General features: G+C 70.3%; 49 protein-coding genes, 2 rRNA genes and 2 pseudogenes (2 of these 53 only partly in view). 13 read left to right on the top strand and 40 right to left on the bottom strand.

All coding sequences use genetic code 11. From position 1 onward, the window contains the following. From H1W00_RS09280 to rimP, 9 genes and pseudogenes are all read right to left on the bottom strand, one after another. Window positions 1–1855: ribosomal RNA gene (locus H1W00_RS09280) — 23S ribosomal RNA — on the bottom strand; it reaches 1250 nt to the left of the window's first position. A gap of 343 nt (window positions 1856–2198) precedes the next feature. Further along, window positions 2199–3717, bottom strand: a 16S ribosomal RNA gene (locus H1W00_RS09275). Together the 16S and 23S rRNA genes form the textbook arrangement of a ribosomal RNA operon. Before the next feature lie 530 nt (window positions 3718–4247). Next, the gene (locus tag H1W00_RS09270; RefSeq protein ID WP_181755442.1) at window positions 4248–5489 is read right to left on the bottom strand and encodes a phospholipase D-like domain-containing protein; all 1242 of its coding nucleotides are present in this window, start codon (window positions 5487–5489) and stop codon (window positions 4248–4250) included. A gap of 20 nt (window positions 5490–5509) precedes the next feature. Next, window positions 5510–6364: a tRNA pseudouridine(55) synthase TruB gene (gene truB, locus H1W00_RS09265; RefSeq protein WP_241733119.1), complete on the bottom strand. Its 855-nt coding sequence runs from the start codon at window positions 6362–6364 to the stop codon at window positions 5510–5512. A 67-nt stretch (window positions 6365–6431) separates the two neighbouring features. Beyond that, window positions 6432–6878: a 30S ribosome-binding factor RbfA gene (rbfA, locus tag H1W00_RS09260; protein WP_194956478.1), complete on the bottom strand. Its 447-nt coding sequence runs from the start codon at window positions 6876–6878 to the stop codon at window positions 6432–6434. After that, window positions 6875–9681 (bottom strand): annotated as a pseudogene (gene infB / locus H1W00_RS09255) (translation initiation factor IF-2). The gene rbfA and the pseudogene infB overlap by 4 nt, the downstream one beginning before the upstream one ends. Before the next feature lie 158 nt (window positions 9682–9839). Continuing rightward, a complete protein-coding gene (locus H1W00_RS09250; protein ID WP_286929777.1) occupies window positions 9840–10109 on the bottom strand; it encodes a YlxR family protein in 270 nt (89 codons plus the stop codon). Between the two features lie 20 nt (window positions 10110–10129). Continuing rightward, window positions 10130–11158: a transcription termination factor NusA gene (nusA, locus tag H1W00_RS09245; protein ID WP_181755438.1), complete on the bottom strand. Its 1029-nt coding sequence runs from the start codon at window positions 11156–11158 to the stop codon at window positions 10130–10132. Beyond that, on the bottom strand, window positions 11158–11622 hold the full coding sequence (gene rimP / locus H1W00_RS09240) for a ribosome maturation factor RimP (RefSeq protein ID WP_181755437.1): 465 nt from the start codon (window positions 11620–11622) through the stop codon (window positions 11158–11160). The genes nusA and rimP overlap by 1 nt, the downstream gene beginning before the upstream one ends. Before the next feature lie 73 nt (window positions 11623–11695). Between rimP and H1W00_RS09235 the strand changes: the two genes are divergently transcribed. Both H1W00_RS09235 and H1W00_RS09230 read left to right on the top strand, forming a co-directional pair. Continuing rightward, window positions 11696–12109, top strand: coding sequence for a hypothetical protein (locus tag H1W00_RS09235; RefSeq protein WP_181755436.1), 414 nt, complete (start codon window positions 11696–11698; stop codon window positions 12107–12109). After that, window positions 12106–12516 (top strand): DUF4439 domain-containing protein, encoded by a 411-nt coding sequence (locus H1W00_RS09230; protein ID WP_181755435.1) that lies wholly within the window; start codon window positions 12106–12108, stop codon window positions 12514–12516. Before H1W00_RS09235 ends, H1W00_RS09230 begins: the two co-directional genes overlap by 4 nt. Before the next feature lie 12 nt (window positions 12517–12528). Here the strand turns inward: H1W00_RS09230 and H1W00_RS09225 are convergent. The 10 genes and pseudogenes from H1W00_RS09225 to H1W00_RS09180 all read right to left on the bottom strand — a co-directional run bounded on the left by H1W00_RS09225 (window position 12529) and on the right by H1W00_RS09180 (window position 22336). Further along, window positions 12529–14270 (bottom strand): annotated as a pseudogene (locus tag H1W00_RS09225) (proline--tRNA ligase). A gap of 56 nt (window positions 14271–14326) precedes the next feature. Continuing rightward, entirely contained in the window at window positions 14327–14704 is a 378-nt protein-coding gene (locus H1W00_RS09220) for a DoxX family protein (protein WP_181755434.1), read from the bottom strand. Window positions 14705–14712: 8 nt separating this feature from the next. Continuing rightward, entirely contained in the window at window positions 14713–15579 is an 867-nt protein-coding gene (locus H1W00_RS09215; RefSeq protein ID WP_181755433.1) for a GNAT family N-acetyltransferase, read from the bottom strand. A gap of 41 nt (window positions 15580–15620) precedes the next feature. Next, a complete protein-coding gene (gene ispG / locus H1W00_RS09210; protein ID WP_181756227.1) occupies window positions 15621–16751 on the bottom strand; it encodes a flavodoxin-dependent (E)-4-hydroxy-3-methylbut-2-enyl-diphosphate synthase in 1131 nt (376 codons plus the stop codon). Between the two features lie 17 nt (window positions 16752–16768). Further along, window positions 16769–18070, bottom strand: coding sequence for a M50 family metallopeptidase (locus H1W00_RS09205; RefSeq protein WP_181755432.1), 1302 nt, complete (start codon window positions 18068–18070; stop codon window positions 16769–16771). After that, window positions 18067–19287 carry a 1-deoxy-D-xylulose-5-phosphate reductoisomerase gene (dxr, locus tag H1W00_RS09200; RefSeq protein WP_206679992.1) on the bottom strand — a complete coding sequence of 407 codons (1221 nt, stop codon included), beginning with the start codon at window positions 19285–19287 and terminating at the stop codon, window positions 18067–18069. The genes H1W00_RS09205 and dxr overlap by 4 nt, the downstream gene beginning before the upstream one ends. 53 nt (window positions 19288–19340) lie before the next feature. Beyond that, a complete protein-coding gene (locus H1W00_RS09195) occupies window positions 19341–19799 on the bottom strand; it encodes an AMP-binding protein (RefSeq protein ID WP_181755430.1) in 459 nt (152 codons plus the stop codon). After that, the gene (locus H1W00_RS09190; RefSeq protein ID WP_181755429.1) at window positions 19799–20527 is read right to left on the bottom strand and encodes an enoyl-CoA hydratase; all 729 of its coding nucleotides are present in this window, start codon (window positions 20525–20527) and stop codon (window positions 19799–19801) included. The genes H1W00_RS09195 and H1W00_RS09190 overlap by 1 nt, the downstream gene beginning before the upstream one ends. A 43-nt stretch (window positions 20528–20570) precedes the next feature. Next, window positions 20571–21398, bottom strand: a complete 828-nt coding sequence (locus H1W00_RS09185; protein ID WP_181755428.1) for a hypothetical protein — start codon at window positions 21396–21398, stop codon at window positions 20571–20573. Next, complete coding sequence (locus H1W00_RS09180) at window positions 21395–22336, bottom strand: ABC transporter ATP-binding protein (RefSeq protein WP_338072865.1); 942 nt, start codon at window positions 22334–22336, stop codon at window positions 21395–21397. The genes H1W00_RS09185 and H1W00_RS09180 overlap by 4 nt, the downstream gene beginning before the upstream one ends. Before the next feature lie 100 nt (window positions 22337–22436). Here H1W00_RS09180 and H1W00_RS09175 point away from each other — a divergent pair, with 100 nt between their 5' ends. Genes H1W00_RS09175 through H1W00_RS09165 form a run of 3 tightly spaced genes read left to right on the top strand, consistent with a single transcriptional unit; the run spans window position 22437 to window position 24836 of the window. After that, window positions 22437–23588 carry a sensor histidine kinase gene (locus H1W00_RS09175; protein WP_338072864.1) on the top strand — a complete coding sequence of 384 codons (1152 nt, stop codon included), beginning with the start codon at window positions 22437–22439 and terminating at the stop codon, window positions 23586–23588. After that, window positions 23576–24235: a response regulator gene (locus tag H1W00_RS09170; protein ID WP_338072863.1), complete on the top strand. Its 660-nt coding sequence runs from the start codon at window positions 23576–23578 to the stop codon at window positions 24233–24235. Before H1W00_RS09175 ends, H1W00_RS09170 begins: the two co-directional genes overlap by 13 nt. A gap of 58 nt (window positions 24236–24293) precedes the next feature. Then, window positions 24294–24836, top strand: coding sequence for a hypothetical protein (locus tag H1W00_RS09165; protein ID WP_181755426.1), 543 nt, complete (start codon window positions 24294–24296; stop codon window positions 24834–24836). A gap of 248 nt (window positions 24837–25084) precedes the next feature. Here H1W00_RS09165 and rlmN read toward each other — a convergent pair whose 3' ends face one another. The 7 genes from rlmN to pyrH all read right to left on the bottom strand — a co-directional run bounded on the left by rlmN (window position 25085) and on the right by pyrH (window position 32823). Then, entirely contained in the window at window positions 25085–26230 is a 1146-nt protein-coding gene (gene rlmN, locus H1W00_RS09160; RefSeq protein WP_181755425.1) for a dual-specificity RNA methyltransferase RlmN, read from the bottom strand. A 53-nt stretch (window positions 26231–26283) separates the two neighbouring features. Next, complete coding sequence (locus H1W00_RS09155) at window positions 26284–27276, bottom strand: putative zinc-binding metallopeptidase (RefSeq protein WP_181755424.1); 993 nt, start codon at window positions 27274–27276, stop codon at window positions 26284–26286. 61 nt (window positions 27277–27337) lie between these two features. After that, window positions 27338–28213: a transglutaminase family protein gene (locus H1W00_RS09150; protein ID WP_181755423.1), complete on the bottom strand. Its 876-nt coding sequence runs from the start codon at window positions 28211–28213 to the stop codon at window positions 27338–27340. After that, complete coding sequence (locus H1W00_RS09145; RefSeq protein ID WP_181755422.1) at window positions 28210–30684, bottom strand: circularly permuted type 2 ATP-grasp protein; 2475 nt, start codon at window positions 30682–30684, stop codon at window positions 28210–28212. The genes H1W00_RS09150 and H1W00_RS09145 overlap by 4 nt, the downstream gene beginning before the upstream one ends. Before the next feature lie 3 nt (window positions 30685–30687). Beyond that, a complete protein-coding gene (locus tag H1W00_RS09140) occupies window positions 30688–31536 on the bottom strand; it encodes a phosphatidate cytidylyltransferase (RefSeq protein WP_181755421.1) in 849 nt (282 codons plus the stop codon). Continuing rightward, on the bottom strand, window positions 31526–32080 hold the full coding sequence (gene frr / locus H1W00_RS09135; RefSeq protein WP_181756224.1) for a ribosome recycling factor: 555 nt from the start codon (window positions 32078–32080) through the stop codon (window positions 31526–31528). Before frr ends, H1W00_RS09140 begins: the two co-directional genes overlap by 11 nt. Window positions 32081–32118: 38 nt before the next feature. Then, complete coding sequence (pyrH, locus tag H1W00_RS09130) at window positions 32119–32823, bottom strand: UMP kinase (protein ID WP_172806220.1); 705 nt, start codon at window positions 32821–32823, stop codon at window positions 32119–32121. Between the two features lie 128 nt (window positions 32824–32951). On the opposite strand from pyrH, the gene H1W00_RS09125 reads away from it, so the two are divergent. Further along, on the top strand, window positions 32952–33908 hold the full coding sequence (locus H1W00_RS09125; RefSeq protein WP_181755420.1) for a DUF2804 domain-containing protein: 957 nt from the start codon (window positions 32952–32954) through the stop codon (window positions 33906–33908). 9 nt (window positions 33909–33917) lie between these two features. On the opposite strand, the gene argH is transcribed toward H1W00_RS09125, so the two are convergent. The 8 genes from argH to argG form a co-directional block, all read right to left on the bottom strand. After that, window positions 33918–35369: an argininosuccinate lyase gene (argH, locus tag H1W00_RS09120; protein ID WP_181755419.1), complete on the bottom strand. Its 1452-nt coding sequence runs from the start codon at window positions 35367–35369 to the stop codon at window positions 33918–33920. Then, entirely contained in the window at window positions 35362–35871 is a 510-nt protein-coding gene (locus H1W00_RS09115) for an arginine repressor (protein ID WP_181755418.1), read from the bottom strand. The genes argH and H1W00_RS09115 overlap by 8 nt, the downstream gene beginning before the upstream one ends. Before the next feature lie 103 nt (window positions 35872–35974). Then, on the bottom strand, window positions 35975–36898 hold the full coding sequence (argF, locus tag H1W00_RS09110; RefSeq protein ID WP_181755417.1) for an ornithine carbamoyltransferase: 924 nt from the start codon (window positions 36896–36898) through the stop codon (window positions 35975–35977). Continuing rightward, window positions 36895–38103: an acetylornithine transaminase gene (locus H1W00_RS09105; protein ID WP_420826881.1), complete on the bottom strand. Its 1209-nt coding sequence runs from the start codon at window positions 38101–38103 to the stop codon at window positions 36895–36897. Before H1W00_RS09105 ends, argF begins: the two co-directional genes overlap by 4 nt. 2 nt (window positions 38104–38105) lie before the next feature. Next, window positions 38106–39068 (bottom strand): acetylglutamate kinase, encoded by a 963-nt coding sequence (argB, locus tag H1W00_RS09100; protein ID WP_181755416.1) that lies wholly within the window; start codon window positions 39066–39068, stop codon window positions 38106–38108. A gap of 7 nt (window positions 39069–39075) precedes the next feature. Further along, window positions 39076–40227: a bifunctional glutamate N-acetyltransferase/amino-acid acetyltransferase ArgJ gene (argJ, locus tag H1W00_RS09095; protein WP_181755415.1), complete on the bottom strand. Its 1152-nt coding sequence runs from the start codon at window positions 40225–40227 to the stop codon at window positions 39076–39078. Window positions 40228–40327: 100 nt separating this feature from the next. Further along, window positions 40328–41368 carry an N-acetyl-gamma-glutamyl-phosphate reductase gene (gene argC, locus H1W00_RS09090; protein ID WP_181755414.1) on the bottom strand — a complete coding sequence of 347 codons (1041 nt, stop codon included), beginning with the start codon at window positions 41366–41368 and terminating at the stop codon, window positions 40328–40330. A 5-nt stretch (window positions 41369–41373) separates the two neighbouring features. After that, window positions 41374–42819: an argininosuccinate synthase gene (gene argG, locus H1W00_RS09085; protein ID WP_181755413.1), complete on the bottom strand. Its 1446-nt coding sequence runs from the start codon at window positions 42817–42819 to the stop codon at window positions 41374–41376. 71 nt (window positions 42820–42890) lie between these two features. Here argG and H1W00_RS09080 point away from each other — a divergent pair, with 71 nt between their 5' ends. Beyond that, window positions 42891–44693: a DUF2207 domain-containing protein gene (locus H1W00_RS09080; RefSeq protein WP_181755412.1), complete on the top strand. Its 1803-nt coding sequence runs from the start codon at window positions 42891–42893 to the stop codon at window positions 44691–44693. Between the two features lie 73 nt (window positions 44694–44766). Then, window positions 44767–45324, top strand: coding sequence for a LemA family protein (locus H1W00_RS09075; RefSeq protein WP_181755411.1), 558 nt, complete (start codon window positions 44767–44769; stop codon window positions 45322–45324). Between the two features lie 270 nt (window positions 45325–45594). On the opposite strand, the gene H1W00_RS09070 is transcribed toward H1W00_RS09075, so the two are convergent. Both H1W00_RS09070 and H1W00_RS09065 read right to left on the bottom strand, forming a co-directional pair. After that, window positions 45595–46689: a branched-chain amino acid aminotransferase gene (locus H1W00_RS09070; RefSeq protein ID WP_181755410.1), complete on the bottom strand. Its 1095-nt coding sequence runs from the start codon at window positions 46687–46689 to the stop codon at window positions 45595–45597. A 41-nt stretch (window positions 46690–46730) separates the two neighbouring features. Continuing rightward, window positions 46731–47789 (bottom strand): 3-isopropylmalate dehydrogenase, encoded by a 1059-nt coding sequence (locus H1W00_RS09065; protein WP_181755409.1) that lies wholly within the window; start codon window positions 47787–47789, stop codon window positions 46731–46733. A 484-nt stretch (window positions 47790–48273) separates the two neighbouring features. Here H1W00_RS09065 and H1W00_RS09060 point away from each other — a divergent pair, with 484 nt between their 5' ends. Both H1W00_RS09060 and H1W00_RS09055 read left to right on the top strand, forming a co-directional pair. Next, entirely contained in the window at window positions 48274–48837 is a 564-nt protein-coding gene (locus H1W00_RS09060; RefSeq protein WP_153302825.1) for an O-methyltransferase, read from the top strand. A gap of 80 nt (window positions 48838–48917) precedes the next feature. Further along, window positions 48918–49352 (top strand): aromatic ring-opening dioxygenase LigA, encoded by a 435-nt coding sequence (locus tag H1W00_RS09055; RefSeq protein ID WP_181755408.1) that lies wholly within the window; start codon window positions 48918–48920, stop codon window positions 49350–49352. A 12-nt stretch (window positions 49353–49364) separates the two neighbouring features. Here the strand turns inward: H1W00_RS09055 and yczE are convergent, their stop codons facing one another. Further along, window positions 49365–49967 carry a membrane protein YczE gene (gene yczE / locus H1W00_RS09050; RefSeq protein ID WP_181755407.1) on the bottom strand — a complete coding sequence of 201 codons (603 nt, stop codon included), beginning with the start codon at window positions 49965–49967 and terminating at the stop codon, window positions 49365–49367. Between the two features lie 188 nt (window positions 49968–50155). Here yczE and yczR point away from each other — a divergent pair, with 188 nt between their 5' ends. The 3 genes from yczR (at window position 50156) to H1W00_RS17065 (ending at window position 54077) form a co-directional block, all read left to right on the top strand. Then, the gene (gene yczR / locus H1W00_RS09045) at window positions 50156–51601 is read left to right on the top strand and encodes a MocR-like transcription factor YczR (RefSeq protein WP_181755406.1); all 1446 of its coding nucleotides are present in this window, start codon (window positions 50156–50158) and stop codon (window positions 51599–51601) included. A 95-nt stretch (window positions 51602–51696) separates the two neighbouring features. Continuing rightward, the gene (locus tag H1W00_RS09040; RefSeq protein WP_181755405.1) at window positions 51697–53184 is read left to right on the top strand and encodes an APC family permease; all 1488 of its coding nucleotides are present in this window, start codon (window positions 51697–51699) and stop codon (window positions 53182–53184) included. Next, complete coding sequence (locus tag H1W00_RS17065) at window positions 53181–54077, top strand: universal stress protein (RefSeq protein ID WP_181755404.1); 897 nt, start codon at window positions 53181–53183, stop codon at window positions 54075–54077. The genes H1W00_RS09040 and H1W00_RS17065 overlap by 4 nt, the downstream gene beginning before the upstream one ends. Before the next feature lie 74 nt (window positions 54078–54151). Here the strand turns inward: H1W00_RS17065 and ilvC are convergent, their stop codons facing one another. From ilvC to H1W00_RS09020, 3 genes are all read right to left on the bottom strand, one after another. Further along, a complete protein-coding gene (gene ilvC, locus H1W00_RS09030) occupies window positions 54152–55177 on the bottom strand; it encodes a ketol-acid reductoisomerase (RefSeq protein ID WP_181755403.1) in 1026 nt (341 codons plus the stop codon). Between the two features lie 67 nt (window positions 55178–55244). Further along, a complete protein-coding gene (gene ilvN, locus H1W00_RS09025; RefSeq protein ID WP_078698484.1) occupies window positions 55245–55775 on the bottom strand; it encodes an acetolactate synthase small subunit in 531 nt (176 codons plus the stop codon). Next, on the bottom strand, window positions 55775–57362 hold the 3' portion of the coding sequence (locus H1W00_RS09020) for an acetolactate synthase large subunit (protein WP_181755402.1). It continues 188 nt past the right edge of the window; 1588 of the gene's 1776 nt are visible here — the last part of the coding sequence; its start codon lies off the right edge, out of view; the stop codon is at window positions 55775–55777. Before H1W00_RS09020 ends, ilvN begins: the two co-directional genes overlap by 1 nt.

Genomic DNA, 57362 nt, shown 5'->3' with positions numbered 1-57362 from the left:
CACCTTAGTATTCTCTACTTGACCACCTGAGTCGGTTTGGGGTACGGGCGGCTCTGAATCTCGCTAGATGCTTTTCTCGGCAGCATAGGATCACTCACACTCCACTAAGTGGGTGGCATCGGCTCTCAGACATATGAGTGACGGATTTGCCTATCACTCGTCCTACGACCTTACCCGTGGACTACCATCGCCACGGATGAGCTACCTTCCTGCGTCACACCATCGCTTGCCTACTACCAGATCGGGTCATGCGCTCCGCCTGACCATTGTCTCCGAAGAGACGTTAGGTCAGGTTTCGGGCACTTAGCATCACTGGACTCAGCATGGGCGATTCAGCGCCGGTACGGGAATATCAACCCGTTGTCCATCGACTACGCCTGTCGGCCTCGCCTTAGGTCCCGACTTACCCAGGGAAGATTAGCTTGACCCTGGAACCCTTGGTCATTCGGTGGAGGAGTTTCTCACTCCTCATTCGCTACTCATGCCTGCATTCTCACTCGTGTCGCATCCACGGCTGGGTTACCCCGCCGCTTCGCTCGCGACACGACGCTCCCCTACCGATCCACACGGCTGGACCACGAAGGCCTACCTCATGTGTGAATCCCATAGCTTCGGTGGATTGCTTGAGCCCCGCTAAATTGTCGGCGCGGAATTACTTGACCAGTGAGCTATTACGCACTCTTTCAAGGGTGGCTGCTTCTAAGCCAACCTCCTGGTTGTCTCTGCGACTCCACATCCTTTTCCACTTAGCAATCGCTTTGGGACCTTAGCTGATGGTCTGGGCTGTTTCCCTCTCGACTACGGAGCTTATCCCCCGCAGTCTCACTGCCACGCTCTCACTTACCGGCATTCGGAGTTTGGTTGAGTTCAGTAAGCTTGTAGGCCCCCTAGCCCATCCAGTGCTCTACCTCCGGTAAGAAACGCGTGACGCTGCACCTAAATGCATTTCGGGGAGAACCAGCTATCACGGAGTTTGATTGGCCTTTCACCCCTATCCACAGCTCATCCCCCCAGTTTTTAACCTAGGTGGGTTCGGTCCTCCACGCGGTCTTACCCGCGCTTCAACCTGGCCATGGATAGATCACTCCGCTTCGGGTCTAGATCGTGCAACTCAAGCGCCCTATTCGGACTCGCTTTCGCTACGGCTACGGCACTCGCCTTAACCTTGCTACACAACGCTAACTCGCAGGCTCATTCTTCAAAAGGCACGCTGTCACAGTTCCGAAGAACCGCTCCAACGGATTGTATGCACATGGTTTCAGGTACTATTTCACTCCCCTCCCGGGGTACTTTTCACCTTTCCCTCACGGTACTTGTCCGCTATCGGTCATCGAGGAGTATTTAGGCTTAGCGGGTGGTCCCGCCAGATTCACACCGAATTTCAGGGGTTCGGTGTTACTCGGGATGACGCACAAGAGCCATGAGCTTACGGTTACGGGGATCTCACCCTCTGTGTCGCGACTTTCCAGTCGGCTTCACCTTCACTCATGGTTTATGACTCTTTGACTGCTCGGCAGAACAATCGGTGCGGTCCCACAACCCCCTGGATGCAACGCCTGCCGGCTATCACACATCCAAGGTTTAGCCTCTTCCGGTTTCGCTCGCCACTACTACCGGAATCACTGTTGTTTTCTCTTCCTGTGGGTACTGAGATGTTTCACTTCCCCACGTTCCCTCCAAACGCCCTATGTGTTCAGGCGCAGGTACTCAGACTTTCCTCTGAGTGGGTTTCCCCATTCGGACATCCCCGGATCACAGCTCGGTTGTCAACTCCCCGGGGCTTTTCGCAGACTCCAACGTCCTTCATCGGCTCTCGATGCCAAGGCATCCACCATGTGCACTTAGTAGCTTGTTGTTACTACAAAGATGCTCGCGTCCACTGTGAAGTTCTCAAAATACGATCGGTCCCGTACTCAAATCCACGCCTGCTCCATCCCAAGGGATCGAGTGGTTCGAGGGGGTGTACGGTCCGAGGAATCCAACATCAAGATGCTGATCCCTCAGGACCCAACAGTGTGCCTGAGTTGTCACCGTGTCCGACCGAGTTTCCACGCTCCCGAAGGAGCAGTACTGACGGTCATCCGCCGGCGACAAGCCAAATAGTCGACGTCCACTAGTGAGCTGGACCGCGTCAGACGTGTGCTGACGAACGATCCGCCTGGACCCTAGGGCCCAGTCTCTTATCGAGTGCTCCTTAGAAAGGAGGTGATCCAGCCGCACCTTCCGGTACGGCTACCTTGTTACGACTTCGTCCCAATCGCCAGCCCCACCTTCGACGGCTCCCTCCACAAGGGTTGGGCCACCGGCTTCGGGTGTTGCCGACTTTCATGACGTGACGGGCGGTGTGTACAAGGCCCGGGAACGTATTCACCGCAGCGTTGCTGATCTGCGATTACTAGCGACTCCGACTTCATGGGGTCGAGTTGCAGACCCCAATCCGAACTGAGACCGGCTTTTTGGGATTCGCTCCACCTCGCGGTTTCGCAGCCCTTTGTACCGGCCATTGTAGCATGCTTGAAGCCCTGGACATAAGGGGCATGAAGACTTGACGTCATCCCCACCTTCCTCCGAGTTGACCCCGGCAGTCTCCTATGAGTCCCCACCATGACGTGCTGGCAACATAGGACGAGGGTTGCGCTCGTTGCGGGACTTAACCCAACATCTCACGACACGAGCTGACGACAGCCATGCACCACCTGTATACCGACCACAAGGGGGGCCGTATCTCTACGGCTTTCCGGCATATGTCAAACCCAGGTAAGGTTCTTCGCGTTGCATCGAATTAATCAGCATGCTCCGCCGCTTGTGCGGGCCCCCGTCAATTCCTTTGAGTTTTAGCCTTGCGGCCGTACTCCCCAGGCGGGGCGCTTAATGCGTTAGCTGCGGCACGGAGACCGTGGAAGGTCCCCACACCTAGCGCCCAACGTTTACGGCATGGACTACCAGGGTATCTAATCCTGTTCGCTCCCCATGCTTTCGCTCCTCAGCGTCAGGTAATGCCCAGAGAACCGCCTTCGCCACCGGTGTTCCTCCTGATATCTGCGCATTCCACCGCTACACCAGGAATTCCGTTCTCCCCTGCATACCTCTAGTTTGCCCGTATCGTAAGCACGCTCAGGGTTGAGCCCTGAGTTTTCACTTCCGACGTGACAAACCGCCTACGAGCCCTTTACGCCCAATAATTCCGGACAACGCTCGGACCCTACGTATTACCGCGGCTGCTGGCACGTAGTTGGCCGGTCCTTCTTCTGCAGGTACCGTCACTTTCGCTTCGTCCCTGCTGAAAGAGGTTTACAACCCGAAGGCCGTCATCCCTCACGCGGCGTTGCTGGATCAGGCTTTCGCCCATTGTCCAATATTCCCCACTGCTGCCTCCCGTAGGAGTCTGGGCCGTGTCTCAGTCCCAGTGTGGCCGGTCACCCTCTCAGGCCGGCTACCCGTCGTCGCCTTGGTGAGCCATTACCTCACCAACAAGCTGATAGGCCGCGAGTCCATCCCATTCCGCCGGAGCTTTCCACCACCAGAAGATGCCTTCGGTGGTCGTATTCGGCATTAGCCAGCGTTTCCACTGGTTATTCCGAAGAATGGGGCAGGTTACTCACGTGTTACTCACCCGTTCGCCGCTCGTGTACTCCCGAAGGAGCCTTACCGCTCGACTTGCATGTGTTAAGCACGCCGCCAGCGTTCGTCCTGAGCCAGGATCAAACTCTCCGTTGAAAATCTCCCACACCCAAAGGCATGGTCAACATCTAGAAAAGCTGATTCCTGACAAGTTTTGACTGCTGGACAGTCATTGTTGTCGGAATTGTCCCTGCGGCAACGCGCGACCATGAACCGAACTAAGGCCCATCATCCTTCGTCGCCGCCGGGGTACTACTAATTAATTCGTCGACTTTTGGCACACTGTTGAGTTCTCAAGGATCAGACGCACATCACACACATCACCGTTCCCGGATCCATGCGGAGGCTCCAATTTACATCGCCGTTTTCACCAGGTCAAACCCGGGTCGGTCACGATGCGCGCTACGTTTTCCCGCGGCCAGTTTCCGGACCTCCCAGAGGAAGTTCCTGGCGTTAACCGCTTCGGTCTGCGCTCCGCTGCGCTGTTCGGCGCAACAAGAAGAACACTACCCATACGATCCCAGCGAGGGCAAACCGGGGTGGGGGTGCCCTGCGTCACACCCGAGATTCCGGGCGAAAACGGCCACGCCCACTCCCCCGGCACGCCGACTGCGCCGGCGCCGGCGTCAGACCAGCGGCCGCCACGGGCTGAGGAGGCGCTCGTAGAGCCGGGCGATCGTGGGCCGGTCGCGCCAGGCCTGGACGTCGAGGACCTGGGCGCTCTGGGCGTCGCGCTCGAAGATGCGGCTCATGCCCTCCGCGAGCCCGTCGTCGAGGATCTCGAGGTTGATCTCGTAGTTCCCCGTCAGGCTCAGACGGTCGATGTTGGCAGTGCCGATGGTCGACCACTCGCCATCGACCGTCATCGTCTTCGCGTGCACCATGTGGTCGCTGTAGCGCAGGATCTCCACCCCCGCGTCGAGCAGCTGGCCGAAGTAGCCGCGCGCGACGAAGTCGGCGACGACGTGGTTCGAGACCTTCGGGACGAGGATGCGCACCTGCACGCCACGACGGCTGGCGTCGACGAGTCCTTGCAGGATGTTCTTGTCAGGGATGAAGTACGCCTGCGTGATCTCGATGGACTTCGTCGCCCGGTCGATCGCCTCGAGGTACATCCCGCGGATCGGGTAGATCAGCTGCCGGGGCACGTTGCGGTGAGCGCGCACGTGCGGGTCCCAGGTGGACTCGGAGAGGGGCGTCATCGACTCGTGCGGACGCACGTCGTTCCAGAAGTCGATGAACGCGTTCTCCAGGTCCCACACCGCCGGACCGGTGACCGCGACGTGGGTGTCGCGCCACTCGTCGGCGTAGAGGCTGCCGATGTTGTAGCCCCCGACGAACCCGATGGCGTCGTCGACCACGAGGATCTTGCGGTGGTTGCGGCCCCAGGCGCGCGGGCTGAAGAACGCCAGCCGGTGCGGCAGGATCGGGTAGCGCATCATGTGCACGCCGTGGCCGAACCGGAAGAACGCGGGCGGCACCACGAGGTTGGCGAAGCCGTCGTAGATCACGCAGACCTCGACGCCGCGGTCGGCCGCGTCGCGCAGGGCACGACGGAACCGGCGGCCCATCTCGTCGCCCTTGATGATGTAGGACTCCAGCAGGATCCGCCGGTGCGCGCCGGCGATCGCGGCGAGCATGTCGTCGTACAGCGCCTCCCCCGAGACGTACACCTGCACCTCGTTGCCGCCGCCGATCGTGAAGTGCTCGGCCTCGATCCGCGGAAGCGGCTCGGTGCCCTTGCCACGCATCCGCTTGCGGATGGAGGTGGCGGTCATCAGCGAGACGACGGCACCCAGCTGCACCAACAGGCTGCCGATCAGGAAGCGGCGGAACAGGCCGCGTGGGGGTGACGACCGGAAGCGCATGGCGCTCAGCCTAGGTGGTCTCAGACGAAGACGGCGACAGGGCGCGCGCCGGCGCCGGCCGCCTCGTACAGCGCGAGGAAGGATCCGTCGGGGGCGAACATCGCCACCGGGCCCTCGGCCGGGAGGGCGACCGCCGGGAGGGCGCGGCCGAACCGCACGTCGCGGGCCTGGTCCTCGTCGAGGTCCAGGCCGGGAAACGCGGCCCGCGCGGCGTCGTCGAGTCCGACCATGTCGAACGACTCGGCCAGCTGGTCGAGGGTGCGGGCCTGGTCGAGGCCGAAGCCGCCCACGCGCGTGCGGCGCAGGCTGGTGAGGTGTCCGCCGACGCCCAGCGCGCGACCGAGGTCACGCGCGAGGGCACGCACGTACGTGCCGCTCGAGCACACCACGCGCACGTGGGCGACGGCGCGCTCGCCGGGCTCGAACCCGGTCAGCTCGAAGGTCTCCACCGTCACGGCGCGTGCCTTGAGCTGGACCTCCTCGCCCGACCGCACGCGCGCGTAGGCACGCTTGCCGTCGACCTTGATGGCCGAGACGGCCGAGGGCACCTGCTCGATCGCTCCGGTCAGCGGCGCGATCTCGCGCAGGACGTCGTCGGCGGTGACGGCCGACGCATCGGCCACCGACGTCTCGTCGCCCTGGGCGTCGTCCGTGACGGTCGTGGCACCCAGCGCGATGGTGGCGAGGTACTCCTTGTCGGCGCCCGCCACGTGGCCGAGCAGCCGGGTGGCGCGATTGACCCCGAGCACGAGCACGCCCGTGGCCATGGGATCGAGGGTGCCGGCGTGGCCGACCTTGCGCGTGCCGGCGAGCCGGCGCGTGCGCGCGACCACGTCGTGCGAGGTCCAGTCGATCGGCTTGTCGACGACGACCAGGCCCGAGGCCGTGGTCGCGGCTCGCCGCTCGCGTTGCTGCGAGTCGGCGTGCCGCGACCCCGGAACCTCACTGCTCAGTGGACTCGTCCTCGTCCTCGCGCTGCTTGTACGGCTCGGGCTCGCCGGCGTACGCGGCGCCCTGGGCCGCCTCGGCGACGCGCGCATCGGACTCGCGAGCCTTGGCCAGCAGGTCCTCGATCTCGCGCGCCGTCTCGGGGACGGAGTCCAGGAAGAACTCCAGGGACGGCGTGTGTCGCGCCCCGAGCTGCTTGCCGACCTCGGAGCGGATCAGGCCCGTGGCGCTGACCAGCGCCGCGGCGGTGTCCTCCCGGGAGCGGTCGTCGCCCATCACGGTGTAGAAGATCGACGCGTGCTGACCGTCACCGGTCAGTCGCACGTCCGTGATGGTGACGAAGCCGAGCCGCGGGTCCTTGACCCGCCGCTCGAGCATCGTCGCCACGATCTCCTTGATGCGATCGGACTTCTTGGCCTGACGAGGGCTTGCCACGGTCAGTCCCGCTTCTTCTCGACCAGCTCGAAGGCCTCGATGGTGTCCCCGACCTTGATGTCGGAGTACGAGACCACGACACCGCACTCGAAGCCCTCGCGGACCTCGGACGCGTCGTCCTTCTCACGGCGCAGCGACAGGACGTCGAGGTTGTCGGCCACGACCGAGCCGTCCCGCACGATGCGAACCTTCGCATTGCGCCGGATGGAGCCGCTGGTGACCATGCAGCCCGCGATGTTGCCGCCCTTGACCTTGCTCGAGCGGAAGATGTCGCGGATCTCGGCGGTACCGAGCTGCTGCTCCTCGTAGATCGGCTTGAGCATGCCCTTGAGGGCCGCCTCGATCTCGTCGATCGCCTGGTAGATGACCGAGTAGTACTTGATCTCGACACCCTCGCGGTCGGCCAGCTCCGTCGCCTTGCCCTGCGGGCGGACGTTGTAGCCGATGATGACCGCGTTGGAGGCCGCCGCCAGGTTGACGTCGGTCTCGGTGATCGCACCGACACCACGGTCGATGACCCGCAGCGAGACCTCGTCGCCGATGTCGATGCCGGCCAGCGAGTCCTCGAGGGCCTCGACCGAACCAGCGCCGTCGCCCTTGAGGATGAGCAGCAGCTCGTCGGCCTCGCCCTTCTCCATCGAGGACATGAAGTCCTCGAGCGTGCGACGACCCGAGCGCTTCGCCAGCAGGGCGTTGCGCTCGCGCGCCTCGCGCTTCTCGGCGATCTGACGGGCGATGCGGTCGTCCTCGACCACCATGAAGTTGTCACCCGCACCGGGCACGGCCGTCAGGCCGAGCACCAGCGCCGGACGCGACGGGGTCGCCTCCTCGATGTTGTCGCCGAACTCGTCGAGCATCGCGCGGACACGGCCGAAGGCCGGACCGGCGACGAGCGAGTCGCCGACGCGCAGCGTGCCGCGCTGGACCAGCACGGTGGCCACGGGGCCACGACCGCGGTCGAGGTGAGCCTCGATCGCGAGGCCCTCGGCCCGCTGGTTCGGGTTGGCGCGCAGGTCGAGCTCCGCGTCCGCGGTGAGCACGATCGACTCGAGCAGGGCGTCGAGGCCCAGCTCGGCCTTGGCCGAGACGTCGACGAACATCGTGTCGCCGCCGTACTCCTCGGGCACCAGGCCGTACTCGGTCAGCTGACCGCGGACCTTGGTCGAGTCGGCGCCTTCCTTGTCGATCTTGTTGACCGCGACGACGATCGGCACACCGGCGGCCTTGGCGTGGTTGAGCGCCTCGACCGTCTGGGGCATGACGCCGTCGTCGGCCGCGACCACGAGGATCGCGATGTCGGTCGCCTGGGCACCACGGGCACGCATGGCGGTGAACGCCTCGTGGCCCGGGGTGTCGATGAAGGTGATGCGACGCTCGTTGCCGTCGACCTCGGTGGCGACCTGGTAGGCGCCGATCGACTGCGTGATGCCGCCGGCCTCCTTGGCCGCCACGTTGGCCTTGCGCAGGGCGTCGAGCAGCTTCGTCTTGCCGTGGTCGACGTGACCCATGACGGTGACGACCGGCGGGCGGGCCGCGAGATCCTCCTCGTCGCCCTCGTCCTCGCCGAACTCCAGCGAGAAGGACTCGAGCAGCTCGCGGTCCTCGTCCTCGGGCGAGACGACCTGGACGTCGTAGTTCAGCTCCTCACCGAGCAGCTGCAGCGTCTCGTCGTTGACCGACTGCGTCGCGGTCACCATCTCGCCCATGTGGAACAGCACCTGGACGAGCGATGCCGCGTCGACGCCGACCTTGTCGGCGAAGTCGGTCAGCGAGGCGCCGCGCGCCAGGCGCACGATCTGGCCGTCGCCCTTGCGGACGCGCACGCCGCCGATCGACGGCGCCTGCATCTGGTCGAATTCCTGACGCTTCGCGCGCTTGCTCTTGCGACCACGGCGCACCGGACCACCGGCGCGACCGAAGGCACCCTGGGTGCCGCCGCGCTGGTTGCGACCGGGACCGCCGCCACCGGGGCGACCGCCACCGGGAGGGCCGCTGAAGCCACCGGGACGCGCAGCGCCACCGGCGCCACCGCCGCCACCGGGACGGCCACCGCCGCCGGGACGACCGGGACCGCCGGCGCGACCGCCGGGACCGGGACGCGCACCGGGGCGCGCGGGACCGACCGACGACTGCTTGGGCATCATCGCGGGGTTGGGGCGAGGCATGCCCGGACGTGCCGGGGCACCGCCCTCACGTGCGGCAGGCGGCCGCGGTGCGCGGTCCTGCTGCATGCCCTGCTTGGACGAGAACGGGTTGTTGCCCGGACGCGCGGCAGGCGTGCGCGGACCGGGACGGGGACCGCCGCCGGTGGGCAGGCCGCCGGCCTGGCCCGGACGGGGAGCCGGCGCCGGAGCGGGACCCGGGCGCGGGCCCGGGGTACGCGTCGGCGCGGGAGCCGCCGCGGCGGGAGCCTCGGGCGCCGGTGCCTCAGGCGCTGCCGGGGCGGGAGCCTCGACGACCTGGGGAGCCGGGGCCGGAGCCTCGGGGGTGGGCGCCTGGGCCGGACCCGGCCTCGGCGCGGTGGGGCCGACGGGGCGGCCGGCGATGCGGCGACCTCGGCGGACGTGGACTCGGGGGTCTTCTGGGGTGCCTTCGGCGCCGCCGGCTTGGCGGGGGCCTTCTTGGCACCCTTCTTGGCGCCCTGCTCGCGCAGGCGGTCGCCGTGCTCCTCCTTCAGACGGCGCACGACAGGCGCCTCGACGGTGGAGGACGCCGACTTCACGTACTCGCCCATCTCCTTGAGGGTGGACAGGACGACCTTGCTCTCGACACCGAGCTCGCGTGCGAGCTCGTGGACTCTGACAGCCACTCTTCTCCTTCAGGGATCCGGCCCCGAAGGAGGCACGGATCAGTTGTTGACGTACAGGCTCATTGCGCGGTGCATCTTCATTGCGCAGTACTCATCGAGTGCTCATGAGCGTGTGCTCCGATTTCCGTTTCGAGCGGCACCGGTCGGTGCCACAGTGGTCAGGCTCTGCTGTGGGCCTCGGCTCGCACCCAAGCGGCGACGGCGTCGGTGTCTAGGGGACCTTCGAGACGAAGGGCCCTGACGAACGCTCGCCGGTCAAGAGCGAGTTGCAGGCACCGTTCCGCGGGGTGCAGATGCGCACCGCGGCCCGGCCGAGATCCGTCTGGGTCGGGCTCCACGGTGCTTCCCGCGGGGCTCCGGCCGGCGACGACTCTCACCAGGGTGGACTTCTCCGCACGCTGACGACAGCCGACGCACGTACGAATCACCACAGTCCAGTCTAGCGGCTCTACCGAGTGGACGCCGAATCGCCACCCGGCGTGGGTGCCGTGTCGGGCCGGATGTCGATCCGCCAACCGGTCAGCTTCGCTGCGAGGCGGGCGTTCTGGCCCTCCTTGCCGATCGCGAGCGACAGCTGGAAGTCGGGGACGACGACGCGCGCCGATCGCGTGGCTTCGTCGACGATCGTGACGCCCTTCACCTGCGCCGGGGACAGCGCGTAGGCGATGAACTCGGCCGGATTCTCGCTGAAGTCGACGATGTCGATCTTCTCCCCGTGCAGCTCGGTCATGACCGCGCGCACGCGCTGGCCCATCGGGCCGATGCAGGCGCCCTTGGGGTTCACGCCGGCGGCGGTGGCGTGCACGGCGATCTTCGTGCGGTGGCCGGCCTCGCGGGCGATCGCCGCGATCTCGACCGAGCCGTCGGCGATCTCGGGCGACTCGAGAGCGAACAGCAGCTTCACCAGGTTCGGGTGCGTGCGCGACACCTTCACGCGAGGGCCGCGCAGGCCGCGCTCGACCTCGTAGACGTAGGCCTTGATGCGCTCGCCATGGGCGTACCGCTCCTCGGGGACCCGCTCGTTCAGCGGCAGCACGGCCTCGATCGAGCCGAGGTCGATGAACACGTCGCCGGGCGAGCGGCCCTGCTGGATCACGCCGGAGACGATGTCGCCGACCTTGCCGGAGAACTCGCCGAACTTGCGCTCGTCCTCGACGTCGCGGATCCGCTGCATGATCAGCTGGCGCGCGACGGACGCGGCGAAGCGGCCGAAGTCCTCGGGGGTGTCGTCGAACTCCTCGGTGAACGTGGCGGCGGGCGTCTCGCCGTCCTCGGACGGGGGCGCCTCGAGGCGCTCGCGCGCCCACACCGTGACGTGACCGGTCTTGCGGTCGAGCTCGACCCTCGCGTGCTGCTGGGCACCCGCGGTCTTGTGGTACGCCGAGAGCAGCGCGGTCTCGATCGCGTCGACGACGAGGTCGAAGCCGATCCCCTTCTCGCGCTCCAGCATCCGCAGCGCCGACATGTCGATGTCCATCAGACGTCCTTCCGGTTCAGCTCGATCTGCACGACGGCCTTGACGATCTCGTCGTACGGGAAGCGGGTGGTGTCGCCCTTGACGGCCAGGTCGACCCCGGTGTCGTCGCTGGCGCGGATGCGGGCCTCGAAGCGCTCGCCGTCGACCAGCTCGACCGCGACGACGCGGCCGGCGTTGCGGCGCCAGTGGCGCGGCTCGAGGAGGGGGCGGTCGACGCCGCGCGAGGCGACCTCGAGCGTGTAGCGGCTCTCGCCCATGACGTCGGACTCGTCGAGGGCGGCGGAGACGGCGCGCGTGACCTGGGCGATCGTGTCGATGTCGACGCCACCGTCGCGGTCGACGGCGACCAGCAGGCGGCGGTTCTCGTTCTTGCCGAGAAGCTCGACCTCGTCGAGGTCGAGGCCGAGGGCGGTGACGACGGGTTCGAGGAGACTCGATATCCGGTCCGTGGGGGAAGTGGTCATCGGGTGCTCCTGTTCAGTTGTCTTCCGTACTGCCCCACCCTAGCGAAGAGGTCGCGGTCGGTAGTCTGCGGTCGTGAGCAGCCGACGCGTCGTGATCGCCGCCGCGGGCGGAGCGGCCGTGGGACTGGCGGGACTGTTCGTCACCGACACCTTCGACGACGCCCTGCGCGCGGTCGGCGCGACACCGAAGCCGCTCCCCCGGCCCGAGGACACCTCGCTCATGCGGGCCGTCATCGAGGACCAGCAGCGTGTGCTGGCCGTCGCCCGCGGTGCCGCGAACGCGCCCGCGGTCACGCTGCTCTCCGCGCAGCTGGAGCAGCTGGGCGCGACCCCCGGCACCGGGACGGGCGCCGGTGATCTCGGCGCCGCCCTGCGCACCGCCTCCCGCCACCGGGCCATCGACGCCCGCGCCGCCATCGCGCCGGAGTTCGCCCAGGTGCTCGCGGCGATGTCCGCCGGCCTGGCCCAGGCGGTGACGCTGACGTGAGCACGGCGACCGAGCTGCGCCTCACGCAGCGCTGGCTGGCCCTCGAGCACGAGGCGATCTGGACCCTGGGGCTCGTGGGCGCCCGCGTCCCCGCGCTGGCCGAGGCTGCGGAGGACGCGATCGCGGCCCACTCGACCGTCAGGGACCGCCTCGGTGACGCGGTCCGGAAGCTCGGCGACTCCCCCGTGGCGACCCAGCCGTCCTACGACGTCGCCGAGCCCACGAACGCGGCGGCCGCGCGCGCCCTGGTGCGCGACGTGGAGGCGCGCATCGCCGCGGCGTGCGTGCGACTCGTCGCCGCCACCGCCGACCAGGCCCGCGACCGAGCCGTCCGCGGCCTGCGCGCCGCCGCGGTGGCCGAGGTGCGCTGGGGCGGCGAGCCGCAGCCCTTCCCCGGCCTCGACTGACCCCCGGGGTCGTCAGGCGCGGGCGGTGAGGGTGGCGACGAGCTCGCCCACGGGCACGTCGGTGCGCTCGCCGGTGGCACGGTCCTTGAGCTCGACGACGCCGTCGGCCAGGCCCTTGCCCACCACGACGATCGTCGGCAGCCGATCAGCTCGGCGTCCTTGAACTTCACGCCCGGCGACATCTTCGGACGGTCGTCGTAGAGCACGTCGAAGCCGGCCGTCTCGAGGTCGGCGACGATGGCGTCGGCGCCCTCGAACAGCTCGGGCGCCTTGCCGGCCACGACCAGGTGGACGTCGAACGGCGCGACCTCCTTGGGCCAGACGATGCCCGACTCGTCGTACGAGCCCTCGACCACGGCGGCCACGGCGCGCGAGACGCCGACGCCGTAGGAGCCCATCGTGACGGTGACGAGCTTGCCGTTCTCGTCGAGCACCTGCAGGCCGAGCCGCTCGGCGTACTTGCGGCCGAGCTGGAAGATGTGGCCCATCTCCATGCCGCGGGCCAGCTCGAGCGGGCCGGAGCCGTCGGGCGCGGGATCGCCGGCACGGACCTCGGCGGCCTCGATCGTGCCGTCGGACGTGAAGTCGCGGCCGGCCACGAGGTCGAAGACGTGGGAGCCGTGCACGTCGGCGCCGGTGATCCAGCTGGAGCCGTCCACGACGCGCGGGTCGGTGAGGTAGCGGATGCCGGTGGCGTTCTCGGTGCCGAGCACGCCGGGGCCGATGTAGCCCTTGGCCAGCGCCGGGTACTTCGCGAACGCCGCGTCGTCGAAGGGCTCGATCTCGGCGGGCGACACCTGGGCCTCGAGCCGCTTCGTGTCGACCTCGCGGTCGCCGGGCAGGCCGATCGCCAGCGGCTCGGTGGAGCCGTCGGGGTGGCGCAGCATCACGAGGACGTTCTTGAGCGTGTCGGCGGCCGTCCACGGACGGTCGTCGCGCGGGAACGCGGCGTTCGCGTGGTCGACGAGGGTCTCGATCGTGGGCGTGTCGGGCGTCAGCTCCGCGTGCGCGGCGGGCAGGCCGTCGAACGCGATCGCGTCGGGAACCACGGTGGTCACCGCCTCGACGTTGGCCGCGTAGCCGCCGGGCGAGCGGACGAACGTGTCCTCGCCGGTCTCGGAGACGACGAGGAACTCCTCGCTCGCCGAGCCGCCCATCGCGCCGGAGTCGGCCTGGACGATCACGTAGTCGAAGCCGAGCCGGTCGAAGACGCGGATGTAGGCGGCGCGGTGGGCCTGGTAGGCCTGCTCGAGCCCCTCGTCGGTGACGTCGAACGAGTACGAGTCCTTCATGATGAACTCGCGGCCGCGCAGGATGCCCGCGCGAGGACGCGCCTCGTCGCGGTACTTCGTCTGGATCTGGTAGAGGATCGCGGGCAGGTCCTTGTAGGACGAGAACGTGTCCTTCACCAGCAGGGTGAACATCTCCTCGTGGGTGGGACCTAGCAGCATGTCGTTGCCGCGGCGGTCCTTCAGCCGGAAGAGGTTGTCGCCGTACTCGGTCCAGCGATCGGTGGCCTCGTAGGGGTCGCGCGGCAGCAGCGCCGGGAAGCGCACCTCCTGGCCGCCGATCGCGGCCATCTCCTCACGGACGATCGCCTCGACCTTCGCCAGCACCCGCAGTCCCAGCGGCAGCCACGAGTAGATGCCGGGGGCGACGCGACGCACGTAGCCGGCGCGGACGAGCAGCTTGTGGCTCGGCACCTCGGCATCGGCGGGATCGTCGCGCAGGGTACGGAGGAACAGCTGGCTCATGCGCATGGCACGAGGTTATCGGCTGGGGCACCGGCCGCCGTGGCCGCCCGACGGGTTCAGGAGCGGCCGGAGCGCGCGAGGTTCAGCGCCGCGCGGATCAGCGGCCACTGCAGCGGCAGCCGGGCGACGACGCCCGCCTTGTAGGCCGGGGAGGCGCGGCGGCTGCCGACCACGTCGACCGCCATCTGCACGTTCGCCGGGAACACCGCGGCCAGCAGCCCCGCGGACGCCAGCGCACCGATGCGGCGGGTGGGCGGCGCGATCACGGCCGCCGCACAGACCAGCTCGGCCACACCGGAGGCCAGCACGAGCTCGCGGTGACGCGGCAGGAAGCGCGGCACGATCCGCTCGAAGACCTCCGGTCGCACGAGGTGGATGACGCCGGACACGGCGAAGGGGACGGCGACGAGCGCCAGGTCGGTGCGGCGGGTCATGGGACCTCTCAGAGCAGGATCGAGGCGAACGTCTCGACGTGGCGGAAGCCGACTCGCTGGTACGTGCGGAGGGCCGGGGTGTTGTGGGAGTTGACGTAGAGAGTGACGGCCGGCGCGACGGAGCGGCGCACCTGGCGGATCACCGAGGCGAGGGCCGGGGCGGCGACTCCGGTGCCCCGCAGGTCGGGGTGCACCCAGACCCCTTGGAGCTGGCACCCGGTGTCGGTCGCGGCGCCCACCTCGGTCTTGAACAGCACCGTGCCGTCCTCGATGATCGCGTAGGACCAGCCCATCGTCACCAGCTGGGTGACGCGGGCGCGGTAGCCGCTCGGCGAACCCACCGACTCGGGATGGATCCCGACCTCCTCGGTGAACATGGCCACGCAGGCCGGGTAGAGCGTGTCGACCTGGTCGATCCCGACCGGACGCACCCGCGGGTCGAGCGGGACGTCGCTGTCGTGCTTGAGCACCATGAACGGCTGGTTGGGTCGCGGTGAGCGCGCCGGGCCCCACTCGTGCTTGACCCGGTCCCACAGGGGCAGGACGGCCTTGGCCGGGCCGACGAGCGAGCTGGGCTTGTGGCCGTGGGTGAGCAGCCGGTCGCTGAACGCGTCGATCGCCGCGGGCGTGGCCTGGGCCGGGACGACGTTGGCCCCGACGTGCAGCAGCGAGACGGCCTCGCCGTCCTCGAAGTAGCCCCACAGCTCGGCGCCGAACCAGCGGCGGTCGAGCCGGGTCGAGTCGACGCGATGGCGCACGAACATGTCGACGAGCGGCTCACGATCGAGCACGTCGTGGATGAGATCGAGGTCGGCTCGTCCCAACGGCCTCACGTAGGAGGACGTCGCTGCGGGCGGATCGCAGACCTCGGTCATGGCAAAAGCCTACCCGGGCGTCAGCCGACGGACCGAGGACTTCAGGAGACGGAGACCGACGCCGAGCCGCCGTCGACCGGCTCCATCGTCTCGGCGATCCGCATCGCCTCTTCGATGAGCGTCTCGACGATCTGGCTCTCGGGCACGGTCTTGATGACCTCGCCCTTGACGAAGATCTGACCCTTGCCGTTGCCGGACGCGACGCCGAGGTCGGCCTCACGGGCCTCGCCGGGACCGTTGACGACGCAGCCCATGACGGCGACGCGCAGCGGCACCTCGAGGCCGTCTAGACCGGCGGTGACCTGCTCGGCCAGCGTGTAGACGTCGACCTGCGCGCGCCCGCACGACGGGCACGAGACGATCTCGAGCTTGCGCGGGCGCAGGTTGAGCGACTGGAGGATCTGGATGCCGACCTTGACCTCCTCGACCGGCGGGGCCGAGAGGGAGACGCGGATCGTGTCGCCGATGCCCTTGCTGAGCAGCGCACCGAAGGCGGTGGCGCTCTTGATCGTGCCCTGGAAGGCCGGACCCGCCTCGGTGACGCCCAGGTGCAGCGGCCAGTCGCCGCGCTCGGAGAGCATCTCGTAGGCGGCGACCATGACGACCGGGTCGTTGTGCTTGACCGAGATCTTGAAGTCGTGGAAGTCGTGCTCCTCGAAGAGCGAGGCCTCCCAGACGGCCGACTCGACGAGCGCCTCGGGCGTGGCCTTGCCGTACTTCTCCAGCAGGCGCTTGTCGAGGGAGCCCGCGTTGACGCCGATGCGCAGCGAGACGCCCGCGTCCTTGGCGGCCTTGGCGATCGCGCCGACCTGGTCGTCGAACTTGCGGATGTTGCCGGGGTTGACGCGGACCGCGGCGCAGCCGGCGTCGATCGCGGCGAACACGTACTTGGGCTGGAAGTGGATGTCCGCGATGACCGGGATCTGCGACTTCTTCGCGATCGCGGGCAGCGCCTCGGCATCGTCCTGGCTGGGGCGCGCGACGCGCACGATGTCGCAGCCGGTGGCGGTCAGCTCGGCGATCTGCTGCAGCGTGGAGTTGATGTCCGACGTCAGCGTGGTGGTCATCGACTGGACCGAGATCGGGGCGTCACCGCCCACGTCGAGCGAGCCCACCTTGATCTTGCGGGTGGGACGGCGAGGGGCGAGCACCGGCGGCGGGGCCTCGGGCATTCCGAGGTCGATGCCGGTCACGAGAGCCTCACCGGATTGACGATGTCGGCATAGATCAGGACCACACCCATGACTATAAGGACGAGCCCAACCCCATAGGCGACCGGCAGCATCTTCGCGACGTCCACGAAGCCCGGATCGGGCCGTCCGCGCAGGCGCGCGAACGTGCGTCGGATCTGCTCCCACAGGGCGCCGGCGATGTGCCCGCCGTCGAGCGGCAGCAGCGGGATCAGGTTGAACAGCCACAGGAAGAGGTTGAGGCTGGCCAGCAGGCTGATGAGGCGCTGGGTGCGCTCGGCCCACGTGGGGTCGTCGTACGTGACGAGCTCACCGGCGACCCGGCTGGCGCCGACGACGCTGACCGGTCCCTCGGCGTCCCGCTCGGCGCCGAAGGCCGCCTTGGCGACGTCGACCATGCGCACCGGCAGGTGGACCAGCGCGTTCGCGGTGGCGCCGATCATGTCCCCCATCTGGACGACGACGAAGCCCGGGCCCTGGCGCTCGGTGACGAAGGTCGGCGAGACGCCGAGGAAGCCCACGTTCTCGGTCCGCTCGGGGTCGTCGACGGCGGCCCGCGCGAGCACCGAGGTGTTCACCGTGACCTCGCGCTCGGCGCCGTCGCGCTCGAACCCGATCGTGGCCTCGCTGTCGCCGTTGCGGCGGATCAGCGTGGTGACCTCGGTCCAGTCGTCGAGCGGCTCGCCGTTGAAGGTCGTCAGGACGTCGCCCGGCTCGAGGCCCGCCTGGCGCGCCGGGGTGACGGGGTCGGCGTCGGTGCACGCGCGGCCGGCCTCCGCGTCGGTGATCGCGCAGTCGGACACCGCCGAGACCGTGGTGGTGGGCGTGGGCACCCCGAACGCCATGAAGGAGATCGAGAACAGCACGGTGGCGATGAACAGGTTCACCGTGGGCCCGCCGGCCATGACGATGACCTTCTGCCACCACGGCTTGCGGTAGAACAGGCGGTCCTCGTCGGCCGGGTCGATGTCCTCGTACTCCGCGGCACGGGCGTCGGTGGCCATCTGCGTGAACAGGCCCGTGTTCGAGGAGCGCACGACGAGGTGGCCATCGCGGTCGCGCTCCTCGCGCTCGGGCGGGAGCATGCCGACGAGCTTCACGAAGCCGCCGAGCGGGATGGCCTTGAGGCCGTACTCGGTCTCGCCGCGCTTGACCGACCACAGGGTGCGGCCGAAGCCGACGAAGTACTGCGTGACCTTGATGCCGAACTTCTTGGCGGGCCACATGTGCCCGACCTCGTGCAGCGCGATCGAGGCGGCCACGCCGATGAGGAAGAGGACGACTCCCAGGGCGTACATCATCGGCTGGTCACCTCGGCCCGTGCGGCGACGACCTCGCGAGCGCGAGCGCGGGCGCGGGCGTCGGCCTCGAGGACCCGCTCGACCGACAGGTCGCCGGTGGCGGCGTCAGGGTCGGCGAGGTGGTCGTCGACGATCTCGGCGACGGTGTCGACGATGCCGAGGAAGTCGAGGTCGCCGGCCACGAAGGCGTCGACGCAGACCTCGTTGGCGGCGTTGAACACGGCGGGGGCGGTGCGACCGAACTCACCGGCGCGCCGGGCGACGCGGATGGCGGGGAACGCCGTGTCGTCGAGCGGGAAGAACTCCCACGCGGTGGGCGCGCTCCAGTCGCAGGGCGGAACGGCACCGGGAACCCGGCGCGGCCACGCCAGGCCGAGCGCGATCGGCAGGCGCATGTCGGGCGGGGACGCCTGCGCCATCGTGGAGCCGTCGACGAACTCCACCATCGAGTGGACCACCGACGTGGGGTGCACGACGACCTCGATCCGGTCGTAGCCGATCCCGAAGAGCAGGTGCGCCTCGATGACCTCGAGGCCCTTGTTGACGAGCGTGGCCGAGTTGATCGTGATGACCGGGCCCATGTCCCACGTGGGGTGCGCCGCCGCCTGCTCGGGCGTGACGTCGCGCAGCTCCTCACGGGTGCGGCCGCGGAACGGACCGCCGCTGGCGGTCAGTACGAGACGCCGCACGTCCTCGGGCTCCTCGCCCCGCAGGGCCTGGGCGAGCGCGGAGTGCTCGGAGTCCACCGGCACCAGCTGGCCCGGCTTCGCGGCGTCGAGCACCAGGTCGCCGCCGATGATGAGCGACTCCTTGTTGGCCAGCGCGAGCGTGGCGCCGGTCTCGAGCGCGGCCAGCGTGGGCATCAGGCCGACCGCTCCGGTCATGCCGTTGAGGACCGTGTCGGCGGGCACGCGCGCGGCCTGGACGGCCGCCTCGGGGCCGGTGACGAGCCGGGGCAGGCGGTACTCCCCCGCCGACCAGCCGCGCCGCTGCGCCTCGGCGTAGAGGGCGAGCTGCACGTCCTGCGCGGAGGTGGCGTTGGCGACCGCGACCACCTCGACGCCGAACTCCAGCGCTTGGGACGCCAGGGTCGCCGGATCGGCGCCTCCGGCGGCCAGCGCCACCACGTCGAACCGGTCCGGATTGGCTCGCACCACGTCGAGCGCCTGCGTGCCGATCGACCCGGTGGAGCCCAGGACGACCACCCGCGAACTCATGGGCTCCATTGTGGCACCGGCGGCCGAACGCGGGGCCGTCCCCCGCGAACCGGTCAGGTCAGCGTGCCACCGTGCAGGAGGGTGGCCAGCACGTCGCCGTACGCGCGCTCCATCCGCTCGCCGTAGTCGCCCTCGTCGTGCACGGCGGCCGGGGCCGGGTCGACGCGGCCGGCGCGCAGGACGAGGTCCAGCTCGTACTCCTCCTCGCCGTCGTGGATCGTGGCCGGATCGCCCTCGATCGCGAACGAGGCGTCGCTCGAGGGCTCGGCGCCCAGTCGCACGACGGCGAGCACGCTCACGACCCAGGTGTGCCGGTCGGAGACGGAGAGCCGCACGGGCGCCCCGGCGCGCAGGCCGAGGTCGCGGAGCCCGCCGGCGAGCGACGCCGACTCGTGCAGCAGCTGGGCGTACGAGAGGGAGCCGGTGGCGGTGACGAGCGCCAGCTCGTCGGCGCGTCCTGCGACGACGTGGGAGTCCAGTGCGCGGAAGGCGATGCTCTGCGGTCGTGCCATCAGATCCCCCTGAAGATCGGGTCGCGCTTCTCGGTGCGGGCCAGGGCCGCCTCCTTGACGTCCTCGCTGGCCCAGACGTCGGCGAAGCTCTGGGTGATGCGCTCGTCGTCGTCGGTCGAGCCGTTCAGGACGAGCTTGTTGTGGGCCAGCGTCAGCGGTGCGAGGCGGGCGATCTCGTGCGCCCACGCGATCGCGTCGTCGAGCGTTCCCGCGCGGTCAGCCAGGCCGCAGTCGAGCGCCTCGTCGCGGTCGATCGTGTCGGCGGCGAGCATGACGCGACGGGCGCGCCCGGTGCCGGCGAGGTCGGCCAGCGTGCGGATCGTCCAGGCATCGACCGCCATGCCATTGCGCGCGGTGGGAACGGCGAACCTGGCCCGCTCGTCGACCACACGCAGGTCGCACGCGATGGCGAGCTGCGTGCCCGCGCCGATCGCCGGGCCGTTGACGGCCGCGATGATCGGCACCGGCACCTTCGCGAGGTGGTGCAGCATCCGGTAGAGCGCCTCGATGAACTCGTCACCGTAGACGCCGTCGAGGTCGGCGCCGGCGCAGAAGGCCGACCCCTCCCCCGTCACGACGAGGACACGCGCGCCCTGCTCGACCGCGCCGGTCGCGGCCTCGTGCAGCTCGCGGCACAGCGCCAGGTTGAGGGCGTTGCGCCGGTCGGGCCGGCGCAGGGTCAGCACGACGACGTCGCCGTCGCGCACGGTGGTCAGCAGGTCGGACATGCGATCCAACCTAGCGAGCGACCACCGCGCGGACGGCGAGGCCTCACTTCACTTCGGTGCGCTGGATCCTCAGGAAGCCGAGCACGCCGGGCAGGACCACCCAGAGGCAGAAGGTGAACGCGAAGCGCAGGTACTCCAGCGCTCCCACGTCGACCGACTCGCCCATGACGGTCTCGCCGGAGATGAGCGGCGTGGCCGCGTAGTTGAAGTCCAGCCACGGCAGCAGGTCGCGCGCCCACTCGAAGATGGCCATCAGGATCGGGTACGCGACGACCGGCAGGATCAGCGCGACGACGTAGAAGCTGGCCACCGCGGCCGGCGTGTTCAGCAGCAGCGACGCGAACGCGAACGCCATCCAGAAGAACGCCAGCTGCAGCACGACGGTCCAGAACAGCTCCTTGCCGGTGAGGTTCCAGACGACCTCGTGGTCGGTGAGCATGCCGTAGAGGACGTTGCCGAGAGCACCGAAGACGGCCGCCAGCACGAGCGTGCCGAGCGCGAGCAGCGTGACGGCGGCGAACTTCGCACCGATGACGCGGCCGCGGTGGGGCTGCAGGCTGAAGGTGGTCAGGTGCGTGCGCTGGCTCCACTCGCTGCTCACGGTGAGGATCGCGAACACCGGCAGCAGGATCGACAGCGGGATGGTCATGATCTGGGCGAAGCCCGAGGCCGTGATCGTCACGTCGTCGTTGAGGGCCAGCACGAGCAGCGTGAGCGCCATGGCCAGCAGCAGGAGCCCGCCGGTGATGATGAACAGCCACAGGCCGCCGCGGGTGTCGAACATCTTGCGCAGCTCGACCCTCACCTCGCGGCCGAAGGGGATCGCGGGGCGGGACAGGTCGATCGTCGACCCGGTCGTGGTGGTGCTCATGACTGGACTCCTTCGGTGGCGATGAGATCGCGCTGGTCTTCGGCGGTGAGCTGCAGGAACATGGCCTCCAGGCCCGCTCCGTCTGCCTCGCGCAGCTCGAGCAGGGGCACCCCGGCCTTCGCGGCGGCGAGGCCGACCTCCTCGGGCGACGCCGGGGAGGTGACCGCGTCGGACGCGACGATGGCCTCCAGCCCGGCGCCCTTCAGGGCCTCGAGCAGGGCGACCTGGTCGCGGGCCCGGACGCGGGATCCCGCGGTCTTCAGCAGCTCGTCCTTCGTGCCGCTGGCGACGATCCGGCCGTGCCCGATGACGATGAGGTCGTCGGCAATGATCTGGATCTCGTGCAGCAGGTGCGACGAGAGCATCACGGTGCCGCCGCGGTTGGCGTACTCGCGCAGCAGCTGGCGCATCCAGTGGATGCCGGCCGGGTCGAGGCCGTTCGCCGGCTCGTCGAGGATGAGGACCTTCGGGTCGCCCAGCAGCGCGTGGGCGATGCCGAGGCGCTGGCGCATGCCGAGCGAGTAGTTGCGGACGCGGCGCTTGGCCTCCTTCGGCGTGAGGCCGACGAGGGCGAGCATCTCGTCGACGCGCGACATGGGCAGACCCATGGCGCGGGCACCGATGACGAGCACCTCGCGGCCCGTGCGGCCGCCGTGCTGAGCGGAGGCGTCGAGCAGCACGCCGACCTGCGTGGCGGGGTTCGGGATGTCGGTGTACGCCGAGCCGCCGATGGTGGCGGAGCCGCCGGAGGGGCGGGTCAGGCCGGCGATCATGCGCATCGCCGTGGACTTGCCGGCACCGTTGGGTCCGAGGAACCCGGTGACGCGCCCTGGGCGGCACACGAACGAGACGTCGTCGACGGCGCGGAAGTCGCCGTACGACTTGGACAGACTCTGGACTTCGATCAGGGGTCCCCCCCTGCCGTGTCCGACCGGCACCAGACAGCCCCCGACACGCTTTTCCTGATAGCCGAAAGTAGGGGGTCGGTGCGTCCGTGGGGCGATGTGGCGCCCGCGGTGGCGGCCCTATCCTGAGGCGGTGACGCCCCCGCCCCCTCCCCTCAGCGTGTGGGGTCACACCTGGCGCATCGTGCTGGGGCTCAGCATCAGTGCCCTCGCGTGGTGGACCCTGTTCCCGTGGCAGTGGGAGAACGCGCGCTGGTGGTGGTGGCTCGACCTCGCCGTCGGGATCGCCTGCTTCGTGCTCATGTTCTGGCGCCGCCGGTTCCCCGTGACGGTGGCCCTGGTGACGAACGTCGCCAGCGCCTTCGCCACCACCGCGGGCGGTCCGGCGACACTCGCCCTGTTCTCACTGTCCACCCGCAGGCGCTGGCGCGAGATCATCCCCGTCAGCGCCGTCACGATGCTCTCGGCCTTCGTCTTCGTGGGCATCGACCCCACGGTCGATTCGGGCTTGCGCCTGTTCAACGCGGGCTTCGTCGTCGCGATCGTCGGGATCACCGTCGGCTGGGGCATGTACGTGGGGTCGCGGCGTGAGCTGATGGCGACATTGAAGGAACGGGCCGAGCGCGCGGAGTCCGAGCAGAGCGCGCGTGTCTCGCAGGCCCGCACGGCCGAGCGCGCCCGCATCGCCCGCGAGATGCACGACGTCCTCGCCCACCGGATCTCGATGGTGACGATGCACGCCGGCGCCCTGACCTTCCGCGACGACCTCGCGCCCGAAGAGATCAAGCGCACCGCGTCGGTCATCGAGCAGAGCTCGCGGCTCGCGCTGATCGAGCTGCGGGAGGTGCTCGGCGTGCTGCGTGACGACGTCGGCGACGGCGCCCCCGAGCCGCCGCAGCCCACCGCGGGCGCCATCGACGGACTCGTCGCCCAGTTCCGGGACTCCGGCATGAACCTGCAGTACGACGACCGGATCGACCCGGCCACGATCCCCGACCTGATCGGGCGCACCGCCTATCGCGTCGTCCAGGAGGGGCTGACGAACGCCGCCAAGCACGCGCCGCACGCTCGCGTCACGCTGCTGGTGACGGGCGGTGCGGACGACGGACTCGTGATCGAGGTGTCGAATCCCCTGCCGGCCGGTGGCCGATCACCCGACTTCCCGGAGTCCGGTCTCGGACTGGTGGGCCTGACCGAGCGGGCCGAGCTCGCCGGTGGCCGGCTGCACCACGGGACGGTGTCCGGCCACCACGTCCTGAGAGTGTGGTTGCCGTGGAGCGCCTGACCCGAGTCCTGCTGACCGACGACGACCCCCTCGTCCGCGCCGGCCTGGCCCTCATCCTCGGCGGCGCGAAGACGATCGAGGTCGTCGCCGAGGCGGCGAACGGGCGCGAGGCCCTGGCGGCAGTGCGCGAGCAGTCCGTCGACCTCGTCCTGATGGACCTCCGCATGCCCGTGATGGACGGCATCGAGGCGACCCGCGCGATCTCCGCGGAGCCGCGGGCACCGAAGGTCCTGGTGCTCACGACCTTCGACGCCGACGACCACATCGTGCGCGCGCTGGCCGCCGGCGCCGCGGGCTTCCTGCTGAAGGACACCCCTCCCCCGCGGATCGTCAAGGCGATCGAGGCGGTGATGGCCGGCGAGCCGATGCTGTCGCCCGCCGTGACGCAGAACCTGATCCGCCAGGTCACGGCCGACTCGACCGACCACCGACGTACCGACGCCGAGCGCCTCGTCGCCACGCTGACCGAGCGCGAGCTCGACGTCGCCCGAGCCGTCGGGCACGGTCGCTCGAACGCCGAGATCGCCGGCGAGCTGTTCATGAGCCTGGCCACCGTGAAGGCGCACATCTCGCGGATCTTCGCCAAGCTCGACGCCACGAACCGCGTGCAGGTGGCGATCACGATGCACGACGCCGGCCGCCTCTGAGTATCGTCTGACCCCCACGTCGGGAATCGCTGTCGGCTCCGAGCGAGATGCTCCGAGCGTGGGCACCCAGTTCTTCGTCGACGAGACCAAGGCCAAGGGCTACGTGGTCGTGGCGGTCGCATGCCCGGATGCGGCACTCAGCGTGTCGCGCAGGGCTCTCGCGAAACTGGTTCTTCCCGGCCAACGCGCGCTTCACATGAAGAACGAGAGCGCGCGTCGTCGAAGCCAGATCGCAGGGGCCGTCTGCGATCTCCGCCATGTCGGCGTTCGTGCCTGGGTGCTCGATGCAGGTCGCGGCCCCGAGTCGGAGCTGAGCCGTCGGGAGCGGGCGCTTCGGGCTCTCGTCGTGCGGGCGGCACCCGAGGGCGCGGCTCATCTGATCCTGGACCTGGACCTGGACGAGACTCTGGTCGCGCGGGATGCGAGAGCCCTTTCCGCCGCCGTACGCGAAGCCAGAGCGCCATCGGTCACGTACAGCCACCAGTCCCTCCGCGCGCAACCGCTGCTGGCACTGCCGGACGTCATCGCCTGGTGCTGGGCCCGCGGCGGGGATTGGCGGCGAAGAGTGGGGCCGATCGTCAACGACGCTCGTACGGTCTGAGAAACGCGAAACCCGAGCGCCGCGTCCGTCCGGACGGGTCTCGGGTTCACTTCCTGACGCGGAGTGCGCCAGACGTGAACAGTATGGCCCTCGACGAGGACAGAGCCAAGCGAAGCGCGAGCGCGCCGGCCGGCATGGCTGACGCCGGCCACCTCTGAGGCTCCTCGGCGTCCACCTTTTTGGAAACGGATGCACGCCACTCGAAGGGAATGAGGTGCATCCCGTTCCACAAGTGGAGAGGGGGCGGGCTACTCGGCGGCGGCGAGCTGGCCGCAGGCGCCGTCGATGTCGGAGCCGCGGGTGTCACGGACCGTCGTCGGGATGCCCTTGGCCTCGAGGCGGCGGACGAACTCGCGCTCGTCCTCGCGGCGCGAGGCAGTCCACATGGAGCCGGGCGTCGGGTTCAGCGGGATGAGGTTGACGTGCACCCAGCCCCAGTCGCCGTAGGAGTTCAGGACGTCGCCCAGCATGTCGGCGCGCCAGGCCTGGTCGTTGATGTCGCGCATCATCGCGTACTCGATCGAGACGCGGCGCTTCGTCGTCTTCGCGTAGTTCCACGCGGCCTCGACCGTCTCGGCGACGCTGGAGCGGTTGTTGATCGGCACCAGCTCGTTGCGCAGCTCGTCGTCGGGCGCGTGCAGGCTCAGCGCGAGGGTGACCGGGATGCCCTCCTCGGCCAGCTGGCGCATGCGCGGCACGAGGCCCACCGTGGACACGGTGATGTTGCGAGCGCTCATGCCGAGGCCGTCGGGGGCGGGCGCCACCATGCGGCGCACGGCGCCGATGACGGCCTTGTAGTTGGCCATCGGCTCGCCCATGCCCATGAAGACCACGTTGGAGAGCCGGCCGGGGCCGCCGGGGATCGCGCCGGAGGACATCTGGTGGGCGGCGTCGACGACCTGGTCGATGATCTCGGCCGTGCTCATGTTGCGCTGGAGGCCGCCCTGGCCGGTGGCGCAGAACGGGCACGCCATGCCGCAGCCGGCCTGGCTGGAGACGCAGATCGTGGCGCGGTCGGGGTAGCGCATCAGCACCGACTCGACGAGCGCGTTGTCGAACAGGCGCCACAGCGTCTTGCGGGTGGTGCCCTTGTCGGCCTCGAGCACGCGCACCTGCGACAGCAGCGGCGGCAGCAGGGCGCCGACGATCGCGTCGCGCTCCTTCGCCGGGAGGTCGGTCATCAGCTCGGGATTGCGCTCGTGGCGCGCGTAGTAGTGGTGCGCGACCTGCTTGACGCGGTACGGCTTGAGCCCGAGCTCCTCGGCCGCGGCCTTGCGCTCGTCGCCCGAGAGGTCGGCGAGATGGCGCGGCGGCTTGCCCCGCCCGCGGGCCGGTGCCATCACGAGGGGCAGCGGCTTCGGATTGACGTCCGCGACATTCACCTCGTTGGCCATGACTCCAGTGTCCCAGATGGCGCCCACCCGCAACGAATCCGCGCGGCGGCGCCTCAGAGCGAGCGGTAGCGCGGCGACAGCGAGGCGACGAACTCGAGCTTGTCCAGCACCGGCCCCGCGATCACGAACGGGTAGAGCGGGTCCTTGCCCATCGAGCGGTTGATCTGGTTCAGCGCGACCGACAGCGGGATCCAGACCCCGGTCACCAGGTCGCGGAACGACCGGAACGCCCGGGCGTCGACCGTGGTCAGGCCGAAGGACTGGGCCGTGTCGATCGTGTCGGTGATGTGCAGGAAGTGCGCGAACGTCTCGGCGAAGTCCTCGAACGGGTGCATCGTCGCGTAGGCGCTGATGTACCGGTCGCGCCACCCCTTCGGGGGCCCCTGGGCGTAGTGACGGTCGAGCGCCGCCTGGTAGTCCTGGCGCTCGTCGCCGAAAAGCTCGCGGGCTCGGTCACGGAGGTCGCCGCGGACCAGCTGCTCCTCGTAGTAGTGGCCCGTCTCGTGGCGGAAGTGGCCCAGCAGGGTGCGGTAGGGCTCGTCGAGGTCACGCCGCAGTCGCTCGCGGTGCACGCTGTCGCCCTCGGCCAGGTCGATCGTGACGATGCCGTTCTGGTGGCCGGTGGTCACCGGCACGTTGGCGCTCGACAGCAGGTCGAAGGCCAGTCCGTTCGCCGGGTCCTCGGCACGCGTGACGATCGGCAGCTCGAGCGCGTCGAGCTCGACGATCAGCCGGCGCTTGGCCGACTCGGCACCCGGGAACGCCCGCATGCCGGCGGGATCGCTGTCCGCCGGGCGCGTACGGGTCAGGGAGCAGTTGAAGCACAGCGTGCCCTCGATGCGCGTGAGCCACGTGCACGAGGACAGCTCACGGTTGCGGCAGAGCCACCAGATGAATCCGTCAGCATCGACGTACCGGCCCTGCTCGTCGACGGGCACGATCGCCTTCTCCTCGCGAGAGAACCCCAGCTTCGTCCCGCAGGAGACGCAGGTGGAGTTCTCGAAGTAGAGGGGGTTGCCGCACTGACGACACTCGAAGGCACGCACGACCCCACCTTTCCCTTGCGGGCGCCGTGGCGCCAGTCCGACACGGCCGCCGAGGCCGAGATCACGCGAGCGGCGCGACGTCCACCTGCACGTCGAGGGTGGACGACCGCGCGTCGGTGTAGATGATGCCCTTCACCGGCGGGACGTCCTTGTAGTCGCGGCCCCACGCCACCGTGACGTAGCGGTCGTCGGCCCAGTGGTCGTTCGTCGGGTCGAGCGCGAGCCAGGAGCCGTCAGGCAGCCACACGGCCGCCCACGCGTGCGAGGCATCGGCACCGACGACGCGCTCCTTGCCCGGGGGCGGCGTCGTGGCGAGGTAGCCGCTGACATAGGCCACGGCCAGTCCGTGCGAGCGCAGGCACGACAGGGTCAGGTGGGCGAAGTCCTGGCAGACCCCTGCCCGCTGCGCGAAGACGTCGTCGATCCGGCTCGTCACGGTGGTCGCGGTCTTGTCGTAGCTGAAGTCGGCGTGGATCCGGTGCATCAGGTCGGTGACCGCCTCACCGACCGGGCGGCCCGGGGTCAGCGACACGGCGGCGTAGTCGCGCGCCTGCTCGGTCTGGTCGACCAGCGTGGACGGCAGCGCGAGGTCGACGGCGCGCCAGGCACCCGGCACGTCGGGCCGCTCGGCCGGGCGGGCGAGCTCCCACGGCGTGGCGAGCGCCTCGGGGTCGTGCACCGGAACCTGCACCTCGACCTCGCTCGTGGCGTCCACCACGAGCGTGCGGTGCGGGTCGGTGACCTGGAAGTACGTGACGGTGTTGCCGTAGTAGTCGGTGTCGCGCGAGGTGTCGCCAGGCGTGGGCTCGATCCGCACGTCCACCGACTCGACCTGCTGCCACGACGAGGACCTCGGCACGACGTGCGCCAGGCCGTAGCTGTTCGAGACGTCGTCGTCGTAGGTGTAGGTGGTGCGGTGCCACACGCGGTACCTCATGCGCCCGACCCCACCGTGGCGAAGGCCAGCGAGCGCGGCGTGGGACCGGTGGCGAAGTGCACCTCGGCGACCGCGTCGGACAGCCGCATGAGCTGCTGGGCCGTGGCCTGGGCGAACCGCACGAAGTTCGGCCGGTTCTCGCCGTCGATCGCCATCAGCGCGGCGACGTCGAGCCGGTCGAGCTCCTCCAGCAGGTCGTCGACGAGGCGCTCGGGGCGCGTCGAGCCGCTCGACCCCGGCAGTGTCGCCAGCGAGGCGTCGATGGCGCGCAGGTTGAACAGCAGGGAGCGCGGGTTCGACTCGTCGAGCAGCAGCAGGTCGAGCACGGAGGCGCCCCGGACCACGCCGCGGTGCCGGCGCCGGTGGGTGATGGCGCTCTCGGCGGCCTGGAGGACGGCGTTGTGGACGTTGCGATCGACGTCGATGCCGCGGCGCACCGACAGGGTGGGGCCGATCAGGTGGCACAGCTGCAGGCTGCGCTCAATCCCCCGACCGATCTCCATGAGGTGCCAGCCCTCGTCGCGGACCATGTTCCCGGTGACGCCGTGCAGCGCGAGGATGTCGGTGAGCATGCGGCCGGCGCTCTCGCCGATCTGCCAGCCGTGCGGGTTGGCCGCCAGCGCACCGCGAGCCCGGTCCATCGCGCCGAAGACCCGGAACAGGTCCGGCGAGACCTGGTCGCGCACGCTCTGGGCGATCTCCTTGAGCCGCGCCACCGTCTGCGCGACCGAGCCGGAGCGGCGGGCGTCGAGCAGGACCGAGCGCAGGTCGCCCTCGAAGTCGGCGGGATCGTGCGATGACGGGCTGAGGGAACGCAGCAGTCGCGCGACCACGGTGAGGGTCTGCCCGCCGCTGGAGCGCGGACGGCCCTGGAAGTCCTCCGCCAGCTCGTGCGTGACGATCGCGAGCCGCAGCAGGTCCTCCACGCGCTCTGCGTACCGGCCGAGCCAGAAGAGGTCGTCGAGCACGCGCGGCACGGGGGTCAGTGGAGCCCGGGCGTGCGCGACGGGGGCGGTGTCGAGCAGGCCCTGGTCGGGCTCGTCCGGCGACTCCTTCAGCACCCAGACGTCCTTGCTGGTGCTGATCTCCTCTGGCGAGGTGCCCACCGGGGCGACGGTGGCCAGCCCGCCGATCATCGGGCGGTAGCTGGAGCCGTGCCGCAGCGTGAACGCCCGCAGGGTGACGGCGTGGGGCTGCAGGCGACCTCGGTCGAGGGTGGGCGAGACCGAGACGGCGGCCACCTCTTGGCCGACGTAGCGGTGGGGCTCGGCGGTGATCGCGGCGACGAGGTCGGCGCGCGACGTCCCGCCGACCTCGAACGGCGGGTCGATCCGGCGGACGACGAGCTCGTCGAGCCGGTCCAGGAGCTGGTCGCGGCCTTCGGGCGTGCCGGCCCAGACGGTGGGGACGCCGGCCAGTCGCAGCGGCTCGTCGAGCAGCTGCTCGCACATCGCCGACATGAACGGCAGCAGCGCGGCGTTCTCCAGGACGCCCGAGCCGAGGCCGTTGACCACGGTGACGGTGCCGCGACGGACCGCCTCGGTGAGGCCGGTGACACCCAGCTGGGACTCGCCGCGCAGCTCCAGCGGGTCGCTCCACTCGGCGTCCACGCGGCGCAGCACGACGTCGACGCGCTCGAGGCGGCCGAGCACCCGCATCCAGACGGCGCCGTCGCGCGCGACGAGGTCGCTGCCCTCGACGAGCGGGAAGCCCAGCGCTGTGGCGATGAACGCCTGGTCGTAGGCGGTCTCCGAGGTCGGGCCCGGCGACAGCACCACGATGCGCGGGTTCTCGCGCCCCTGCGGCGCGGACTGGGTCAGGGAGACGCGCAGGGCCTGGAAGAACGGCGCGAGCCGGTGCAGGCCCGCCTCGCGGTAGGCGACCGGGAGCACGCGTGACAGCACGCGGCGGTTCTCCATCGCGAAGCCGATCCCGGAGGGCGCCTGCGTCCGGTCGGCGATGACCTGCCACTCCCCCGTCGGCGTGCGACCGAGGTCGGTGCCGGTGACGACGAGCTGGCGGCGGTGGTCGGCGCTCGCGCGTGCCACCACCCGCAGGAAGCCGCTGTGGCCGAAGACGATGCTGGGCGGCAGGGTGCCGCTGGAGAGCAGCTCCTGCGGGCCGTAGAGGTCGAGAGATATCGCGTTGAGCAGCTCGGCCCGCTGGGCCAGGCCCTTCTCGAGCGTGGCCCACTCCTCGGCCGCGATGACCAGCGGCACCGGATCGAGCCGCCACGAGCGCTGCTCACCGCACGGCGGCGTGTAGACCGCGCCCTCGTCGGCCAGCAGGCGCGCGATCTCGTCACCCACGCGGGTGAGCTCGGGCAGCGTCAGGTCGACCGCCTCGGCCGCGAGCCGCTTCCACGCGTTGCGCAGGGTGCCGTCGGGACTGGCCACCTCGTCGTAGAGGGCGGCCGACTGGCCCAACGCCGGCTGGATCACCGAGGCGGCGTAGTCGCGCAGGACGGTCATGGATCAGACCAGGAGGTACATCACCAGGTACGCCACCGGCGCGACGGCGATGAGCGAATCGAGCCGGTCCATGAGACCGCCGTGGCCGGGAAGCAGGTCGCCCATGTCCTTGATGCCGAGGTCGCGCTTGATGAGCGACTCGCACAGGTCGCCGAGCGTGGCGAAGCAGACGCCGGCGACACCAAGCACGAGGCCGGCCCACCAGGGGCCCTCGAGGGCGTAGACGACGATCAGGATGCCCGCGGCAACGCTGGCGACCATCGAGCCGGCGAAGCCCTCCCAGGACTTCTTGGGCGAGATCGTGGGTGCCATCGGGTGCTTGCCGAACAGGACGCCCGCGGCGTAGCCGCCGATGTCGGAGGCGATCGTCACGAGGATGAACGCCACGACCCGCCACGTGCCGTCGTCGGGGGCGAGCATGCGCATGACGAACACGCCCATGAGGAACAGGTACGACAGCAGGAAGATGCCCGCGGTGGCGTCGCGGACGAAGCCGTCGCTGCCCGAGCGCAGGCGCCACGCCATCGTGGCGATGACCGTGAGCGCCATGATCGCCGCGGCGGTGTCCATCTCGTCGTAGAACGCCACGACGAGCATCGCGAGGCCGCCGACCAGCACGGGCGGCAGCGGCACGCGGATGCCGGCGGTGGACAGCGCACGGGCGATCTCGATCGCGGCGACCACCAGGGCGACGGCCGCGACCGCGACGAACAGGTCCTTGACCCAGAACAGCGACAGCAGGACCAGGGCGACGAGGCTGACGCCCACCGTGATCGCCGCGCGCAGGTCGCGGCCGGCCCGACCGGTCTTCTTCTCGCCTGCCGCGTCGGGAGTGGGGACCTCAGACGTCAAGGAGCTCTGCCTCTTTGGACTTCAGTGCCTCGTCGATCTCGTCGACGTGCTTCTTCGTCAGTCCGTCGAGGCGCTTCTCCGCACCGGTGTTGTCGTCCTTGCTGATCTCGGAGTCCTTCTCGGCCCGGTCGAGCGCCTGCTTGGCGCTGCGACGCACGCCGCGGACCGCGATGCGGCCGTCCTCGGCCTTGGAGCGGGCGAGCTTGATGTACTCCTTGCGACGCTCCTCGGTGAGCTCGGGCAGCGTCACGCGCAGCACCTTGCCGTCGTCGGACGGGTTGACGCCGAGGTCGGAGTCGCGGATGGCCTTCTCGATCGCGCCCTTGGCGCCCTGGTCGAAGGGCGCGATGATCACGGTGCGGGCCTCGGGGACCTGGAAGCTGGCCAGCTGCTGCAGCGGCGTGGGCGTGCCGTAGTACTCCGCGGTGATCTGGGCGAACATCGCCGGGTGGGCACGTCCGGTCCGGATTCCTTCGAACTCGTCGCGAGTGTGCTCGACCGCCTTCTTCATCCGGGTCTCGGCATCGCGCAGTGTCTCGTCGATCACGTCATGCTCCGTTGCATCGTCGGGGGTGCCCACGCTCACGCGTGGACGAGTGTTCCGATCATCTCACCACGCAGGGCCCGTGTGACCGCACCCTCGTCGTTCATGTTGAACACCATCATGGGCAGCTCGTTCTCCATGCACAGCGCGAAAGCGGCCGCATCGACGACCTGCAGGTTGCGCTGGAGGGCCTCGTTGAAGGTCAGGCTGTCGAAGCGCTGGGCCTCGGGGTTGCGGCGCGGATCGGAGTCGTAGACCCCGTCGACGCCGTTCTTGCTCATCAGCACGACGTCGGCCTTGATCTCCAGTGCGCGCTGGGCCGAGACCGTGTCGGTGGAGAAGTAGGGCATGCCGGCGCCGGCGCCGAAGATCACGACGCGACCCTTCTCCATGTGGCGGATCGCGCGGCGGGGGATGTACGGCTCGGCGACCTGCGACATCGCGATCGCGGACTGCACGCGGGTCTCGACGCCCTGCTTCTCGATGAAGTCCTGCAGGGCGAGCGCGTTCATGACGGTGCCGAGCATGCCGATGTAGTCGGCGCGCGTGCGCTCCATGCCTCGCTGGCTCAGCTCGGCGCCGCGGAAGAAGTTGCCGCCGCCGACGACGATCGCGACCTGGACGCCCTCGCGGACGGCCGTGGCGACCTGGGAGGCGGCGTCGTTCACGACATCGGGGTCGATGCCGATCGCACCTCCTCCGAAGACCTCACCGGAGAGCTTGAGGAGTACGCGGCGAGCCATGGGCACCAGATTAGAGGATGGCGGCGGCCCCGGTGCACGCAGCGTCGAGATCGTGGCGGCGGTCCGGAGCGTCCGAGAGGACGCGTCGTCGGCCGCCGGCGGGGCCTCCAGCCCCCTAGTCTTCAGGCATGTCCGAGATCGTCGAGCCGGTCGACCTGGCCCTGGGCCGCCGCCTGAATCCCGACGCCGTCGGCTGGACGCGACGTCCGCTGCACCGGACGGCACTGCCGTGGACGGGCCGGGCGAAGCGCTGGGAGTACTGGGGCGTCGTCACCCGGCGGTTCGTGCTCGGCCTGACGATCGCCGACCTCGACTATGCGAACCTCACGCAGGTGTACGCCTACGACCGGCTGCGCCACCACGAGGTCAGCCTCAACACGACGAAGCTGGGCCCCCTGCGCCCGGGACTGTCCGACGCGCTGCCGCCGATCACCGCGTCCAGCGGGCCGCTGACCTTCGCCGACCACGGCCGGGGCACGCGCCTGAGCGTCGACCACGAGCGGGTAAAGGTCGCGCTCGAGGCGGAGGGAGGCGACGACGCGCTCGGGGTCGTCGTGCCGTGGAGCCCTCGGCGTTTCCAGTACACGCTGAAGGATCCGGTCCGACCCGTCAGCGGCACGATCGAGGTCGACGGCGAGCGCGAGGCGGTGGTGGCCGGCTGGGGCGTGCTCGACCGAGGCCGGGGCATCTGGCCGTACCGCATGAGGTGGAACTGGGGCGCCGGCAGCGGTGAGGTCTCCGGGCGCCGGATCGGCCTCCAGCTCGGCGGGAAGTGGACCGACGGGACCGGCCAGACGGAGAACGGGCTGTTCGTCGACGGGCGCCTGCACCACTGGATCGACGACCTCCGCTGGGAGTACGACCTCGAGGACCCGGAGTCGACGTGGACGGTCACGGGTCCTGACGTCGAGGCGGTCCTGACGCCCTTCCACCGGCGCGTGGCCTCGACGCAGCTGGGCGTGATCGCCTCGCGCACCCACCAGGCCTTCGGGCGCTGGTCGGGGTGGGCGCGCGGCGGCAAGGGCGTGGAGTACCGGCTCGACGGCCTCCTCGGCTGGGCCGAGGAGGCGCGCAACCGCTGGTGAGGGGCCGCGTCAGAGCCGCGAGCGGAGCTCGGTCAGCTGCTCGGTGACGCGCGCCTGGGCGGTGCCGCCACGGCCGTCGCGCGAGGCGATGGAGCCGGCGAGCGTCAGCACCTCGCGCACTCCCCCGGGCTCGGAGGCGTTCGCCAGGTGCGGCGAGATCTGCGCGAAGTCGTCGTCGGAGAGGTCCCACAGCTCGATGCCGCGCTCCTCGCACACCCGGACGCACGCGCCGGAGAGCTCGTGGGCGACGCGGAACGGGACGCCCTCGCGGACGAGCCACTCGGCCACGTCGGTGGCGAGCGCGAAGCCCTGCGGCGCGAGCTCGGCCATCCGGGCGGTGTTGAACTCGAGCGTGGCGACCATCCCGGTGAACGCCGGCAGCAGGACCTCGAGGGTGTCGATCGAGTCGAAGACCGGCTCCTTGTCCTCCTGGAGGTCGCGGTTGTAGGCCAGCGGCAGTGCCTTCAGCGTGGCGAGCAGGCCCGCCAGGTTGCCGATCAGCCGGCCGGCCTTGCCGCGCGCGAGCTCGGCGATGTCGGGGTTCTTCTTCTGCGGCATGATGCTCGACCCGGTGGAGTACCCGTCGTGCAGCGTGACGAAGTCGAACTCCTTCGTGTTCCAGATGATGATCTCCTCGGCGATCCGCGAGACGTCGACGCCGATCTGGGCGGCGACGAAGGCGAACTCGGCGACGAAGTCGCGCGCGGCGGTGCCGTCGATGGAGTTGGCGGCCGAGCCGGTGAAGCCGAGGTCGGCCGCGACCGCCTCGGGATCGAGGCCGAGCGAGGAGCCGGCGAGCGCACCCGAGCCGTACGGGGACTCCGAGCCCACGCGGGCGTCCCATTCGCGCAGGCGGTCGAGGTCGCGGACGAGCGGCCAGGCGTGGGCCAGCAGGTGGTGCGACAGCAGCACGGGCTGGGCGTGCTGGAGGTGCGTGCGGCCGGGCATCGGCGCGCCGAGGTGGCGCTCGGCCTGACCCGCGATCGCCTCCACGAGCTCGCGCACGAGCGACGCGACCTGGCGGGCATGGTCGCGCAGGTAGGCGCGGAAGAGCGTGGCGACCTGGTCGTTGCGCGAACGGCCGGCGCGCAGGCGGCCCCCGAGGTCGGCGCCGAGGCGCTCCATCAGTCCGCGCTCGAGCGCCGAGTGGACGTCCTCGTCGCCGGGCTCGGGCCGGAAGGCGCCTGACCGCACGTCGCCGTCGAGGGCGGCGATGCCGTCCATCATCGAGGCGAGGTCGTCGTCGGTGAGCAGGCCCGCGGTGTGCAGCACGCGGGCGTGCGCCCGTGAGCCGGCCAGGTCGTACGGGGCGAGACGCCAGTCGAAATGCGTCGACCGCGACAGGGCCGTCAGCTCGGGCGAGGGGCCCGACGCGAACCGGCCACCCCAGAGCCGGGAGTCGGCGGCCTCGACGTCGGTGGAGCCGGGCACGGCGGGCGTCAGTTCGGGAGAGTCAGTCATCGGTGGGCACTTTACGGGCGAGGGAGGTGAGGTGGGCGGCGAGGGCCTCGCCGCCGGCCGGGTCACGGGCGATCAGCATCACCGTGTCGTCACCGGCGATCGTGCCGAGCGTCTCGCTCATCTGGACGTGGTCGATCGCGGAGGCCAGGAACTGCGCGGCGCCCGGCGGGGTGCGCAGCACCACGAGGTTCGCCGAGGACTGCGCGGAGACGAGCAGCTCGCGGAGCAGGCGCTGGAGCCGGACCTGGGCGGCCGAGGAGTCGGGCGCCGCGCGGACGCTGCGGTCGCCACCCTCGGACGGCACGGCGTAGACGAGACTGCCGTCGCCCTGGCGCACGCGCACCGCGTCGAGCTCGTCGAGGTCGCGCGACACCGTGGACGCCGTCGCCGTGACCCCGCGCTCGCGCAACAGGTCGACGAGGTCGCCCTGCGAGCGCACGTCGCACGTGCCCAGCAGGTCGGCGATCAGCGCCTGGCGCGCCGCCTGGGTGCCGGGGATCATGACGGTGCCTCGCTGGGGTCTCGATACGCCGCTCGCTGCGCTCGCGAGCTACTCGACCACCGGGACCGGTGACCGAGTCTTGGCGAGTTTGCGAGACGGTGCATCACGACTGCTCCAGGAGCCAGGTGAGGACCGCCTTCTGGGCGTGGACCCGGTTCTCGGCCTCGTCCCACACCACCGACTGCGGGCCGTCGATGACGTCGGCCGCGATCTCCAGGCCGCGGTAGGCCGGCAGGCAGTGCAGCACGATGGCCTCGGGATCGGCCTTCGCCAGCAGCTCGGGGGTGACCGAGTAGTCGCCGAAGAGCGCGACCCGCTCGGCCTTCTCGTCCTCCTGGCCCATCGAGACCCAGGTGTCCGTGATGACGACGTCGGCGCCCGCGACGGCGGCGGCCGGATCGGCGGTGACGGCGACCGAGCCACCCGTCTCCGCAGCGATCCGCTCGGCGTCGGCGACGATCGCGGGGTCCGGCTGGAACCCCTCGGGGGCGCCGACGCGCACGTGCATGCCCGCGGTGGCGCCGCCGAGCAGGTACGAGTGGCCCATGTTGTTGGCGCCGTCGCCGACGTAGGCCACCGTGAGCCCGGCGAGCGCGCCCTTGTGCTCGATGACGGTGAGCCAGTCGGCGAGGATCTGGCACGGGTGGAAGTCGTCCGAGAGGGCGTTGACCACCGGCACTCCCGCGTGCTCGGCCATCTGCTCGAGGCCGGCCTGGGCGTAGGTGCGCCACACGACCGCGCTGGCCATCCGGCCCAGCACGCGCGCCGTGTCGGCGATGGGCTCGCCGCGGCCCACCTGCGTGACACCGGTGTCCATCACCACGGGGTTGCCGCCGAGGTCGGCGATGCCCACGGCGAACGACACCCGCGTACGGGTGGAGGACTTGTCGAACAGCACGACCACGGACTGCGGCCCGGCCAGCGGACGGCGCGAGTAGGGCTCGGCCTTGAGCTCGGCAGCGAGCGCCAGCACCTCGGCCTGCTCGGCGGGACTGAAGTCGTCATCGCGCAGGAAGTGCCTCGTCATGCCAGCACCTCGTCGATCACCGTGGAGAGGGTGCGCACGGCGTCGGCCGCCTCGTCCTCGCTGAGGACCAGCGGCGGAGCGAGCCGGAGCCGGTCCGGCGTGGGCGCGTTGAGGATGAGGCCGGCGTCGAGCGCGGCCTTCTGCACCTCGGCCGCGCGCGGCTCGCTCAGCACGATGCCCCGGAGCAGGCCCCGGCCCGTGACCGACTCCACGCGGGAGTTGCGCAGGAGCCCGTCGGCGAGCTGGTCGCCGCGGGCGCGCGTGGCCTCCAGCAGTCCCTCCGACTCGATCGTCGCGAGGACCGCCAGGGCCGCGGCGGTGGCCACGGGGTTGCCGCCGAAGGTGGTGCCGTGGTTGCCCGGACCGAGCAGGGTGGCCGCGTCACCGAGCGCCACGCAGGCGCCGATCGGGATGCCGCCGCCGAGGCCCTTCGCGAGGGTGACCAGGTCGGGGGTGACGCCGGAGGGCGTGTGACCGAACCAGTCGCCCGTGCGGCCGATGCCCGTCTGCACCTCGTCGAGCCACAGCAGCGCGCCGTGCTCGGTGGTGATGCGGCGGGCCGCGGCGAGGTAGTCGTCCGGGGGTACGATGACGCCGGCCTCGCCCTGGATCGGCTCCAGGATCACCGCCGCCACCGTGTCGTCGACGGCCGCGGCCAGCGCGTCGGCGTCGCCGTACGGCACCCACCGGACGTCGCCGGGCAGCGGCTCGAAGGGCTCGCGGTACGCGGCCTTCGAGGTCAGCGCGAGGGCGCCCATCGTGCGTCCGTGGAACGACCCCTCGGCCGCCACGATCGTGGTGCGACCGGTGCGACGCGTGGCCTTGAACGCCGCCTCGTTCGCCTCGGTGCCGGAGTTCGCGAAGAACACGCGGCCCTCGCCGCCGAGCAGTCCGACCAGCCGCTCCGCGAGCTCGACCTGCGGGGCCGAGGCGAAGAAGTTGCTGATGTGCCCGAGCGTCTGCAGCTGCTGCGTGACGGCCTCGAGGATCGCCGGGTGACCGTGGCCCAGCGCGTTGACGGCGATGCCCGCGAGCAGGTCGAGGTACTTGTTGCCGTCGGCGTCCCAGACGTGGCAGCCCTCGCCGCGGACGAGGACGCGCTGCGGGTCGCCGAACGTGTTCATCACCGCACCGCGGTAGCGCTCGGTCCACTCCGGTCCGCCGAGCCGGGGCTCGCGGCCGTGGATCACGACTCCTTCGGGCAGGTTCACGACGTCTCCTTCGCGCTGGACGTGTAGAGGGCGGAGCGGATCTTGGTCCGCGCACCGGCCAGCACCTGGGTGCCGACGCCCTCGTCGGTGAAGATCTCGAGCAGCACCGAGTGCGGCTCGCGGCCGTCGACGACCGTGGCGCGCTTGACGCCGCCGCGCACCGCGTCGAGGCAGGCGGTCATCTTGGGGATCATCCCGCTGGCCAGCTCGGGCAGGATCGCCTCGAGTGACTCGGGGCTGATCTCGCCGATCACGTCGCTGCTGTTCGGCCAGTCGGCGTAGAGGCCCTCGACGTCGGTGAGCACGAGCAGCTTCTCGGCGCCCAGGGCGACGGCGAGCGCGGAGGCGGCCGTGTCGGCGTTGACGTTCAGCACCTGGCCGTCGGCGTCGGGCGCGACGGTGGAGACCACGGGGATGCGGCCGGCCTCGATGAGGTCGATCACGGCCTCGGGGCGCACGCCCACGACCTCGCCCACGAGTCCGACGTCGACGGGCTCGCCGTCGACGATGGGCATCGTGCGCTGGGCGCGGAACAGTCCGCCGTCCTCACCCGACAGGCCCACCGCTAGGTCGCCGTGCTGGTTCAGCAGCCCGACGAGCTCGGGGCCGACCTGGCCCTTGAGCACCATGCGGACGACCTCGACGGCCTCGGGCGTGGTGACGCGCAGGCCGCCGCGGAACTCCGACTCGATCTGCAGCCGGTCGAGCATCGCGCTGATCTGCGGGCCGCCGCCGTGCACCACGACGGGCTTGAACCCGGCGAGGCGCAGGAAGACGATATCCTCGGCGAACGCGCGCTTGAGCTTGTCGTCGGTCATGGCGTTGCCGCCGTACTTCACCACCACGATCTTGCCGTGGTACGCCTTCAGCCACGGCAGGGCGTGGGCCAGCGTGGCGGCCTTCGTGGTGGCGGCGGCCCAGTCCTCGGGCGCCCATTCGGTCATGCGGTTGTCGCTCATGGCTTCCTCAGGTCGAGTAGGCGGAGTTCTCGTGGACGTAGGCCTGGGTCAGGTCGTTCGTCCAGATGGTGGCGCTGTGCGTGCCGGCCTTCAGGTCGATCGTGACGGTGACCGATCGCGGCTCGAGGTCGACGAGGTCGATCGACTCCCCCACGCCGGAGTTGCGGCACACCCACACGTCGTTGACCGCGACGTCGAGGTCGAGCGGGTCGAACACGGCGGTCGTGGTGCCGGCCGACGCCAGGATGCGGCCCCAGTTCGGGTCCTTGCCGAAGATCGCGCACTTGAACAGGTTGCTGCGCGCGACGGACCGTCCCACCTCCAGCGCGTCGTTCTCGCTCGCGGCGTTGATCGTCGTGATCGCGATCTCGTGGTCGGCGCCCTCGGCGTCGGCCAGCAGCTGGAGCGCGAGGTCGCGGCACACCATGGTGAGAGCCTCGGTGAACTCGGCGACGTCAGGGGCGACGCCCGAGGCGCCCGACGACATCAGCAGCACCGTGTCGTTCGTGGACTGGCAGCCGTCGGAGTCGAGCCGGTCGAACGTCAGCGCCGTGGCCGATCGCAGTGCGGTGTCGAGCGTGGCCGAGTTGAGGTCGGCGTCCGTCGTGATGACGACGAGCATCGTGGCGAGCGCCGGCGCGAGCATGCCCGCGCCCTTCGCCATGCCGCCGATCATCCAGCCGTCGCCACCGGCGGTGGCCTGCTTGCTGACGGTGTCGGTGGTCATGATCGCCGTCGCGGCGTCGAGGCCGCCCTCGGGCGACAGCGCGGCCACGGCGGAGTCGACGCCGGCCAGCACCTTCGGCTCGTCGAGGAGACGACCGATCAGGCCGGTCGAGCAGACCTGCACGTCGATCGCGCCGATGCCCAGGTGCTCCGCGACGCGCTCGGCGGTGCGGTGCGTGGCGGCGAAGCCCTCGGGGCCCGTGTAGCAGTTGGCGCCGCCGGAGTTCAGGACGATCGCGCGGGCGCTGCCGCCCTTGATCGCCTGCTCGCTCCAGATGACGGGGTGCGCCTTGCAGCGGTTCGAGGTGAAGACCGCGGCGGCGGCCGACGAGGGGCCCTCGTTGACGACGAGGGAGATGTCGGGCTTGCCCGAGTCCTTGAGGCCCGCGGTGACGCCTGCGGCCCGGAAACCTTGTGCAGCAGTGACGCTCATGGCGCGACTCCGATCGTGGTGAACGTGATCTCGATATGCCGGCTCGTCCCTCGCCGTGCTACTCGATCACCGGGCCGAACGGCGGGCGTGAGGACGGCGCTCATGGCGCGACTCCGATCGTGGTGAGGCCCGTGGTCTCGGGCAGGCCCAGGGCGAGGTTCATCGACTGGATCGCGCCACCGGCGGTGCCCTTGACGAGGTTGTCGATGGCCGTGACGGTGACGAGGCGACCGGCGCGCTCGTCCACCGCGAGCTGCACGTGGGCGACGTTCGCGCCCAGCGTGGCGGCCGTGGTGGGCCACTGGCCCTCGGGCAGCAGGTGGACGAACGGCTCGTCGCCGTAGGCCTTCTCGTAGACGGCCCGGGCGGCGGCATCGTCGACCCCGGGCGCCAGTCGTGCGGTGGCGGTGGCCAGGATGCCGCGGGCCATCGGCACGAGCGTGGGCGTGAACGAGATGGTGACCTCGTCGGCCCCGGCGCGGCCCAGGTTCTGGGCGATCTCGGGGATGTGCCGGTGCGTGCCGGCGACCCCGTAGGGCGAGGCCGAGCCGAGTCCCTCCGACGCCAGCAGGTGCGGCTTGAGCGCCTTGCCCGCGCCGGAGAAGCCGTTGGCGAGCACCGCGACGAGGTCGGTCGGCTCGACGATCCCGGCGGCCACGGCGGGCTGCAGGCCCAGCGTGACGGCGGTGACGTTGCACCCCGGCACGGCGATGCGACGGACGCCCGCGAGCGCGTCGCGCTGACGCGTCGAGCCGGTGATCAGCTCGGGCATCCCGTACGGCCAGGTGCCCGCATGGTCACCGCCGTAGTAGGCGCCCCAGTCGTCGGAGCTCTCGAGCCGGTGATCGGCGCCGCAGTCGATCACCAGGACGTCGTCCGGCAGCTGCGCGGCGACGGCCCCGGAGGCTCCGTGCGGCAGCGCGAGGAACACGACGTCGTGCCCGGCGAGGTTTTCGGCGGTGGTCTCGGCGACGATGCGATCGGCCAGCGGGAGCAGGTGCGGCTGGTGCTGCCCGAACCGCGACCCCGCGCTGGACCCTGCGGTCAGGGCGCCGATCTCGACCTCGGGGTGCGCCAGCAGCAGCCGGAGGACCTCTCCCCCGGCATAGCCCGTGGCACCGGTGACGGCGACCTTGATCATGGCGATCAGTCCGTCCCGAACTCCATGGCGGCCGCCTCGAGCGCTGCCTCACCCAACGACGGAGTCTCATCGCCCTCGACCGACGGGTTCGCCTCGATGCGCATGGCACCGCCGGCCGGCAGCTCGCCGAACAGCGTGCCGTTCTCGACGAGCACCTGGCCCTGGTCGAGCGGCTGCGCGGCGTACATCTCGAGCTTGGCGCGCGAGTCGGCGATGTCGAGGTTGCGCATCGTCAGCTGGCCGATCCGATCGGTGGGACCGAAGACGGCGTTCTCCGTGCGCTCCATCGACAGCTTCTCGGGGTGGTAGGAGAAGTTCGAGCCGTGAGTGTCGAGGATCGTGTAGTCGTCGCCCCGCCGCAGCCGCAGCGTGACCGAGCCGCTCACCAGCGAGGCGATCCAGCGCTGGATCGACTCACGCAGCATCATCGCCTGCGGGTCGAGCCACCGGCCCTCGTACATGAGCCGGCCCAGTCGGCGGCCGTGCGCGTGGTAGTTCGCGACGGTGTCCTCGTTGTGCACGGCGTTCACGAGCCGCTCGTACGCGATCCAGAGCAGCGCCATGCCGGGCGCCTCGTAGATGCCCCGGCTCTTGGCCTCGATGATGCGGTTCTCGATCTGGTCGGACATGCCCAGGCCGTGCCGGCCACCGACCGTGTTCGCCTCGTGCACCAGCGCGACCGGGTCGTCGAAACGGGTGCCGTTGATCGCGACCGGGCGGCCCTCCTCGAAGGAGATCGTGACGTCCTCGGAGTCGATGTCGACCGAGGCGTCCCAGAACTTCACGCCCATGATCGGGTCGACGGTCTCCAGCGAGACGTCGAGGTGCTCGAGCGTCTTCGCCTCGTGGGTGGCGCCCCAGATGTTCGCGTCGGTCGAGTAGGCCTTCTCCTGGCTGTCGCGGTAGGGCAGCTGGTGCTCGACGAGCCACTGGCTCATCTCGGTGCGACCGCCCAGCTCGTGGACGAAGTCGGCGTCGAGCCACGGCTTGTAGACGCGCAGCTCGGGGTTGGCCAGCAGACCGTAGCGGTAGAACCGCTCGATGTCGTTGCCCTTGAAGGTGGAGCCGTCGCCCCAGATGTTGACGCCGTCCTCGTGCATCGCGCGCACGAGCAGGGTTCCGGTGACGGCGCGGCCCAGCGGCGTGGTGTTGAAGTAGGTGCGGCCCGCCGACTTGATGTGGAAGGCGCCGCAGGCCAGCGCGGCCAGACCCTCGTCGACCAGGGGGCGCTTGCAGTCGATGGCGCGCGCCAGCTCGGCGCCGTACTCCATCGCGCGGCCGGGGACCCCGGAGATGTCCGGCTCGTCGTACTGGCCGAGATCGGCGGTGTAGGTGCAGGGGACGGCACCCTTGTCGCGCATCCACGCGACGGCGACGGACGTGTCGAGTCCGCCGGAGAAGGCGATGCCGACGCGCTCGCCGACGGGGAGACTGGTGAGGACCTTGGACATGCGGAACATTCTTGCACATCTCTGCAATTCCTTGCAGCCGGGGTCCCGTCCCGCTCCCCTAGTATCCGGCCATGGCCCGTCTCGTGCTCCGCCTGGTGACCGCCGTCATCCTGGTGGGCGTCCTGCTCGTCCCCGCCCTCGCGACGATGTCGAACTCCGCGAGCAGCAGCGTGGCCGATCCGGTGACCATATCGTCCTACCGCGCCACCTACGACGTGGACGCGGACGGCACGCTGAACGCCACGGAGACGATCACCGCCGACTTCCCCTGGGGCCGCCACGGGATCTTCCGCTACTGGGACCTGGCCGACCGGGCCGACCACACCGTCCGGTACCGGCCGCGCGACGTGAGCATCCGGCTCGACGGCGACACCGTCGCGGTCAGCCGCTCGTGGGAGCAGGGGCGGCGCTTCCGGGTGGCACGCATCGGCAGCGCCGACCAGTACCTCTCCCCCGGCCCGCACACCTACACGATCAGCTACCGGATCGACGGCGTCCTCGCCCCGAATCCCGAGCGCGTCGCTGACGCCAACGCGAGCTGGACCGGGGGCGACGCGAACCGCTCGGAGTTCGTCTGGCAGGTCGTCGCCGCCGGTTGGAGCATGCCGATCCGCCAGGCCGACCTCACCGTGAACCTGCCGGCCGTCACCGATCGCCTCGAGTGCTCGATCGGCGACGGGCGCCCCTGCACGGTGCAGGGCGAGGGCACCACTGCGCTGCGGATCAGCGCCGCCGACCTGCCGCCGAACACCTCGGTCCTGCTCCGCGCCGCGATGGACCAGCCGGCCCCCGACCGTGCCCAGGTGCCCTGGTCGATCGGCTGGGACCGGCTGTTCGGGACGTCGCTGCGGCCCTTCCTGCTGGCGCTCGCTCTCGCTGCCCTGGCGTTCGCGGTGGGCTACGTGCTCGACCGGCTGTCGCGCGAGCGCCGCCCCGGGCTCCCGGTGATGTTCGAGCCGCCCGCGGGGCTCGGCCCCGTGCAGGCGGCGTACATCGTGGACGAGCGGGTCCCCCGGCGGGCCCTCACGGCGACGCTCCTGCACCTGGCTGAGCAGGGACACGTCACCCTCCACGAGAACGCCGGCAGCTGGACGGTCAAGGGCACCCTCGCGAAGGGCGCCTGGGACGCCCTTGATCCGGTGGCGCGTCACGTCGTGTCGGGGCTCGGGCTGCGCGGCGAGAACGGCCCGACGTTCACGGCGAGCGGCTCCGTCAGCGCGGGCAAGAAGCTGTCCGCCGTGACGTCCGCGATCCCCGGCGTCACCCGGGCGTGGGCGACCACGACCGGTGCGACGGTCCCCGCCCACCGCGAGTGGATGTGGCGGGTGCTGTTCGGCGTCGCCGTCGCGGCCGTCCTCATCGGCACGGTCTTCGGCGTCACCGGGCTCTACCTGCTGCCGTTCGCGGCGTTCGCCGTGGGCGCGGTCGGGGTGCTGATGCCGGGCGCCGGGTCCCGCCGCACCGCGCAGGGCCGCGACCTGTGGTCGCGCGCCGGCGGGTTCGAGCGCTTCCTGGGCACCGACGCCTCGCAGGACCGCTTCGACTTCAGCGGTCGAGAGGATCTGTACATGGCCTACATCCCCTACGCCGTCGCGTTCGGCGTCACCGACCGCTGGGCCCGCAAGTACGAGGTCGCGACGGGGCAAGCCGCACCGCTGCCGGTCTGGTACGCCGGTGGGGGCCATCACGGCACCTCCGGGAGTGCACTGGGCGGTGACCCGTTCAGCGACTTCGAGCGCGCTGTCTCCAGCTCCATCAGCGCCTACACCGCGAGCCAGGCGTCGTCCTCCTCCGGGAGCAGCGGCGGCGGTGGAGGCGGCGGCGGCGGGTTCAGCGGAGGCGGCGGTGGCGGGGGCGGAGGCGGCTCGTGGTGATCGTCGCGTTCGCGGACGGGCCCGCCGGCCGCGCCAGTAGAGTCTCGACCAGTTCCCGACTTCGGAGGTACCCGTGCTGATCTGGATCATCGTCGCGATCGTCGTGGCCGTCGCGCTGTTCGGGGTCGTGGCGTTCAACCGCCTGCGCACGGCCGACATCGGCGCCCAGGAGGCCCTCAGCGGCATCGACGTCCAGCTGACCCGGCGTGCCGACCTCATCCCGAATCTGGTCAACACCGTGAAGGGCTACGCAGCCCACGAGCGGGGTGTCTTCGAGGAGGTCACCGCGGCCCGCGCCGGCGTGCAGCAGGCCGCCGGCTCCGGCTCGGTGGAGCAGCGGGCCACGGCCGACGCCCGGCTCGAGCGCGCACTCGTCGACGTGATGGCCGTGGCCGAGGCGTACCCCGACCTCAAGGCCTCGGCGAACTTCCAGCAGCTGCAGACCGAGCTGAGCGACACCGAGAACAAGCTCTCGTTCGCCCGCCAGTACTACAACGACGCGGTCCGCGCGCTCAACGAGCTCGTGCGCACGATCCCGTGGATGTTCTTCGCGGGCGTGGCCGGCGTCAAGGAGCGCACCTTCTACGACGCCCCCGCCGACCAGGAGATGCCGCCGGCCGTGCAGTTCTGACGGATCTCGATACGCCGCTCGCTGCGCTCGCGAGCTACTCGATCACCGGGCCGGGCGGTCGACTAGCGCTCGCGAGCTACTCGATCACCGGGCCGGTAGTCGAGCAGCGTCCGCGAGCCACTCGAGCACCGGACCGGGCGGCCGCGTAGCGTCCACGAGCTACTCGATCACCGGGCCGGTGGTCGAGTACCGCTCGCGAGCTACTCGATCACCGAGCCGGTGGTCGAGTAGCTGGGCGAGGAACGAGCCCGCGTATCGAGACCCGAGAGGTCAGACCGCGCGGGTCATCCAGCCGTGGCGGTCCTCGGCGCGGCCGTACTGGATGTCGACGAGAGCGGCGCGGATGTCGGCGGTCACCTTGCCCGGCTCGCCCTCGGCGCTGACGACCTCGCCGCCGTCCCACTTGAGCTTGCCCACCGGGGTGACCACCGCGGCCGTGCCGCACGCGAAGACCTCGGTGATCGTGCCGTCGGCCACGCCGTCGCGCCAGTCGTCGATCGAGACCTTGCGCTCGATGACGTCGTGGCCGAGGTCCTGGGCGATGGTCAGGATCGAGTCACGGGTGATCCCCTCGAGGATCGAGCCGCTCAGCTCGGGCGTGACGATCGACCCGTCGGAGTGGACGAAGTAGAGGTTCATGCCGCCGAGCTCCTCCACCCACTTGTGCTCGACGGAGTCCAGGAACGCGACCTGGGCGCACCCGTGCGAGGCCGCCTCCTGCTGCGGAAGCAGGCTCGCGGCGTAGTTGCCGCCGCACTTGGCCGCACCCGTGCCGCCTGCACCGGCGCGGCTGTACTCGCTGGACAGCCAGATGTCGACCGGCTTCACGCCCTCGGCGAAGTAGGCGCCGGCCGGTGACGCGATCACCGCGTAGGTGACGTGCTGGCTGGGCCGGACGCCGAGGAAGACCTCGGAGGCGAACATGAAGGGCCGCAGGTAGAGGCTGCGCTCCTCGCCCGTGGGCACCCAGTCACGGTCGGCCTCGATGAGCGCCTTCACCGAGCCGGTGAACCACTCGACCGGCAGCTGCGGCAGCGCCAGGCGCGCCGCGGACCGCTGCAGGCGGGCCGCGTTCGCCTCGGGACGGAACAGCCACACCGAGCCGTCGGCGTGGGCGTAGGCCTTGAGTCCCTCGAAGATCTCCTGCGCGTAGTGCAGGACCGCGGTGGCGGGGTCGAGGGACAACGGGCCGTAGGGCACGACGCGGGGGTCGTGCCAGTCCAGCTCGGGCGTCCACTCGGTGAGGAACATGTGATCGGTGAAGTGGTTGCCGAAGCCGGGATCGGCGAGGATCCCGGCGCGCTCGGCGGAGCTGCGCGCGTTCGGATTGGTCTCGATCCGGGGGGTGAACGCGGGGGTGGTCATGGCGGACACGATAGTCCTTTCGGTGGTGGAGGGGATGGTCGTCAGGCGACCGATACCGCTCCGGCCACGCGCGACGCGATGGCCTCCCCCACCTCCTGCGTGGACCGCGGCTGACCCGCGCGCGCGGCGATGTCGGCCTCGACCGCCTCGGTGATCCGCTGGGCCTGCTCGGCGTGGCCGAGGTGCTCCAGCAGCAGACCGGCCGACAGGATCGCGGCGGTCGGATCGGCCTTGGACTGGCCGGCGATGTCGGGCGCCGAGCCGTGCACGGGCTCGAACATGCTGGGCGACGTGCGGTCGGGGTTGACGTTGCCGCTCGCGGCCAGGCCGATGCCACCGGTGATGGCGGCGGCGAGGTCGGTGAGGATGTCGCCGAACAGGTTGTCGGTGACGATCACGTCGAAGCGCGCCGGGTCGGTCGCCAGGAAGATCGTGGCGGCGTCGACGTGCAGGTAGTCCACCGTGACGTCGGGGAACTCGGCGGCGACGGCGTCGACCGTGCGGCTCCACAGGTGACCCGCGTGGACGAGCACGTTGTTCTTGTGCACGAGCGTGAGCTTGCGACGCGGGCGCGCCTGGGCGCGGGCGAAGGCGTCGCGGACGACACGCTCCACGCCGAAGGCCGTGTTGAGGCTGACCTCGGTGGCGACCTCTTGGGGCGTGCCGACGCGGATCGCACCGCCGTTGCCCACGTAGGGGCCCTCGGTGCCCTCGCGGACGACGACGAAGTCGATGTCGCCCGGGTCGGCCAGCGGGGTCGGGACGCCGGGGAACAGCTTCGACGGCCGCAGGTTGACGTAGTGGTCCAGCTCGAACCGCAGCCGCAGCAGCAGGCCGCGCTCCAGCACGCCCGAGGGGACGGACGGGTCGCCGACGGCGCCGAGCAGGATCGCGTCGTGCCCGCGAATCTCCTCGAGCACGGAGTCCGGAAGGGTCTCGCCGGTGGCGTGCCACCGGCGGGCACCGAGGTCGTACGCCGTGCGCTCGAACGTGAGTCCGGCGTCCTGCGCGACGACGTCGAGAACCTTCAGGGCCTGGTCGGTGACCTCGGGGCCGATGCCGTCACCGGCAACGACCGCGAGCGAGTAGGAGCTGGTCATGGGTCCATCCTAGAACGGTCGATCTCAGATACTGAAACTCGGGTCTCGCCATCCGGTCATCAGTTGTCCTCGGGCGTCCCGTCGAAATCGGCGTCGTCGCGCAGGTGCGCGGGTCCCCATTCGATGACAGTGGTCGGATCGAACATGAGTGCTCCTCTGAAGTGGCAGTGGTGTGGTCGGTGCGGGATCCGACGGGACCGACGACCCTGCGGGGCCACGTGCTGCGACGGGTGACGTCGATCAGCGTTTCAGAGGAGGAGAACCAGGTCCTGGTCCAGAACATCTGCTGCAGAGTCGTCGAGCCAACGCCGAAACTCCGCGGCAGGTGTGGCCCTAGGAGGTCCTGCCGCGGCAAGCGATGAGTACGAGCTGCTTCCGCATGGCCGCGAGCATACACGGCGATCCGGGCCGCTGTCAGGGGGTCCGCGCGTCTCAGTGATCGTCCTGGCCCGCCGGGGCGACGATGACGTGGAACACTGGCCCCATGAGCGCACCGGCTGAGGTTCCCGATCTGGTCGCGCGCGCCCTGGACCTCTCCCGGCGCCGCGGCTTCATCACCTCGACCCGCAGCGAGACGGGCCGGCTGCTCGCGACCCTGGCCGCCACGCGCCACGGCACCCTCGCCGAGCTCGGCACCGGCTGCGGCGTCGGCTCCGCCTGGCTCTCCAGCGGCGCCCCCAAGGGCGCCCACATCGTCACCGCCGAGCTCGATCCCGGCCTGGCCGAGGACGTGCAGGGCATCTTCCACGATGCCGCGAACGTCGAGGTGACCTGCGGCGACTGGACCGTGCTGGAGCAGTACGCCCCGTTCTCGCTGCTGTTCGTCGACGTCCGCGACGTGATGGCCAGCATCGACGTCCTCGCCGACCTGCTCGAGCCCGGTGGCATCGCGGTGCTCGACGACTTCGTGCCGTCGCCCTTCTGGCCGCCGATCGTCGACGGCCAGGTCGACTCCGTGCGCGAGCAGTGGCTCACCGACGAGCGCTTCATCGCCGTGGAGATGCTCATCGACCCGGACGCCAGCCTCATCATCGCCACCCGTCGCTGAACGCGCCACGACGGCTGACCCTTCCCGTCCCCTACTGTCGGCCCAAGAGGGCCGTTGAGGCCCCGACGGAAGGAATCACCATGTCCGATCCGACCCCCACCTACGCCACCACTCCGCGCCACAAGGGCGTCCGCACCGTCGGACTGCTCTCGATCATCGCCGGCATCGTGCTGATCGTCGCCGGGGCCGCCACCTGGTGGGTGGTGACCGACCAGCTCTCCGCGCAGAACATCACCGTGTCCGAGGACGCCGAGTGGTTCGGCGGCGACGAGGTCAACGGCCCCCTCACCGCCTACTCCCAGGCTCAGATCATCGACAAGCACGCCCTCGAGGCCACCGGCGGCAAGACCTACGCCGAGCTCGAGCAGGACGACCCGCTGCGCGAGACGGCGATGAACGCGTCGTTCCTGCGGGCCTCGCTGTTCACCTCCGTCGTGGCCTACGGCGTGGCGCTCTTCGCCGCGGGCATGGGACTGATGTGGATCCTGATGGGCTGGGCGCTGCGCAAGCTCTGACCTGCGCGAGCGTCACGCCGCGGCCGGCTCGGCGGCCGTGGCCTCGCGGACCTCGAACCAGGGCAGGAAGAGCTGCACGATCGGTCCGATCGTGAGGGCGTAGAGCACGGTCCCGAGGCCCACGGTGCCGCCGAGCGCGAAGCCCGTCACGAGCACCACGACCTCCAGCCCCGTGCGCACGATGCGCACGCTCGCGCCCGTCCGGCGGACGATCCCCGTCCACAGGCCGTCGCGCGGACCCGGGCCGAGTCCGGCACCCACGTACATCGCACCGGCCAGGCCGTTGCCCACCACGCCGGTCACGAGCATCAGCACGCCGAGCGCGAGGGTGGACGCCTCGGGCAGCATCGCCAGCGTGACGTCGGCGGCCACCCCGATCACCAGGACATTCGCCACGGTGCCGATCCCCGGGCGCTGGCGCAGAGGGATCCAGGCCAACAGCACCAGGGCGCCCACCACGATCACGACCTGCCCGAAGGTGAGGTCGACGTGGTGCGTCACTCCCTCGTGGAAGACGTCCCACGGGTCCAGCCCGAGCCCCGCGCGCACCATCAGCGCCATGGTCGCGCCGTAGAGCCACAGGCCCACCACGAGCTGGACGAGCCGGCGCGTCATCGACGCTCCCCGACGCGTCGGGCGATCGGTGCGTTCGGGATGCGGCGCAGGCCGTCGCGCCGCACGGTTCGGACGGTGGCGACGCAGCCCCACACGGCGAGGGCGAGTAGGAGGATGCACAGGATCACCCTCTCACTGTGCGCTTGATTGGACTTCATTTCCATGGCCAATTCTGACAAAGTGGCTTCATGGCCTCTGCACCGCCCCTGTCCGCGCGCCGGCTCGCCGCGATGCTCGGCCCGTCCGAGTCCGGCTCGGGCCCCGCGTACCGCCGTCTCGCGACCCAGATCCGCGGCGCCGTGATGGACGGGCGCATCCCCACCGGGACGACGCTGCCCAGCGAGCGCTCGCTCGCCGAGGCGACCGGACTGAGCCGCACCACGACCACGCGGGCCTACGAGGTGCTGCGGGAGAGCCGGCTCGTCCGCACCCGGCAGGGCTCGGGCACGACGGTCGAGCTCCCGGTCGGGGCGGCGGGCTCGACCAGCATGCTCGCGCGCTCGCCGCGCCACGACGGGATCGCCCTCACGGCTGCCGCCTCCGAGGCGCCCGACGGCTTCGCCGCGCTCATCCAGCGGGCGATGACGAGCCTCCCGGCCCTGCTGGCAACCGACGGCTACCTGCCCGACGGCCTCCCCGTGCTGCGTGAGCGTCTCGCCGCCCGCTACACCCGCGACGGGCTGCCGACCGACCCCGACCAGATCGTCGTGACCACGGGGGCGCAGAGCGCGCTGTCGCTCCTCGTCTCGGTGCTGGTGCGGCCGCGCGACCGCGTCCTGGTGGAGGGCTGCGGGTACCCGCACTCGTTCGATCTCGTGTCGCGCGCCGGTGCGCGCCTGATGCCGCTCCCGACCGGGGAGGATCCCTGGCCCGTCGAGGAGATCGCCCGCCTCGCCCCCGCGGCCTCCCTGGCGCTGCTGGTGGTGGACTTCCACAACCCGACCGGGCGCCTCATGCCGTCGGCCACGCGTCGCGAGGTGGCCGGGATCCTCCAGCGGGCGGGCGTCACCACCATCGTCGACGAGACCCTGCGCGACGTGAGCCTCGGCGACACTCCCCTGCCCGAGCACTACGCCGTGCACGACCCCGGCGCCGTCCTCGTGGGATCTGCGGCGAAGTCCCTCTGGGGCGGCCTGCGCATCGGCTGGATCCGCGCCCCGAGGAGCCTGGTCCCCCGGCTCGTGCAGGCGCGGATGATCCGCGACCTCGGTACGGCCGCGCTGGACCAGCTCGTCATGGCCACGGCGCTGGAGGACGGCGACCTCGACCTGGCGGCCCGGCGGGCCGAGCTGCGCCACCGGCGCGACACCCTCATCGCCGCGGTGGAGTCCCGGCTGCCCGACTGGTCGATCACGCGTCCCGATGGCGGCCTCACGTGCTGGGCGACCCTCCCCGCCCCGCTCAGCTCGGCCCTCGTCGCCGTCGCCGAGGACGAGGGCCTCACCCTCACGCCGGGCCCACGGTTCTTCGCCACCAACCCCGCGGCCGGTGAACGCCGGCTGCGCCTGCCCTACGCCCTCGGACCCGACCTCCTCGAGGACGCCGTGGAGCGCCTGGCCCGCGCGTGGGACCGGGTCACGAGCGGCCAGTCGGGCACGGCACGCGACCCCGACGCGGTCGACCTCATCGCCTGACCCGCGCTCCGTCGAATTGCGGGGTCCCTCCGGACCCCGCAAAGTGCTGTGCAGGCCATCGCCCCGCCGGGGCACGACCCGCGGAGGAGCAGCGCATGGATGTCCTACGGAAGAAGAGCGTCGACGACGTCATCCACCAGAACGACGAGCTGCCCGAAGGCGCCGCCGAGGAGCACGGCCGGCTCAAGAAGCACCTCGGACCGCTCGACCTCATCGGCTTCGGCATCGGCATCGTCATCGGCACGGGCATCTTCACGCTCACGGGCCTTCAGGCGAAGGAGAACGCCGGCCCGGCCGTGATGATCTCGTTCCTCATCGCCGGAGCCGTCGCCCTGATGGCCGCCCTCTGCTACGCCGAGCTGGCCTCCGCCGTGCCGACGGCGGGCAGCTCGTACACCTACAGCTACACGACGATCGGCGAGATCTTCGCCTGGATCATCGCGTGGGACCTCATCCTCGAGTTCGCCCTCGGGTCGGCGGTGGTCGCGCGAGGCTGGTCCGGCTACGTCGCCGGCGTCTTCAACCTCCCGGAGAAGTGGTTCGCGGAGGAGGGCTCCGTCGTCAACGTCGGGGCCATCTTCATCGTGCTGCTGCTGGGCTGGGTCGCCATGCGCGGCATCCGCGAGTCGGCCTGGGTGACCAACGGCCTCGTCGTCATCAAGGTCCTGGTCTGCCTCTTCGTCATCGCCGTGGGCGCCTTCTACGTCAACACCGGCAACCTCGTGCCCTTCATCCCGGAGTCGCAGCCCCCGGCCGGCGGCTCCTCCAGCAGCCTCCACGCGCCGCTGTGGCAGTTCCTCACGGGCGTCGAGCCGGCGCCCTTCGGCATCCCGGGCATCTTCGTGGCCGCGGCCGTCGTCTTCTTCGCCTACTCGGGCTTCGAGGCCGTCGCGAACCTCGGTGAGGAGACCCGCAAGCCGGAGCGCGACATGCCGATGGGCCTGCTCGGCACGCTCGCGATCTGCACCGCGCTCTACGTCGGCGTGTGCATTGTCATCACCGGCATGGTGCACTACTCCGACCTCTCGGAGGGTGACGCCGTCGCCGACGTGTTCGACCAGGTCGGCCTGGAGTGGGCCGGCATCCTCATCGGCGTGGCCGCGATCGCAGGACTGACCTCGGTGATCCTGGTGGACCTCGTCGCGATGCCGCGCATCGGCTTCGCGCTGGCCCGTGACGGGCTGTTGCCGGAGGCCTTCCGCCGCATCCACCCGACGTGGGGCACGCCGGTGCTGATGACGGGGCTGACGGTGGTGGCGGTGGCGCTGCTCGCCGGACTCGTCCCGATCTCGGTGCTCGCCGAGATGGTGAGCATCGGCACGCTCTTCGCGTTCGTCGTGGTGGCCATCGCGGTGATCGTGCTCCGGCGCACCCAGCCCGAGATGAACCGGCCGTTCCGCACGCCGTGGGTGCCGTTCCTGCCCATCGTCACGGTCGCGTCCTGCATCGGCCTGATGGCGAGCCTCAAGGTGGACACGTGGCTGCGTTTCATCGTGTGGCTGCTGCTGGGCTTCGTCGTCTACTTCGCCTACGGCTACCGGCACTCGCGGCTCAACCGTGCCCGCCAGGGTGATCCCGCGTGAGCGTCGTCGTCGGCTTCGGCAGCGACACCCGGAGCCTCGCCGCGCTCGACCTGGCCGCCGAGTTCGCCCGGACCACCGGCGAGGAGCTCGTCATCACGAGCGTCGTCCAGGACAGCTGGGACGCCCTGCGCGACTTCGCCGGGGTGGACGACGAGTGGCGCCGCTCCGTCCGGGACCAGGCGGGTGAGGCGCTGGCGACGGCTCGTGACCACCTCGGCGACGAGGCCGAGGTGGTGACGGTCTCGCGCACCGCCTCGTCCGTGCCGCAGGCGCTGCTGGACGAGAGCCGCGCCCGCGACGCGCGCCTCGTGGTGGCCGGCTCGGCATCGCACGGCGCGCTCGGCCGGATCGCCTTCGGCAGCACGAACGGCCGCCTCGCGCACAGCTCGGCGATCCCGGTGGCGCTGGCGCCGCGCGGCTTCCGCGCCAACGAGGGCGGCATCGAGCGCCTGGTCGTGGCCGTCGACCCCACCGCCTCCGATGCCGCGCTGGACGCGCCGATCGCCTCGCTCGCGACCTGGCTCGGGGTGCCCGTGGAGATCGTGACCTTCGCCGTGCGGAGCGGCTCGCGGACCGCGTTCGCCGCCTTCTCCGACCAGGGCGTCCGCGAGGCTTGGTCGACGCTCGTGCGCACCCACCAGGAGCAGCTGGCCGACGGCATCCGCAAGCTGGCGCCGGAGACGGACGTCACCACCACGCAGGTCACCTCCGCCGAGCGCTGGTCACTGGCGCTGGAGTCCTTCGAGTGGCGTCCGGGCGACCTGCTCGCGGTCGGGTCCAGTCGTCATGGTCCGGTGGCCCGCGTCTTCATGGGCTCCACCGCGACGCGGATCGTCAACCACAGCCCGGTCCCGGTGATCCTGCTCCCCCGGCCTCGTGCGCAGGCCTCCTGACCCCGAACGCACGAACGCGGCGCCCCGCACGACGTGAGTCGGACGGGACGCCGCGCTCGGCGACGGGACGAGGCTCAGCGAGCCGCGCTGCCCTCGGTGTAGTCGTCGTCGGCCTGCTTCCACGAGAAGTGCGAGCGCAGGGCCTTGCCGGTGGCCTCGATCGGGTGACCGGCCTCCTTCTCGCGCAGCTCGAGGAACTCCTTGCCGCCGTTGTCCTGGTCGGCGATGAAGCGCTCGGCGAAGGCACCGGACTGGATGTCGCCCAGCACCTGCTCCATGCGCTCCTTCACGCCGGCGTCGATGACGCGCGGACCGGAGACGTAGTCGCCGTACTCGGCGGTGTCGGAGATGCTCCAGCGCTGCTTGGCGATGCCGCCCTCCCACATGAGGTCGACGATGAGCTTGAGCTCGTGCAGCACCTCGAAGTAGGCGATCTCGGGCTGGTAGCCGGCCTCGGTGAGCGTCTCGAACCCGGCCTGGACCAGGTGGGACACGCCGCCGCACAGCACGGCCTGCTCGCCGAAGAGGTCGGTCTCGGTCTCCTCGGTGAACGTGGTCTTGATGACGCCGGCGCGCGTGCCGCCGATGCCCTTCGCGTAGGAGAGGGCGACGTCCCAGGCCTGCCCCGAGGCGTCCTGCTCGACCGCGATGATGTCCGGGATGCCACGGCCGGCGACGAACTCGCGACGCACAGTGTGACCGGGGGCCTTCGGGGCGACCATGATGACGTCGACGCCCTCGGCCGGCTTGATGTAGCCGAAGCGGATGTTGAAGCCGTGGCCGAACACCAGCGTGTCGCCGGCGGTCAGGTTCGGGGCGATCGACTCGGTGTAGACGTGACGCTGGACTTGGTCGGGCGTGAGGATGACGATGACGTCGGACTCCTCGACCGCCTCGGCGACCGGGAGGACGCGCAGGCCCTCGGCCTCGGCCTTCGCCTTGCTCTTGCTGCCCTCGGCCAGGCCGATGCGGACGTCGACGCCCGAGTCGCGCAGGTTGAGCGCGTGGGCGTGACCCTGGCTGCCGTAGCCGATCACCGCCACGTTCTTGCCCTGGATGAGGGACAGGTCGGCGTCGTCGTCGTAGAACAGTTCAGCCACGATGGGGTTCTCCTTGGTTGGGGGTCGAAGGCGCAGGTGCGTGCGCCGGCGCAGTTCTGGGGTGGGCTCAGCCCGCGGCGGTGCCGGGGACGGTGCGCAGCGTGCGGTCGGTGATCGACCGCGAGCCGCGACCGATCGCGACGCGTCCGGACTGGGCGATCTCGCGGATGCCGAAGGGCTCGAGCACGTTGAGCATCGCCGTGAGCTTGCCGGCGTCGCCCGTGGCCTCGATCGTGACCGACTCCTGGGCCACGTCGACGACCTTGGCGCGGAACAGCTGCACGGTCTCGAGGACCTGGCCGCGGGTCTGCTGGTCGGTCTTGACCTTGATCAGCATCAGCTCGCGCTCGACGGCGTTGCCGGAGTCGAGCTCGACGATCTTGAGGACGTTGACCAGCTTGTTGAGCTGCTTCGTGACCTGCTCGAGCGGCAGCTCCTCGACGTTCACGACGATCGTCATGCGCGAGATCTCGGGGATCTCGGTGGGACCGACCGCGAGGGAGTCGATGTTGAAGCCGCGTCGCATGAACAGGCTCGACACGCGAGCCAGGACGCCGGGCGTGTTCTCGACGAGCACGCTGAGGGTGTGTTGGGGCATCAGAGGTCCTCGTCTTCCCATTCGGGGGCGAGATCGCGAGCGATCTTGATGTCGTCGTTGCTGGTGCCGGCGGCGACCATGGGCCAGACCATCGCGTCGCGCTCGACGACGAAGTCGATCACGACGGGCACGTCGTTGATGCTCATCGCCTTGGCGATGACCTCGTCGAGCTCGTCCTCGCTCTCGCAGCGCAGGCCGATGCAGCCGTAGGCCTCGGCGAGCTTGACGAAGTCGGGGATCCGGCGGGCGCCGATCGACTCGGGACCGGTGTTCAGGTCGGTGTTGGAGTAGCGGCCCTCGTAGAAGAGGGTCTGCCACTGGCGCACCATGCCCAGCGAGGAGTTGTTGATCACCGCGACCTTGATCGGGATGCCCTCGATCGCGCAGGTGGCCAGCTCCTGGTTGGTCATCTGGAAGCAGCCGTCGCCGTCGATGGCCCAGACGACACGGTCGGGGTCGCCGACCTTGGCACCCATCGCGGCGGGCACGCCGTAGCCCATCGTGCCGGCACCGCCGGAGTTGAGCCACTGGCGCGGGCGCTCGTACTGGACGTAGTGCGCGGCCCACATCTGGTGCTGACCGACGCCCGCGGTGTAGATCGCCTCGGCGCCGGCGGCCGCGTTGATGCGCTCGATCACGGTCTGCGGCGCCAGGCCCTCGGAGGGCTTGTCGTACGCCACCGGGAACTGAGCCTTGACGTTGAGGATGTAGTTGCGCCACGCGGTGTAGTCGCCGGTGAGCTCATCGTCCTGCGACTGCTTCTGCAGGGCGCGGATGAGGTCGGCGATGACCTCGCGGGCGTCGCCCACGATCGGCACGTCGGCGACGCGGTTCTTGCTGATCTCGGCCGGGTCGATGTCGGCGTGGATCACCTTGGCGTCGGGCGCGAACGTGTCGAGGTTGCCGGTGACGCGGTCGTCGAAGCGGGCGCCGAGGGTGATCAGCAGGTCGGAGCGCTGGAGGCCGGCGACCGCGGCCACCGTGCCGTGCATGCCCGGCATGCCCAGGTGCAGCTCGTGGGAGTCGGGGAACGCGCCGCGTGCCATCAGCGTGGTGACGACGGGGATCTGGGTCAGCTCGGCGAGCATCTTGAGCTCGGCCGACGCGTCGGCCTTGATGACGCCGCCGCCGACGTAGAGGATCGGCTTCTTCGCCTCGGCGATGAGGCGGGCGGCCTCGCGGACCTGCTTGTTGTGCGGGCGCGTGGTGGGCCGGTAGCCCGGCAGCGCGAGCTCGTGCGGCCACTCGTGGGTGGTGACGGCCTGGAGCGCGTCCTTGGCGACGTCGACCAGCACGGGCCCGGGACGGCCGGTGGAGGCGATGTGGAAGGCCTCGGCCACGACGCGCGGGATCTCGGCCGGGTCGGTCACGAGGAAGCTGTGCTTGGTGATTGGCATCGTGATGCCGCGGATGTCGGCCTCCTGGAAGGCGTCCGAGCCGATGACGCTGCTGGCGACCTGTCCGGTGACGGCGACGATCGGCACCGAGTCGAGGTAGGCGTCGGCGATCGCGGTGACGAGGTTCGTGGCGCCGGGGCCCGAGGTGGCCATGCACACGCCGACCTTGCCGGTGGCCATGGCGTAGCCC

This window comes from Aeromicrobium phoceense, from assembly GCF_013868155.1.
In the GTDB taxonomy this organism is placed as follows: domain Bacteria; phylum Actinomycetota; class Actinomycetes; order Propionibacteriales; family Nocardioidaceae; genus Aeromicrobium; species Aeromicrobium phoceense.
The sequence above is the reverse complement of the archived record's forward strand: the minus strand, read 5'-3'. Positions and strand labels throughout refer to the sequence as shown.

Coding starts and splice junctions, on each gene's coding strand:
- H1W00_RS09270 (WP_181755442.1), bottom strand. CDS start 5,489: ATGCGCTTCCGGTCGTCACCCCCACGCGGCCTGTTCCGCCGCTTCCTG.
- nusA (WP_181755438.1), bottom strand. CDS start 11,158: ATGGACATCGACATGTCGGCGCTGCGGATGCTGGAGCGCGAGAAGGGG.
- rimP (WP_181755437.1), bottom strand. CDS start 11,622: ATGACCACTTCCCCCACGGACCGGATATCGAGTCTCCTCGAACCCGTC.
- H1W00_RS09220 (WP_181755434.1), bottom strand. CDS start 14,704: ATGACCCGCCGCACCGACCTGGCGCTCGTCGCCGTCCCCTTCGCCGTG.
- H1W00_RS09215 (WP_181755433.1), bottom strand. CDS start 15,579: ATGACCGAGGTCTGCGATCCGCCCGCAGCGACGTCCTCCTACGTGAGG.
- ispG (WP_181756227.1), bottom strand. CDS start 16,751: ATGCCCGAGGCCCCGCCGCCGGTGCTCGCCCCTCGCCGTCCCACCCGC.
- H1W00_RS09205 (WP_181755432.1), bottom strand. CDS start 18,070: ATGATGTACGCCCTGGGAGTCGTCCTCTTCCTCATCGGCGTGGCCGCC.
- dxr (WP_206679992.1), bottom strand. CDS start 19,287: ATGAGTTCGCGGGTGGTCGTCCTGGGCTCCACCGGGTCGATCGGCACG.
- H1W00_RS09195 (WP_181755430.1), bottom strand. CDS start 19,799: ATGGCACGACCGCAGAGCATCGCCTTCCGCGCACTGGACTCCCACGTC.
- H1W00_RS09190 (WP_181755429.1), bottom strand. CDS start 20,527: ATGTCCGACCTGCTGACCACCGTGCGCGACGGCGACGTCGTCGTGCTG.
- H1W00_RS09185 (WP_181755428.1), bottom strand. CDS start 21,398: ATGAGCACCACCACGACCGGGTCGACGATCGACCTGTCCCGCCCCGCG.
- rlmN (WP_181755425.1), bottom strand. CDS start 26,230: ATGGCCAACGAGGTGAATGTCGCGGACGTCAATCCGAAGCCGCTGCCC.
- H1W00_RS09150 (WP_181755423.1), bottom strand. CDS start 28,213: ATGAGGTACCGCGTGTGGCACCGCACCACCTACACCTACGACGACGAC.
- H1W00_RS09145 (WP_181755422.1), bottom strand. CDS start 30,684: ATGACCGTCCTGCGCGACTACGCCGCCTCGGTGATCCAGCCGGCGTTG.
- pyrH (WP_172806220.1), bottom strand. CDS start 32,823: ATGGCTCGCCGCGTACTCCTCAAGCTCTCCGGTGAGGTCTTCGGAGGA.
- H1W00_RS09125 (WP_181755420.1), top strand. CDS start 32,952: ATGTCCGAGATCGTCGAGCCGGTCGACCTGGCCCTGGGCCGCCGCCTG.
- argH (WP_181755419.1), bottom strand. CDS start 35,369: ATGACTGACTCTCCCGAACTGACGCCCGCCGTGCCCGGCTCCACCGAC.
- H1W00_RS09115 (WP_181755418.1), bottom strand. CDS start 35,871: ATGATCCCCGGCACCCAGGCGGCGCGCCAGGCGCTGATCGCCGACCTG.
- argF (WP_181755417.1), bottom strand. CDS start 36,898: ATGACGAGGCACTTCCTGCGCGATGACGACTTCAGTCCCGCCGAGCAG.
- argB (WP_181755416.1), bottom strand. CDS start 39,068: ATGAGCGACAACCGCATGACCGAATGGGCGCCCGAGGACTGGGCCGCC.
- argJ (WP_181755415.1), bottom strand. CDS start 40,227: ATGAGCGTCACTGCTGCACAAGGTTTCCGGGCCGCAGGCGTCACCGCG.
- argC (WP_181755414.1), bottom strand. CDS start 41,368: ATGATCAAGGTCGCCGTCACCGGTGCCACGGGCTATGCCGGGGGAGAG.
- argG (WP_181755413.1), bottom strand. CDS start 42,819: ATGTCCAAGGTCCTCACCAGTCTCCCCGTCGGCGAGCGCGTCGGCATC.
- H1W00_RS09080 (WP_181755412.1), top strand. CDS start 42,891: ATGGCCCGTCTCGTGCTCCGCCTGGTGACCGCCGTCATCCTGGTGGGC.
- H1W00_RS09070 (WP_181755410.1), bottom strand. CDS start 46,689: ATGACCACCCCCGCGTTCACCCCCCGGATCGAGACCAATCCGAACGCG.
- H1W00_RS09065 (WP_181755409.1), bottom strand. CDS start 47,789: ATGACCAGCTCCTACTCGCTCGCGGTCGTTGCCGGTGACGGCATCGGC.
- H1W00_RS09060 (WP_153302825.1), top strand. CDS start 48,274: ATGAGCGCACCGGCTGAGGTTCCCGATCTGGTCGCGCGCGCCCTGGAC.
- H1W00_RS09055 (WP_181755408.1), top strand. CDS start 48,918: ATGTCCGATCCGACCCCCACCTACGCCACCACTCCGCGCCACAAGGGC.
- yczE (WP_181755407.1), bottom strand. CDS start 49,967: ATGACGCGCCGGCTCGTCCAGCTCGTGGTGGGCCTGTGGCTCTACGGC.
- yczR (WP_181755406.1), top strand. CDS start 50,156: ATGGCCTCTGCACCGCCCCTGTCCGCGCGCCGGCTCGCCGCGATGCTC.
- H1W00_RS09040 (WP_181755405.1), top strand. CDS start 51,697: ATGGATGTCCTACGGAAGAAGAGCGTCGACGACGTCATCCACCAGAAC.
- ilvN (WP_078698484.1), bottom strand. CDS start 55,775: ATGCCCCAACACACCCTCAGCGTGCTCGTCGAGAACACGCCCGGCGTC.